Genomic DNA, 57,671 nt, shown 5'->3' on the forward strand with positions numbered 1-57,671 from the left:
ACCCGATGCCGGACGGCCGCTGGGTCCAGGTGGCGCCCCGGGGCGCGGTGACCACGCTGACGCTCGTCACCTGGTTCGACAGCATGCCGGCCGGCTCGCTGCGCGGGCTGGTGCTGGAGAGCGACGACCTCGACGCGGACGTGGCCCGGCTGCGCGAGCGGGGGGTGGCGTTCGCCGAGGACAGCGTCCAGGTCGTGCCCTGGGGGCGCTATGTCACCTTCGCCGACCCGGACGGCAACGGGCTCGTCCTGCAGGAGACCCGTGTCTGAGCCGGACGTGTTCGCGGCGCTGGCCAACCCGACCCGGCGGGAGGTGCTGCGGCTGCTCCGCGACGAGGGGGAGCAGCCGGTGCAGCGGCTCGCCGACCGCTTCGAGATGCGGCGTCCCAGCCTGTCGGAGCACCTGCGGGTGCTCAAGGACGCCGGGCTGGTGACCGAGCGGCCCGTCGGCCGGCAGCGGGTCTACGCGCTGCGCCCCGAGCCGCTGCGGGAGGTGGCCGACTGGCTCACCCCGTACGAGCGGTTCTGGCGGCAGCGGCTGGCCGGCCTGGGCGACGTGCTGGACGCGATGCCGGATGAGTGAGCCGACCCGCATCGCGGTGGACCAGTTCCTGCCGCACCCGCCCGCCAAGGTGTGGCGCGCGCTGACCGATTCCGATCTGATCGGACGCTGGCTCATGCCGAACGACTTCCGGCCCGTACGCGGGCACCGGTTCACGTTCCGGACCGACGCGCGACCCGGCCAGCGGTTCGACGGGACGGTCCACTGCGAGGTGCTGGAACTGGACGAGCCGCGCCGGATGCGGTGGGCCTGGCGCGGCGGCACGCTCGACACGGTGGTCACCTGGACGCTTGTGCCCGAGGGGCGGGGCACCCGGCTGTTCCTGGAGCACGCCGGGTTCGATCCGGACGATCCGCTTCAGCGGCGTACCTTCACGCTGCTCGACGGCGGCTGGCGTACCCACGTCTGGGCGCGCCTCGCCGCCGCGCTGGCCGCGCTGCCCTGACCCGCCGCAGTGCGGGTCAGGCGGGTGGGGGCACGAGGCGGGCGTGCAGCGCCGCCGGGTCGGTCACCTCGGGCAGGTCCCGGGCGGCGAGCCAGGCCGCGGCGGCGGCCCCGTCCCCGGCGCTGAGCAGCGGCGCGTCCGGCCAGCGGCCGGCCAGCTCCGCGCGTACCGCGCCGGCCAGCGGGGTGTCGCCGGTGAGCAGCCCGCCGCCGAGCACCACGGGGTCGGCCGCTCCCGGCGGGCGGATCCGGGACACGCTCTGCGCCAGCGCCGCGGCGGCCTCGGCGATCAGCGCGACCGCCGTGGGCTCCCCGTCGCGGGCCGACGACACCACGAGCGGCGCGAGCCGGGCCAGCTCCACCGGCGGTCGCCGGGTCACCGCCTGCACCACGGCGTCGACCGTCGCACGGGGGCGGTCGTCCACAGCGGTCGCGCCGGTCAGCTCCGCAAGCACCCGTCGGCCCAGGTCGCCGGGGGCTTGTGCGCGGTCCAGACCGGTCAGCAGCCGGCGGACCGCCTCGCGGCCGAGCCAGAACCCCGAGCCGGCGTCGCCGAGCAGCCAGCCGTGGCCGTCGGCGACACGGTCCAGCCGCAGGTCGCGTACCTGGGCGGCGATCGCGCCGGTGCCGGCGATGAGCACAGTGCCGTCCGGGGCGGCGGTGCCGGAGGCGTAGGCGACCAGCGCGTCGCCGTGCACCGCGTACGGGCAGCGCAGTCCCGCCTCGGCCCAGGCGCTGTCGAACGCGTCGCGGCCGTTCGGGTCGGCCAGGAGGCGGCCGGCCCCGGCGAGGCCGATGACGCCGGCGCGTACCCGGGTCGGGTCGATGCCGGCGAGCGCCGCGCGCAGGGCGGCGAGCAGCTCGGCGGCGGCCCGGTCGGCGCCGTGACTGGTCGGGTTGCCGCCGCCGGCCCGGCCTTCGCCCAGGCGGGCGCCGTCGAGGCTGAGCGCTGCCGCGCGGGTCGACGTACCCCCGACGTCGAGGCCGACCACGACGGTGTCCGACATGGTCCCCATGCTGGTCGGCCGCGTCGCCGGACGCAAGATCGCGGTCGTGCGCCAGGTAACAGTTTGAAAACTTCGCCCACGGCCTTGACACGGAGGGGCCTTCAGTAAGAACTTTTACCACTAACAGTTAACACTCTTTTCCGAAAGGCGCCCGCCGATGGTCGAGCACGAGGTGGAGACTTCCGCGGCGACCGCGGTGGTCGATGCCGGTCCGGCCGACCGGCTGGGCGCCGACGGTGTGCTGGCCCGGGTCCGGGCCGGCGCGGGGGAGTTGACCGGCGCGCTGCGCCGGGTCGCCGAGCACGTGCTCAGCGACCCGGAGGCGGCGGCCCGGGCCACCATCGTCGAACTGGCCGAGCGCAGCGGCACGTCACCGGCGACCATCACCCGGTTCTGCCGGGCGATGGGCTTCGAGGGGTACGCCGACCTGCGGCTCGGCATCGCCGCCGAGACCGGACGGGCCCGTTCCGCCGGCTGGACCGTCGACATCGGACGCGAGATCCAGCCCGGCGACCCGCTGTCCCGGGTGCTCGACCAGATCATGGCCGCCGACACGCGGGCCATGCACGACACCGCCGCGCTGCTGGACCTGGCCGAGGTGGAACGGGCTGCGGTCGCCATCGCCGGGGCCAGCCGGGTGAACATCTTCGGGGCCAGCGGCAGCGCGCTGGTCGGCGAGGAGATGCAGTTCAGCCTGCACCGCATCGGGGTCGCGGCGTGGGCCTGGAACGACGTGCACGAGGGGCTGGCCAGTGCCGCGCTGCTGGGCGCCGGGGACGTCGCGCTCGGCATCTCGCACACCGGGCAGACCCGGGAGACGATCGAGCTGCTCGCCGAGGCCGGCAGCCGCGGCGCGACCACAGTCGCGCTGACCGGCTTCCCCCGCTCGCCGCTGGCCGAGCTGGCCGACATCGTGCTGGTCACCGCCAGTCAGGCGACCACGTTCCGGCCGGACGCGCTCTCCGCCCGGCATCCCCAGCTCGTCGTGCTCGACCTGCTCTACATCGCGGTGGCGCAGCGTACCCACGACCGCGCCCACGCGGCCTTCCGGCGTACCGCCCAGGCCGTCGACGGGCACAAGGCCGCGAAGGGGTCCCTCTCATGATCAGTGCCCAACGGTACGCCGACGCGGTCCGCCCGGTGCTCGACCGGCTGGTCGACACCCAGGCGGTCGCGGTCGACCGGGCGGCCGACCTGATCGCCTCCGGCCTGCGCGCCGGCGGCGTCCTCCAGGCGTTCGGCGCCGGTCACTCCGAGGCGTTCGCCGCCGAACTGGTCGCCCGGGCCGGCGGCCTGGTCCCCGCCAACCGGCTCTCCCTGCACGACCTCGTGCTGCACGGCGACGCGCCCCGCGACGTGCTCGCCGATCCGAAACTGGAACGCGACCCGGCCGTGGCGCACCAGCTCTACGCGCTGGCGGCGCCGCAGCCGGAGGACGTGTTCGTGGTCGCCTCGCAGTCCGGCATCAACGGCTCGGTGGTCGAGCTGGCGACGCTCGTCAAGCGCGGCGGCCACCAGCTGATCGCTGTCACCTCGGTCGAGCACACCGCCCGGGTAGCTCCTCGGCACCCGTCCGGGCACCGGCTCGCCGACCTCGCCGACGTCGTGCTGGACAACGGCGCGCCGTACGGCGACGCACTGCTGCCGCTCGAGGGCGGCGGCGCGGTCTGTGCGGTCTCCTCGGTCACCGCGGCGCTGCTGGCGCAGCTGCTGACCGCCGAGGTCGTACGACGGTTCCACCAGGCCGGAGAGGTACCCCCTGTCTACCTCTCCGCCAACGTCCCCGGTGGGGACGAGCACAACCTCGCCCTCGAGTCGCGGTACGCCGGGCGCCTCCGGCGGACCGCCTGACCCGACACCACAAGGAGAGACAAGATGTCGGTTACTCCCGAGAAGTTCGGCGACGTCAGCCGTCGGACCCTGCTGCAGCGTGCCGCGGCGGCCGGTCTGCTGGCCGTACCGGCGGCGGGTCTGCTGAGCGCGTGCGCCGGCAGCGAGCCGAGCAAGTCCGACGGCGGCGGCGCGGCCAAGAGCAAGGACAACCCGTTCGGCGTCAAGGACGGCAGCGCGGTCAAGGTGGTGGTCTTCAACGGCGGCCTGGGCGACCAGTGGGCCAAGGAAGACAAGGTCATCTTCAACGCCAAGCACCCGAACATCACGGTCAACATGTCTTCCACCCAGAAGATCAAGACCGAAGAGCAGCCCAAGATGGCGACGCAGCCGAGCGACCTGGTGATGAACTCGGGCGCCGACATGATGGACCGCAGCACGCTGATCAACGAGGGCGCGATCGAGCCGCTGGACGACCTGCTCACCGCGCCGGCCTGGGACAGCGAGGGGACCGTCGCCGACAGCCTGCTGCCCGGCACGGTCGCCGACGGTACGCAGAACGGCAAGTTCTACGTCGTCAACGTGGCGTACACGGTCTGGGGCAACTGGTACAACGCCGCCCTGTTCAAGAAGGAGGGCTGGACGGCGCCGACCACCTGGGACGAGTTCTTCGCGCTCGCGCCGAAGATCAAGGCCAAGGGCATGGCGCCGTACGTGCACGACGCGGTGCACGGCTACTACCCGCGCTGGGCGCTGTTCGCCAGCATCTGGAAGGCGGTCGGCAAGCAGGCAGTCGTCGACATCGACAACCTGAAGGACGGCGCCTGGAAGGCCGACGGCATCGTCGCGGCGCTGGAGCCGTGGGAGAAGCTGGTCAAGGACAAGCTGCTGCTGCCGGGCAAGCTCGACCACACCCAGTCGCAGCAGGCGTTCCTGGACGGCAAGGCGGCCTTCATCCAGGTCGGCACCTGGCTGAAGAACGAGATGGCCGCGACCATCCCGCCGGGCTTCGAGATGACCATCTCCGACTACTGGAGCAAGAGCGGGGACAAGGCCGCCAAGGACGTCTTCGCCTCCTCCGGCGAGGGCTTCGTGGTGCCGAGCAAGGCGCCGAACAAGGAGGCCGCGAAGGAGTTCCTGCGGGCCATCCTCTCCAAGGCCGGCTCGGCGAAGTTCGCCGAGCTGACCAAGTCGCTGGCCTCCACCAAGGGCTCCGGCGACAACGTCCAGGACACCGCGCTGGCGTCGGCGAACTCGCTGATGAAGAACGGCAGCTCGGACCTGATCTCGGTGAAGTTCCCGGACTTCTACGCCGACCTGGACAAGGAGAGCCAGAACCTCTCCGAGGAGCTGATGGCCGGCCGCCTGACCGCGCAGCAGTTCGTCGACAAGATGCAGGCGGCCGCCGACAAGGTCGCCAAGGACTCGTCGATCAAGAAGCAGACCCGCACCGCCTGATCACCGCGAGGAAGTGAGTCCAATGCGGCACGGAGTCGCGCGTTTCGTCACGGGCTTCCTGGCCCTGCCCGTCACGCTGTACCTGTTCTACGTGGTGTGGCCGTTCGCCCAGGCGGCGGGATACTCGCTGACCGACTGGGGCGGGTACTCCGATTCCCAGCGCTTCGTCGGGCTGGACAACTACGTCCGGCTGTTCTCCGACGAGCTGATCCGGAAGGCGTTCTGGCACAACGTGTTCTTCCTGGTCACCGTGCCGCTGTTCACGATCGCGCTGGCCCTGTTCCTCGCGTTCCTGCTCAACGTGGGCGGACGCGAGGACAGGGCCGGCATCCGCGGAGTCTTCGGCTCCGGGATCTACAAGGTCATCTTCTTCTTCCCGCAGGTGCTGTCGCTGGTGGTCATCGCCGTCATGTGGCAGCAGATCTACCGCACCGACGGGCAGGGTCTGATCAACGGCCTGCTCATCAAGATCGGGCTGGTCGACGCGGACAACCCGATCGCCTTCACCGCCGACCCGGAGCCGTTCCTCGGCGTGCCGGCGGTGCTCTGGTGGCTGCTGTTCATCGCGGTGTGGAGCGGCGCCGGCTTCTACATGGTGCTGTTCTCCGCCGCGATGCAGTCGATCCCGAAGGACATCTACGAGGCCGCCATCCTCGACGGCGCCGGCCGGTTCCACACGTTCTTCAAGGTGACGCTGCCGCTGCTGCGGGACAGCATCTCGGTCGCCTGGGTCTATCTGGGTTTCATCGCGCTGGACATGTACGCGCTGGTCTTCGTCATGACGCCGAGCCAGGGCGGACCGAACCACGCCAGCGAGATCTTCGCCTCGGTGATCCAGTTCAACGCCTTCCAGAAGGGCCAGTTCGGTTACGCCTGCGCGATCGCCGTCGCGCTGGCCATCTTCACCATCCTGCTGGCCGCGCTCCAGCTGAGGATCACCCGCCGTGAGCGGATCGAGTTCTGAGGAGGTCTGGACGATGAGTACGGTGACGCACCCCTCCGGTCCGGCCCGGTCCGACACGGCGCCGCCGGCCCGCCCGCCCGCGGCCCGGCGGGACGTCGGCAACGGCTTCGGCGGCCGGATCTTCAACGGCTTCTCGCACCTGTTCCTCGCGGTCTGGGCGATCATGGTGGTCTACCCGCTGCTGTGGGTGGTGATGTCGGCGCTCAAGACCGACTCCGAGGTGATCCGCGAACCGCTGTCGCTGATCCCCGACGCGCTGCAGTGGGACAACTTCGCCCGGGCCTGGACCGCCGGGATCGACAGCTTCTTCCTGAACACGCTGCTCGTGCTCGTGTTCAGCGTGACGCTGACGATGCTGCTCGGCTCGATGGCCGCGTACGCCCTGGCGCGCTACGAGTTCCGCGGCAACCGGCTGATCTACTGGATGTTCCTGTCCGGGCTGACGCTGCCGATCTACCTGGCCGCGGTACCGCTGTTCAAGGGCGTCTACAACACCGGGGTGAGTCTTCCGCTGCTCGGCCCGAACAAGCACCTCATGCTGATCCTGGTCTACGTGGCCTGGTCGCTGTCGTTCACGATCTTCTTCATGCACTCGTTCTTCCGGACGCTGCCCGACTCGATCGCCGAGGCGGCCCAGGTCGACGGGGCGTCGCACACCCGCACCTTCTTCAGCGTGATGCTGCCGATGGCCAAGCCGGGCCTGATCAGCATCGGCATCTTCAACGTGCTCGGCCAGTGGAACCAGTGGTACCTGCCGACGCTGCTCATGCAGTCGGTCTCCGGCGAGCCGAAGAACCAGGTGATCGCCCAGGGGCTGATCGAGCTGTCGGTCAACCAGGGCTACAAGTCGGACTGGAGCGGACTCTTCGCCGGTGTCACCATGGCGATGCTGCCGGTGCTGATCGTGTACATCGTCTTCCAGCGCCAGGTGCAGTCCGGCCTCACCGCCGGCGTCGGCAAGTAGCCCTCCGGACGCAAGGAAGGGCCCCTTATTAACGCTCAGCGTTAATAAGGGGCCCTTCCTCTACCGCAGGCGTTAAGAGGGGGCCCTTCCTTACACGCGGAGCGTGTCGGGGGGAGGGGGCAGAATGCGTCCGTGCTGATGGCGGTGGTGGCGGACGAGCGGGGCGGCGGCGTGCTGCAACCGCTGCACGCCGACGGCACCCCGGCCGGCCCGGCCGAGGAGGTCACCGACCTGGCCGCCGCGGTGGCCGCCCGCGAGGCCGCCGGGCACCCCCGCTGGCTCTGGGCCGCCTGGGCGGGCGTCTACCCGGCGCTGCTGCGCGCCGGGGTCCGGCTCGACCGCTGCCACGACGTCGAGCTGACCGAGGCGCTGCTGCTCGGGCACGCCGGCCGTTGGGGCGAGCCCCGCGCGCTGCCGGCCGCCTGGGCCCGGCTGACCGGCGCGCCGGTCCCGCCGGACCCGGCGCCCCGCCCGCCCGAGCCGCCGGGCCAGGCCCAGGCCGCGCTCTTCGAGCCGCCGTCGGGCCCGCCCGGTCCGGGCGTCACGGCGTTGACCCGGGTGTACGCCGACCAGCTCGCCCGGATCGCCGCGACCACCCATCCCGGCCGGTTCCGGCTGCTGGTGGCCGCCGAGTCGGCGGGCGCGCTGGTGGCCGCCGAGATGGGCGCGGCCGGTCTGCCGTGGCGCGTCGACGTGCACGACGCGATCCTGGCCGACCTGCTCGGTGAGGCGTCACCGGTCGGCGGGCCGCCGCGTCGGCTGGCCGAGTTGCAGGCCCGGATCGCCGACGCGTTCGGCGTACGCCAGGTGCACGCCGACTCGCCGGCGGAGCTGTTGCGGGCGTTCGCCCGCGCGGGCGTGGACCTGCCGAACACGCGGGCCTGGGTGCTGCGCGGGGTGGAGCATCCGGCGGCGCCGCTGGTCCTGGAGTACAAGGAGCTGTACCGGATCTGGACGGCGCACGGCTGGGCCTGGCGCGACGCCTGGGTCGCCGGCGGCCGGTTCCACCCGGAGTACGTGCCGGGCGGCGTGGTCTCCGGCCGGTGGGCGACCCGGGGCGGTGGGGCGTTGCAGATCCCGAAGGTGATCCGGCAGGCAGTGGTGGCGGACCCGGGCTGGACGTTCGTGGTCGCCGACGCGGGCCAGCTCGAACCGCGCGTGCTCGCGGCGGTCTCCGGTGATGAGCGGCTCGCCGCGGCGGGTGGGGCCGGTGACCTGTATGCCGCGCTGGCCCGGGACGCGTTCGCCGGTGACCGGGCGAGGGCCAAGGTGGCCCTGCTCGGGGCGATGTACGGGCAGACCGGCGGCGCGGCGGCGCCGGCGCTGGCGGTGTTGCGGAAGAACTATCCGACCGCGTTCGGCTACGTGGAGGCGGCGGCGCGCACCGGTGAGGCGGGTGGGCTGGTCCGGTCCTGGTTGGGGCGTACCTGCCCGCCGGGGTCGGCGGGGTTCGCCGAGGGTGAGGAGGTGCTGCCCGACGGCGAGGCCGACCCGCACAGCCCGTCGGCCCGGGCGGCCCGGTCGCGTGGGCGCTTCACCCGCAATTTCGTCATCCAGGCGACTGCCGCCGAGTGGGCCTCCACGCTGCTGGCGACGCTGCGCACCGAGCTGGCGGGCACGGAGGCGGAGCTGGTGTTCTTCCAGCACGACGAGGTGGTGGTGCACTGCCCGGCCGGGCGGGCGGCTGCGGTCGCGGAGGCGGTCACCGCGGCCGGCGCGCGGGCCACGCGGCTGCTGTTCGGCGACACTCCGGTCCGGTTCCCGCTCGACACGTCCACTGTCGACTGCTACGCAGACGCGGCATAGTCACGCAAATTTCCGTTTTGCCCCGCTACCCGCATCCGGTCGTGCTCGTTGGGCCCGGTGTGCGTACGACGGGACGGACCGGGCGGCTGTGCCCGGTCCGTCCCCTGATCGAGGGGGCACCGCTGAACCGGATCGCTGCAATGATCATCGCCGCCGGAGGCGGCCGCCGCATCGGCGGACCCGAAGCGCTGCTGCACCAGGGCGAGAAGCCGCTGGTCAGCCAGATGATCGACACGATGGCCGAGGCGGGCTGCGCACAGGTCGTGGTCGTCCTGGGCGCGGCGGCCGAGCAGGTGCGTCAGACCACCGACCTGACCGGCGCCACGGTCGTGGTCAACCGCGCGTGGGGCACCGGCGTGGGCTCCTCGATCCGGGCCGGGCTCGCCGCGCTCACCGACGACGACATCGAGGCCGTCGTCGTGGTGCCGGTGGACATGCCCGGGCTCACCGCGGCGGCGGTCCGCCGGGTGACCGCGCTGCCGTACCCGGACGTGCTGGTCTGCGCCACCTATGACGGGCTGCGCGGTTACCCGATGTTGTTCGGCCGCCGCCACTGGTCCGGCATCGCCACGCTCGCCAGCGCCGACGTCGGCGCCCGGCCGTACCTGCTGGCGCACAAGGACCAGATCGTCGACATCGCCTGCGACTCGGTGGCCGACGGCAGCCGGATCGACAGCCCGGAACTGATGGCGCTGTACGGCCTGTCCATCCCCGAACAGCGCGTCGGCGCCTGAGGCGCGCCCGCCTGTCGGACCCGGGTGCCAGGATCGGACCGTGGCCTACGACGAGGACCTGGCGAACCGCGTACGCGAACGCCTCGGGGGTGAGCCCGGCATCACCGAGCGGCGCATGTTCGGCGGCCTGGCGATGATGCTGCGGGGCAACATGGCGGTGGTGGTGCGCGGCGCGGCCGGCCTGATGGTCCGGGTCGACCCGGCCGAGGCCGACCGAGCGCTCGCCGAGCCCGGCGCCGAGGCGACAGTCATGCGGGACTGGGTGATGCGCGGCTGGGTCACCGTGTCGCCCGCCGCCTGCGAGCGCGACGCCGACCTGGCCCGCTGGGTCGACCGGGGGATCCGCTTCGCGCGTACGCTGCCGGCGAAGTAGCCCGCCGGATATCCGGGTGCGCGCCCGGCCCGGCCCGTCCTACGCTGCGGCCAGTCGGCAGCGGGGGATCGGAGACGACGGATGGCGGTTCACCTCTACGCGGTCAGCATGGACGCGGGCGACCCGCGGCGGCTCGCGCGGTTCTGGTCCGGGGTGCTCGGCCGGGAGATCCTCGACAACCCGCGCGAGGGCGTGGCGCTCGGCGGCGACGCCCACAGCGACGTCCGCATCCGGTTCCTGCCCAGCGACGCGCCGAAGACCGTGCAGAACCGGATCCACTTCGACCTGACCAGCGCGTCGCCGCAGGCCCAGCGGGACACCGTCGACCGGGCGCTGACGCTGGGCGGCCGGCACATCGACATCGGCCAGGGCCCGGACGACGACCAGGTGGTGCTCGCCGACCCGGAGGGCAACGAGTTCTGCGTCATCGGGGCGGGAAACACCTTCCTCGCCGGATGCGGCCCGCTCGGCGCTGTCAACTGCGACGGCACCCGGGCGGCCGGCCTGTTCTGGACCGAGGCGCTGGGCTGGCCGCTGGTCTGGGACCACGGCGAGGAGACAGCGATCCAGTCGCCGCGCGGGGGCGCGAAGGTCACCTGGAGCGGGCCGCCGCTGATGGACGCCGGCGGGCGGGACCGCGTACACCTGGATCTGGTCGCGGCCGGTGACCGGGACGCGGAGATCGACCGGCTGCTGGCGCTCGGCGCGACCCGGGCAGGTACGGGCCGGCACACCGCCGGCGACGTGGTGCTGGCCGACCCGGACGGCACCGAGTTCTGCCTGCTGACGCCCCGCTGAGGCGGGTGCGGCCCGGGGGACCGCACCCGCACCGGTCAGCGCAGCCGCAGGCTCGGCTCCAGCGTGACCTCGAACAGCCGGTCCCACGGCAGCTCGACCCGCACCGCCGTGACCCGGTCCAGCGTCGCGGTGAAGGTCTTACGTCCGCGTACCCCGAGCACCAGCTCGTGCCCGGCGAAGTGGTCGGCGAAGTACCGCTCGGTCAGCGGCACCAGCCGGTCGCGTACCCAGCCGTCGAAGTAGCGCTTCTGCTCGGCGGTCAGCGCCAGCGGATCCCAGCCCTGCGCGCGGGCGTGCGCGTACGCCTCGACCTGCACCACGTTCTTCCACGGGTCGTCCTTGACGAACCGGTAGAGCAGGTACTCGGCGTGCGCCTGGGCCGGCCCGCGCAGCTCCGGTACGCCGAAGCCGCTGCCGGAGGAACGCAGGTACGCCCACCGCGCGGTGCCGTGCGCGAGCGCCAGCCCGAGCGCGTTGCCGCCGGTGTTCCACCCCGAGTACGACAGCAGCGCCGGCAGGTCCAGATGGGCCTCCATCCGGGACACCAGGTCGTGGTCGCCCTTGTTGACGATCAGCGGGTCCACCACGATCACCTGGGTGCCGGCGGCCAGCAGTTCGCCGATGCGGCCGACGAACGCGTCCAGGTCGGCGGCCCGCTGCCCGGCCGCCGCCGACGGGGTGTTCACCGCGAGGACGATGTCCGCGTCGCCGGTGACCACCCGGCCGCCCACCGAGGTGACGTGCCGGCGGATGTTCTCCGCGAACGGGATGCCCTCCAGGGCGGCGGTCCAGCCCTCGCCGGACACCCCGGCGTACTCCACCCGGTAGGTGGGCGCGGCGCCGGCCGCGACGACGCGCGCGACGAGCAGCGCGTTGACCTCGTCGGCGCCGGGGAAGATCTCCACCCGGTCGCCGACGCCGAGCCGCGCTACCAGCGCCTCCAGCTCGACCCGCTCGGCGCGGGCCAGGCCGACCGGCGCGGTGTCGTCCTCGGAGAGCACCAGGTGGCTGATCGTCCCGTCCGCGACCCACTCCACCATCAGCCGGTTGACCTGGTGGTTGCGTGCCCGCGCGGCCAGGTAGTCCTCGACCACGGCGTCCGGGATGCGCGCCCGCACGGCGTCGAGCTGGCCCCGCAGCGCCTCCTGGCCCAGGTTGACCACCTGGTCGTACAGCTTTGCCCACTGGACCAGCAGGTCACGGTAGTTGTCCAGGTCGGTGCCGGTGCTGGTGATGGCGAGCCGCTGGATCGTGTCGTGCACCTCGATCACCGCGTCGGACCGGCGTGCGCGCAGCCGCCGGATCGCCTCCAGGTTGCGCAACGCGTCGGCCAGGGCCGGAGCGGCGGTACGCGAGGCGATCAGGCCCCCGTACGCCAGCATGCTCACCGAGATCACGTACCCGTCGACGCGGTCGGTGCCGTCGAGCCAGCGGGCGATGCCGGCGCCGTCACCGGGGGTGAAGAAACGGCCCAGCAGGTTCCGCGGCGGCAGCAGCACCTCGGCGTCGGCGCTCGCACCGGTCATCTCCGCGCAGTACGTGTTGACCGGCCGGTCGTCCAGCGGCACCAGCGCCACGCTCGGTCGCCGGCCGGCGGGCCGGGCGAACGCGGGGCCGCCGAGGGCGACGGTGGCCAGGCCGGCCGCGCCGGTGGCCGCAAGAAGGGTTCTTCTCTTCATCGATGCTCCCTTTTCTCCGGCGCGCTCGCCGCCCGGGGGGTGGCCGGTACCAGCCGGCGGGTGATCCACAGCGGTGAGGTGACGGCGTTGCCCATCACCACCGCGTGGGCGCCCGCCTCGAAGGCCCGGCTGATCTGCTCCGTGGTCCGGTAGCGCCCTTCGGCGATCACCGGCACGGGCAGCAGCGCGGCGAGTCGCGCCACGAGCCCGAGGTCGGGCCCGTCGATCGGTGGGCCGGCCGGCGTGTAGCCGGACAGCGTGGTGGCGACCGCGTCCGCGCCGGCCTCGACGGCGGCGACGCCCTCGGCCACCGTGGCGACGTCGGCCAGGACCAGCGCGTCGCTCTGTTCGTGGACCGCGCGGACGGTGTCGGCGAAGGTCCGGCCGTCGGGCCGGGGACGGTCGGTGGCGTCCACCGCGACGACGTGCGACCCGGCCCGCGCCGCTTCGAGGGCGTGCCCGGCGGTCGGGGTGATGAACACGCCCTGCGTGCCGTGCTTGTACAACCCGATCACCGGCACGTCGACGGCGGCGCGTACGGCCCGCACGTCGTCGGGGCCGTTGACCCGGACCGCCACCGCGCCGCCGCGGACCACGGCGGCCGCCACGCGGGCCTGGACGTACGGGTCGCGCATCGGGTCGTCCGGGTCGTCGGGCAGGGGCTGGCAGGACACGACCAGCCCGCCGGCGAGTTCGTCCAGGACACTCACGTGCTTGTTCCTCCGTCGTGGTGGATCGGTGCGGTGGCGAGCCGGGCGGCGCCGACCACCACCGCGTCGGCGCCCAGCGCCGCCGGAAGCAGCGGCACGTGCGCCCAGCCGCCGGGTAGCTCCGCCCGGTAGGCGGCCGTGGCGGCGGGAAGCAGCGTGGCGGCGGCGCCGCCGGCGACCACCACCGCATCCGGGTCGAGCAGGGCGACCAGCCCGGCCAGGGCCGCGCCGAGCGCGGCGCCGGCCCGGTCGACGACCTGCCGGGCGGTCGCGTCACCGGCCGCCGCGCGCCGCGCCACCTCCCGGCCGGTGACCGGGTCACCGCCGGTGAGCGCATACGCGGCGGCCAGGCCGGTGCCGGAGGCGATCGCCTCCAGGTGCCCGTACCGGCCGCAGCCGCAGCGCAGCCGGTGCGCGCCCGGTGCCGGCAGGTGCCCGAGCTGGCCGGCCGCGCCCCGGGCGCCGCCCTCGCCCCGCCCGTCGTTGACGATCGCGCCGCCCAGCCCGGTGCCGACGGCGGCCAGCAGCACGTGCCCCCGGCCCCGTCCGGCTCCGGCCCAGCACTCGCCCAGCGCCGCCGCGGCGACGTCGTTGGTAACGCGCACCGGCCGGCCCAGCCGCGCGGCCAGCTCGTCGGCCACCGGGGTGCCGGCCCACCCGGGCAGGCTGTCGGTGGCGTACCGGATGGCGCCGGTCGCCGGGTCGACGGTGCCCGCGGTGCCCACCCCGACCGGTCCGGGGCCGGCGGCGGCGAGCAGGTCCGCGGCCAGGCCGGCGGCGGTGTCCAGCACCGCGGCCGGCCCGCCGCGCGCGGGGGTGGGCGCCTCGCGGCGGTCGAGCACCCGCGCACCGGGACCGACGAGGGCGGCGGCGGTCTTGGTGCCGCCGATGTCGATCCCGACGACCGGCTCGGTCATCCCTTCAGACCGGTGTGCGCGAGGCCCTCGACGAACTGCTTCTGCGCGATGACGAACACCGCCAGCACCGGCAGCGCGGTCATCGACGCCGCCGCGAGCTGGACGTCCCACATCGGACCGCCGTACGCGTCGACGAACTGGGTGAGCGCCTGCGGCAGGGTGAACTTGTCCGGCGAGGAGAGGAACACGATCGGTTCCAGGTACAGGTTCCAGCTGTGCAGGAACGTGAAGATGGCCACCGCGCCGAGCGCGGGCCGGGACAGCGGCAGCGCGATCTTCCAGAACGTGGCGAAGCGTCCCAGCCCGTCGACCCGCGCCGCCTCCTCCAGCTCACCGGGGAGGCTGATGAAGAACTGCCGCATGATGAACGTGGCCAGCACGCTCGGCGCCCCGAAGATCGGCACCAGGATCAACGGCCAGTGGGTGTCGATCAGGTCGAGCTTGAAGAACATCTGGAACAGCGGCACGATCGTCACCTCGCTCGGGATGAGCAGGCCCGCGAGGACGACCAGGAACAGCACGTTCTGTCCCCGGAACCGGATCCGCGCGAACGCGTACCCGGCCAGCGACGCCACGGCGAGCGTGCCGACGGTGACCAGCAGCGCGATGTAGAGGCTGTTCAGGTACTGCTGCCCGAACGGCTGCAGCTCGAACACCCGCTGGTACGCGTCCAGCCGCGGATCGGTCGGCAGCAGCTGCGGCGGGAAGGAGAAGATGTCCGCCACCGGCTTCAGCGACGAGGTGACCATCCACCAGGTGGGGAACACGAACGGGACGGCCAGGACCATCAGCACCCCGTAGAGCACCAGCTTGGTCCGCCGGGACAGGTCACGATTCATGGAAGACCCACCTCTTGCGCATCTGCCACTGCAGCACCGTCAGCGCGAGCACGATGACGAACAGCAGGATCGACAGCGTGGCGCCGTAGCCGAAGTGATGGAACTGGAAGGCCTGCTGGTAGAGGTAGTAGACGAGCACCGTGGTCGAGGTGCCGGGTCCACCCTGGGTCAGCACCGCGATCTGCGCGAACACCTGCAGCGAGCCGACCACCGTGATGATCGACGTGAGCATGATCGTCGGGCTGATCAGCGGCACGGTGATCCGCCAGAACTGGCGCAGCCGGCTCGCGCCGTCGACCTCGGCGGCCTCGTACAGCTCGGCCGGCACGCCCTGCAGGGCGGCCAGGAACAGCACCATGTTCAGGCCGACGTTCTTGAACACCTGCACGACGATCACCGACAGCATCGCCGTGCCCTCGCCGCGCAGCCAGTTGGGGCCGTCGACGCCGATCGTGTCGAGCAGGCCGTTGATGCCGCCGTTGTCCTGCAGCAGGAAGCCCCAGACGATGGTCCACGCGACGAGCGAGACCACCACGGGGGAGAAGAACAGGGTGCGGAACACGATGGTCCCGCGCAGCTTCTGGTTGAGCAGGACGGCCAGCAGCAACGCCAGGCCGAGGTTGAACACGACCAGGCCGACCGAGAACAGGCCGGTCGACCGCAGCACCGGGCCCAGGTTGGGGTCGTCGGCCAGCGCGGCGTAGTTGTCGGTGCCGATGTAGTCGAAGCTGCCGGCCAGCACGTTCCACTCGTGCAGGCTGTACCAGACCACGAGGACCAGCGGCAGGATCACGAAGACCACGCTGCCGAGCAACTGCGGGGTGATGAACAGGTATCCGGTGAGCTGGTCCCGGCGGCGGGTGGTCCAGAACGGCCGGGCCCGGCCCGGGGCGGGCCCGGCAGCAGCCGGGCCCACCCTGGTGTCCGTCTGGGTCATGATCCTCGGCCCTACTTCGCCAGCAGCGGCTGGATCTTGGAGCAGACGCCGTCGAGTACGCCCTTGACGTCCGCGTCCGCCTTCCACAGCGGGTCGAGCGCGGCGCGCACCTGCTGGCTCAGCTCGGCCTGCCCGGAGTGGCTGGGCTTGACCGTGCCGTTGGTGATGCCGTCGATGACGACCTTCTGCAGCTGCTCCGGCTTGAGCTTCGGGTTCGTCTTCGCCAGCGTCTCGGCGGTCAGCTGGGACTGCCGCGGCGGCGGGAAGAACTGGGCCAGCTTCGCCGAGTTGGTGGGGTTGGTGAAGAAGGCCAGGAAGTCGGCGGCCTGCTCGGCGTGCGGGCTCTTCTTCATCACGCCGATGCCGGCCTGGCCGACCACCGCGTACGGGCCCTTCGGACCGGCCGGCAGCGGGACCAGGTCCCAGTCGAAGCCGTTCTCCTTCAGCAGCGAGGCGCGGGAGATCTGGGTGACGGTCATGGCCGCGTCACCGGCGAAGAAGTCGGCGGTCGTGCCCGGACCGGGCAGCGCCTTGCCGGTGAAGATCGCCTTGTGCAGCGTGGTCATCGCCTCGACCATCTCCGGGCTGTTGAACCCGCAGCTGCGGCCGTCCTCGCTCCACGCCTGGGCGCCCCAGCCGGTCCAGAACGTGGCCAGGTTGTCCCAGCCCTTGTAGTCGAAGTCGCGGACCACGAGCCCGGCCTTGCCCGACTTCGCGGCGGTGGTGCCGGCCGCGGCGAGCGCGGTGTCCCAGTTCCACTGCCCGGCCGCGATCAGCTCGGCCGGGGTCTTCTGCCCGGCCTTCTTGAGCATGTCGTTGTTGACGAACACGCCGAACGGCGAGGTCGAGAACGGGTACGCGAAGAGCTTCCCGTCGTTGCGCCACAGCTTCAGCGTGGCGGGGGACAGGTCGTCGTACTGGTAGCCGTCGGCCTTCTTCAGCGTGTCGTCGAGCGGGCTCAGCGCGCCGGAGGCGACGAAGTCCGGAGCCGAGTTCTCGAAGATCCACGCGAGGTCCGGCGCGTTGCCGCCGGCGATCTGCGTGGTGAGCGTCGTGGTGTAGTTCTCGAACGGCAGCGGATCGAACTTGATCTCCGCGACGTCCGGGTTGTTCTTGCGGTACTCGTCGGCGATCTCGTTGAACAGCTTGAGGTGCGCCTCGTTCGCCGACCAGACGGTCATCCGCAGGCTCGCCGGACCGTCGTCCTTGGCGTCGCCGCCACCGCCGCAGGCGGTCAGGGCGAGCACACCGGTCATGGTCGCCGCGACCAGGCCGGACAGTCTTCCGTATCTCACTTTCTTTCTCCTCACCGGGGGTTCAGTAGCCCGCGATCTGCGGCCAGCGGCATTCCACGCCGGCGGCCGAGATGCGGTCCGTGAATTCGGCCAGCAGGCGGGGGGTGCCGCGGACCGCGCGCGGGGACTCGCCCCGCGCAAGGCAGAAGTCGGCCAGCAGGCCGGCGACCTCACCGACGTTCCACTCGACCGGGTGCAGTCGGTAGCTGCCGTTGGTGATGTGCGTGGTACCGATGTTCTTGCCGGCCGGCAGCAGGTTCTCCATCCGCTGCGGGATGAGCGCGCCGAGCGGGATCTCGAACGGGCAGGAGCCGACGTCGATGTAGTTGTCGCCGCCGGTCGACGGGTGCAGGTCGATGCGGTACATGCCGACACCGATCGAGTCGGGGTAGCTCACCGCGCCGTGCTCGCCGCGTACCGCCAGGGAGAGGTCCTGCTCGACCACCGTGTACTCGGCGCGGATGCGGCGCGACTCCCGGATGTAGGGCGCCTGCGCCAGCCCGTCGGGGCTGCCGGTCACGTCGCCGCGCAGCCGCAGCCCCGGGTAGCCGGTGCCGCCGTCGGGACGGGGCGCCTCGGTCTGCAGCCAGTACAGGACGGAGTACGACAGCTCGCGCGCCTGGGACAGGTGCCAGGACGCGTTCGGCACGTCGATGACCGGGCCCTCGAAGTAGTCGATCATCGGCCAGTTGACGAGCGTGATGTCGCTGCCGTACGCGCCGTCGACGAAGTTGCGCCGCGCCGCGATGCGCCGGAACGTCCACAGGTTGCCGTCGCCCGGGTTGAGCCGCTGGTCGGCGTTGACGCCCAGCGGGTCGTCGTCCGGGTTCGGCGTGAAGCTGCGCTCGACGATCTCCAGCGTGCGCGGGTGGGGTGACCGCCAGGACAGCAGCCGGTCACCCCAGAAGTCCGGCTTGTAGTCGCGCCAGAAGTCGTACCCGGCGGGCCGGTCGATGGTGTGGTCGCCGTCGACGTGGTCCAGCGCGAAGCAGACGGACACCGCCTGCATGTTCAGCGGCTGCGCCTGCGCCGGCGCGCTCGGCTCACCGGTCTGCGCCTGCGACTCGAACCCGGTCACGTACTCGGTGCCGGTCAGTGGCAGCAGCTCACCGGTCTCGGTGGCGTCCAGGACGTACGGCGCCTCCACCTCGATCCGCTCGTCGCGGTCCCGGTGGGCGAGCGTGACGCCGGTGACCCGGTCGCCGTCGGTCTCGGCCGCGACCGGCCGGTACGGCTGCAGCACCGTCAGCCGCCCGGACCCCCGGTACGGCGCGAGCATCTGCTCCAGGACCGCGACCGCCACCCGGGGCTCGTGGCAGAGCCGGCTCACCCAGCCCGCGCCCGGGTTCAGGTCGGTCCACGCCCGGGACCGCTCGGTCAGCGGGTAGTGGCGGCGGTAGTAGTCGCGGATGCCGTCGCGCAACTCCCGGTAGCTCGCGGTGGCGCCGAACTGCTCGATCCAGGAGTGCTCGTCCGGCGGGACCGCCTGGCTGGTGAGCTGCCCGCCGAGCCAGTCGAACTCCTCGGTCAGGATGACGGACCGGCCGGCACGGGCCGCGGCCAGCGCCGCGGCGACACCGCCCAGTCCGCCCCCGACGACGAGGACGTCCGCACGCATAAGTACCACTTGCTTCCTTCCAGTTGCGCGGCCGGGCGTGTCAGCGCCGGTCGGCCGCCGATCCAGGGACGCCGAGGGTGTCGCCCTCGACGAGTTCGCAGGGCAGGAGCCGTTGCTGGAGGCCGCCGGCGCTGCCGTCGATGACGCCGGTCAACACCTCGACGGCCTGGCGGCCCATCTCCTCGCGCGGGATGCGGAACCCGGTGAACGTGATGTCCGTGGGCACCGGGACGGTCGGGTCGCCGAGGGTCACGACGGACAGGTCACCGGGCACCGTCAGCCCCTTGCGGCGGGCGGACGCCTCCAGCGCCACGGCGGTGGCGAAGTCCTCCACGAAGGCGACGGTGCTGCCGTCGGCCCGCAGGTCGTCCACTGTGGCGTCGGCGGTCTCCGCCGTCGCGGTGATCTGGCGGGCGCTGTCCGCGCCGGCCGCGCCGGCGTGGAAACCGCTGCGCCGGTCGTGCGAGGACTCGGCCGAGGTGCCCATGCCCACGTACGTCAGGCGCCGGTGCCCCAGCTCCACCGCCCGCTCGGCCAGCCGGTGGACCGCGCTGGCGTAGTCGGCGCCGACGTAGGGCACCGGGCCGCCGGCGTCGTCGCGGCGCCCGACGGCGACGTAGGGGAACCCGTCGCGGTTGAGCCGGAGCAGCTCCGCGCCGTCGATCTCCCGGCCGAGCAGGATGCAGCCGTCGGCCAGCCGCAGCCGGTTGTCCTGGTGGAAGATGCGCCGCCGGCCGTCCACCACCGGGGCGCTGGTGAACAGCAGCAGGTCGCAGCCGACCCGTTCGGCGTACTCCTCGATGCCGAGCAGGAACGGGTGGAAGAAGTCCCGGCTGCCGCTGGGGAAGGCCGGCTCGTAGGTGAAGACGCCGATGATCCGGTTGAACCCGGAGGCGAGGCGGCGGGCGGCCGGGTCGGCGGCGTATCCCGTCTCGGCGATGACCTGCAAGACCCGGTCCCGTGTCTCCGGCGCGATCCGGACGTCGGCGTCGGTGCGGTTGTTGAGCACCAGCGACACGGTCGCCTGGCTGACGCCGGCCATGCGTGCGATGTCACGCTGGGTGACACGCCTGGGGGGAGGGGTCACGTCGGTCCTTCCACTTCCGCTAATGCGTATTAGCGATCGGGTCGGGATGGAGCCTCTCTGCTCTCCCGGCGTCCTGTCAAGGGGTGGCCGGAAGATTTCCGTTCGATGAACTCCCTGATGTAATGCGGATTAGCAACCGTGCCCGCCGCTGCCCTGCGGTTGATCGGGCGGGAATCTTGACAAGGGCCGACCGGGCGCGCGACAGTAGGCGGACCTCCGCGCTAATGCGCATTAGCGTGTCGTCGATCGTCCGCACGGATGATCGACGACGCTTGCTTCCCTACCCAGGGTGATGCCGGGTGCGGCCTCTGCCCGCCGCCACCCCGGGCATTACCGTTCTCATCGGACGGTCGTGGCGCCGTCGCGGCGTGGGCTGGACGGCCCGGCTGATCCGGGCCCGGGCGGCCACCGCCCGCCCGGTACGCGCCGAGGCGGGCTGACCTACACCTGGATGTCGAAGCGCTGCAGCACCGAGGGCGCGACCAGCCCCACCGCGGCCAGGACGGACAGGATCGTCATCGCGGTGCGCAGCACCACCGTCTCGGCCTTGCTGCCGGTACGCAGAGCGATCTTGTTGGGCAGGCCGATCATCGTCCACATCCGGCGTTTGATCGGGATGGGCCACAGGATCGGCACCCCGGCCCGGGTGATCATGTCGCCGAGGATGTGCACGAAACAGCCCACGCCGACGGCGAGGCCGATCATCGGATAGCCCCGGTCGCCGGGCAGGTTGGCGAACGTGAACCAGGCCGCGGCGGCGGACACCAGCGTGACCACCACCCAGCCCGCGCGCTCGGCCCACTTGTCGAACAGCCCGCGCAGCGCCAGGCCGATCATGAAGAAGAGGATTCCGACGACGGCCCACTTGCCGTAGTGGGCGCAGAGCGCGGTGGTGCCCCAGCCGACGAGCACGGTGAACGGGATGGTGTGGGTGAGCGTGCGGTGCCCGTTGTTGCGGCGCGGATCCTTGCTGAGCTTGGTGGCGTAGTAGACGCCGAGTGAGATCTTCTCCACCACCTCGGCGACGAAGAGGCTGACCACGCCGAACGTACGGGCCACGGTGGCGCCGCCCTGGTTGCGGGTGACCTTCCCGGACAGGTCGAGGTCGGGGAAGAGCGCACCGCCCGCGCAGACCGCAGTGCCCACCGCCAGCGCCAGCGGTGTCTGGTGGTAGTCCGCGAACTGGGCCATGGCCCAGGAGCCGGTCAGCCACACCGCCGCGCCCGAGAGCGCGTGGGACGGTCCCATCATCTCGGCTCGCCCTTCCCGAAGATCTTGATCCACGAAACTACGCCACTGTAGTCAGCCCGTGCGACAGCGGGGCATCAGCCGGACGGTCCACTGGGGAAGGGGTGCCGCGGACGCGCGACGGCGTACCAGTGCCACCCGGAATTATGGCGGGCCGGGCAGCCGGCGCCACGCCGACTGTCGGTGATGGGACGGGGTGCGGCTCAGCCCGCGGTACGGGTGGGCCGGACCGTGCCGAGGCTCGCCCGGATGACCGCGAACTGCTTCGACGCGTCCGCCCAGTCGGCGTCGGACGTGGTCAGCCCGAGCGTCCACCCGGCCCGCTGACCGGGCAGTACGCGCAACGCACGCATCCGCTCGCCATACGGCGCGGTCCACCGGCACTCCCACTCCGCGCCCGGACCGTCGGCGGCCAGCCGGATCTTCTCGTACTGCGGCAGCCGACCGGCGGAGGTCAGATCCCGCTCGGACGAGCGCAGCCGGCCCACCGGATCCCCACCCGGATACGGCTCGACGCCGAGGATGCGCCGGGTGGCCGGGTCCTGGAAGCAGGTCGTGTCGCCGGAGCGCAGCTGCAGCCACCCGGCGGGCAGGGCGATGTGGAAGCCGCCGGTGTCGGCGGGCCAGACCCAGCCGGCCGGCACGTTCACCGCCGGGTCCTCGGGAGGTGGGCCCTTGCGGACCGGCGTGCCCGTCACGTCCGGCCGGACGCAGGGGAACGGGGGAGGGGGCACGCCCGGGCCGCCGGGCTGATGATCCCAGGGCCGGGCGACGGCCTCGCCGGACCGGCGCGCCTCCGGATGCTCGTCGGCGCCGTCGGTGACCGCCAGCGCGGTGCCGACGCCGGTCGCCACGGCGAGCAGCACCGCGCCCACGGCGAGCCCCCAGCGTCGCAGCCGCTTCTGATCCTCGGCGTCGAGCGGCCGGTCCGGGGGGCGCGGAACGCCGGTGGGCGGGGGCGGGCCGGCCCGCAGCGCACCGCTGTCGGCGGGGCCGCTGTGGGCGACCGGGGCCGGGCGGGCGACCGGCGCCGCGTCCGGGCCGGGGATGCGCACCGGGCTCAGCGCGTCGGCGCGGGGCGCGGACTCGGGGCCGGTCGGGCTCCCCGGGTCGACGAAGCTGGTGAGGACCGTCGGGCCGAGGCTGACCGGACCCGAGCGGTCCGGGGCCGCCCGGGGCGGCTCCGCCGGCGTGGTCGCGGGGGACTCCGCCCGCTTCAATTCGTCGGACCGGTCCCGCTGCGGCGGCTCCGGGCGGGGGCGCGGCGGTGGCTCGGGTCGGTCCGCCGAGCCCACGGGGCCGGACCGCTCGGCGCCGTCGCGCGGCGCGGGCCGGCCGGAGCGGGCGGCCGTGCCGGAAGGGCCGGACCGGCCGGACTCGCCGGAGCGCTCCGGCAGGTCGGCGGAGTCGGACGGACCGCCCGGCGGTGGCGCCCGGTCACCCTCGGGGGGCGGCGCCCACTCGCTGCGCTTCGCCGCCCGGCTCCAGGCGCGGGCGGCGGCGGCCGGCGGCATCAGGTCCGGGTACACGACGCCCGCCGCCGCAGCCGCCGGCTCGTCACCGGCGCCCGCGCCCGGGGGACGTCCCCGAGCGTCGCCCTCGCGCCCGGCGGCCGGCCGATCGGACGGTACGGCGGACCGGCCCGCGGACCCGCCGGCCGCCGTCGCGTCGGCGTCCGACACCGCGGCCACGCCGAGCAGGCGGGCGGTCTCGTGGTGGCCGAGCCGGGCGCGCGGGTCTCGCCGCAGCAGCCCGGCCAGCACCGGCGTCAGCGGGCCGGCGTGCGGCGCCGGGTCGGGCGGCCGGGTGGCGAGCGCGGCGAGCGTGGCCATGGCGGTGCTGCGGGCGTACGGCGAGCGGCCCTCCACGGCGGCGTGCAGCGTGGCGCCGAGCGACCACATGTCCGCCTCGACGCTGGACACGCCCTCGGCGGCCCGCTCCGGCGCCACGTACTGGGGGGAGCCGAGGACCAGGCCGGGGCGGGTCATGGCGCCGTCGCCGCCCTGGAACACGGCCAGCCCGAAGTCGGTGAGCAGCACCCGGCCGTCCCGGGCGAGCAGCACGTTCGCGGGTTTCACGTCCCGGTGCAGCACCCCGGCGTCGTGCGCGGCGCGCAGCCCGGCGAGCACCGCCAGCCCGATCTCGGCGGCCCGCCCGGGCGGCAGCGGCCCGTCGGTCTCGATGATCTCCTGGAGGGAGCGGGACGGGACGTACTCCATGACCAGCCAGGGGTCGCCCTCGACCCGGACCACGTCGTAGACGCGGACCACGTTGGGATGGTTGAGCCGCGCGGACGTCCGCGCTTCGCGCAGCGTACGGGCGCGCAGCTCGTCCCGCTCGTTCTCGGCGAGCCAGTTCGGCGGCACGACCTGCTTCACCGCGACCTCGCGATGCAGCTCCTCGTCGCGCGCCCGCCAGACCTGGCCCATCCCGCCCCGGCCGACCAGGTCGAGCAGGCGGTACCGTCCGGCGATCACTACGTCCCGCACCGCACTCCTCACCGCTGGTCAGTGGTCCACAATAGCCAACGGATCGGACGGTACCTATCGCACGGCGAGACGTCATGCCCTAACTGGCCGTACCGGCGAGCAGATTCCCTTCCGGAATGGTGATCGCGGACCGGTCCCGGGCCAGCAGGGCGGTTGCCCGGCGGGCCTGGAACCCGTCGTGGTCGCGGCGCGCGGCGGCGTAGCTGCCCGCGGTGCGGGCGGCGATCGCGGACCAGGCGTACCGCTGCGTGACCATGGTCCGGGCCCGGCGCGCCACCCGGCGGGCGAACACCTCGTCGGCGAGCAGCCGGTCCACGGCGCCGGCCAGCGCGTCCGGGTCGCCGTGCGGGAACGTCACCCCGGTCACCCCCGGCTCGACGATCTCGGCCAGCCCGCCGGTACGCGCCACCGCCAGCGGCGCGCCGGCGGCCGCCGCCTCCAGCGCGATCATGCCGAACGGCTCGTAGAGGCTGGGGATCACGGTGGCGTCGGTGGCGGCGAGCACCGCGGGCAGCTGGGTGGAGTCCATGAAGCCGGCGAACCGGACCGTGTCGCCCAGCCGCAGCCGCCGCGCCTGGTCGACCAGCTCGTCCTTGTACGGCCCGTCCCCGGCGATCACCACGCGCAGGCCGGGGTGCCGGTCGGCCAGGCGCGGCACCGCGTGCACCAGGTGCTGCACGCCCTTCTCGTAGACCAGGCGGCCGGCGTACCCGACCAGCGGCCCGTCCGCGGCGAAGCGGGCCCGGGCGGAGGCGACCGCCTGCGGCCGGGCCCGCCAGGCCCGGTCGTCGACGCCGTTGGCGACCACGTCGATGCGCCCGGACGGTACGCCGAACAGCCGGGCGACCTGCTCGCGCATGTACCCGGAGCAGGCGATCACCCGCCCGGAGGCGTTGCTCAGCCAGTGCTCGACGCCGTGGATGGTGCGGTTCATCTCCTCCGGCAGCCAGCCCTGGTGCCGCCCGGCCTCGGTGGCGTGGATGGTGGTCACCAGCGGCACGTCCAGGTGTTCGGCAAGCGTGACGGCGGTGTGCGCGACGAGCCAGTCGTGGGCGTGGATCACGTCGTAGGCGCCGGAGGAGGCGGCGCGCAGCGCGGCCCGCGTCAGCGTGTGGTTGAACGCCATGGTCCAGGCCAGCAGCGAGCCGGTGGCGAGCGGGAACCGGACCGGATCCTCGGCGGCGCGGACGACGCGCACGCCCTCGGCGTACTCCTCCAGCGGGGCGCCCTCGGCGTGGCGGGTGACGACTGTGACCTCGTGCCCGGCGGCGGCCAGCGCGACGGACAGCGCGTGGACGTGGCGGCCGAGGCCACCGACGAGCACCGGCGGGTACTCCCAGGAGAGCAGCAGCACCCGCAGGCGCCGGGCGGGCTGGATGTCGATCACTTCGGCGTCAGCTGACACGCGGCCCCCTTTGAGTTGTGGCGTCCCCACCCCGGCGGCGGCGTCGCCGCGGTGTCCGGTGGGGTCGGCACCCATCCTGCCGAGGGGTCGATAACCGGCGGCGACGCGCCGGTTGCCGGTCTGTAACGCGTTACCGGCGTGTCCGCCGCGCGCGCAGCAGCTCGGCCACCGACCACGCCTGGAACGGGCAGCCGGTGGCCGCGTGCGGGGCGTCGCCGTCGGCGGTCTCGCTCACCGAGCCCAGGCCGTCCTCGGCGAGGTGGCCCTCCAGGCCGACCAGCAGGTCGTCGGTGGGCAGCCCGGCCCGGCGGTACGCGTCCAGCAGCGGACCGGTCAGCCACGGCCACACGGTGCCCTGGTGGTAGGCGGAGTCCCGCTCGGCCGGCCCGCCCCGGTGCCGTCCGGTCCAGCCGGGGGAGCCCGGGGCGAGGCTGCGCGGGCCGAGCGGGGTGAACAGCGCCTCGGTGATCCGGCGCAGCGTGGCCTCGTCCGGCTCCAGCGGCGCGTACGGCAGCGACCAGGCGAGCAGCTGGTTGGGGCGCAGCAGGTCGTCGTCGTGGTGCGTGGCCCCGCCCAGCGGGTACGCCGGCGCCGGGGCGTCCACCACGTCGTACAGCCAGCCGGCCGGGGCGGGGAACCGCTCCCGGAACGCGGCGGCGGCCCGCCGGTGCAGCGCGTGCAGCGCCGAGGCGTCGCGTCCGGCCAGCTCGGTCAGCTCGACGAGCCCGGCCAGCCCGTTGATCCACAGCGCGTTCACCTCGACCGGCTTGCCGGTACGCGGGGTCACCGGCACCCCGTACACCCGGGCGTCCATCCAGGTGAGCGCGACGTCCGGCGGGCCGCCCTGGGTCAGCAGCCCGTCGGCCGGGTCGACGCCGATGCCGTACCGGGTGCCCGCCACGTGCGCCTCGACCACACCGTGCAGCGCGGGCAGCAGCTCGTCGCCGAGGTCGGTGTCGCCGGTGACGGTGACGTGCCGGCTGACCGCGTGCAGGAACCACAGCGTGCCGTCGACGGTGTTGTGCTCGACCCGGCCGGTGTCGGCGGTGTTCGCCAGCATCCCCTCGGACAGCGTCGCCGCGTACGCCCGCAGCAGGTCCCGGCCCTCGTCGGCCCGGTTCGTGCACAGGAACAGGCCCTCGTAGGAGATCATCGTGTCGCGCGACCAGGCCCCGAACCACGGGTAGCCGGCGACCACGTCCGGGCCGGTGGCGGTGCGTACCACGAACGCGTCGGCGGCGAGCGCGAGCGTCGCCTCGACCGCGTCGCCGGGCTTCGCCGCCGCCGTCACGGCCCGGTTGCGCCGCCGGGTCGACTCGACCACCGCTGTCGCCGGGGGCGGCTCCTCGGCCAGGTCGCCCGCCCAGGCCAGCACCGACACCGTCGCGCCGGGCTCGTCCAGCGCGCCGGTGAACCGGCCCGCGTACCAGAGGTCCTCGTCCGGGTGCAGGCCGCGCTCGGCCTCGGTCCGGTGGCGTACCCCGTGCCACCACTGGCCCTCCGGGGTCCAGTCCGGCCCGGCGAGCCGGTACGCGCCGTCGATCACCGCGCCGCCGGCCGCCGCCTCCAGCCGGGGCGCCGGACCGTCGGCGCGCCGCTCGCCGTGAGCGTCGCGCCAGGTGCACGCCGCCGCGAGGTCGAGCCGCACCGGGCCGCCGGAGATCAACCGGTGTACGACGGCGACGCACGAGCGGCCGTACGTCATGGCGATCTCCCGTTCGATCACCACGTCGCCGACGCGCCACCGCCAGCGCGGCACCCCGTCGGTGAGGTCGAAGCGCTCCAGCAGCTCGAAGCCGCGCGGGTCGACCACGCCGGAGGACCACTCGTGCGCGCCGAGGCGGACCTGCCGCCCCGACGGCAGCGTCACCGCCGGGTCGAGGCTCGCCAGTCCCACCTTTCGGGACGCGGGCGTGTCGCCGGCCACCACGAGCAGCCCGTGATACCGGCGGGTACGCAGCCCGGCGACGGTGCCCATGGCGTATCCGCCGAGGCCGTCGGTGACCAGCCATTCCCGCGTGGCGGCGGCGGACAGCTCACCGCAGACGCGCGGCCCGAAACGGATGTCGATCAACTTTCCTCCACCGGCAGCGAGGTGTGACATGCCACGGCGACAATGGCCGCTGTGGAGAAGTACCCCGGCGGCGTCGAAGATGTGCCAGTGATCACCGACCGGTCGACCTCCGCGTCCCCCGACCCCGAGCGGCACCGGCTCGCCCAGGCCGACGCCGGGGAGCAGGACTGGCGCGCATGGGGCCCCTATCTGTCCGAGCGGGCGTGGGGCACGGTACGTGAGGACTACAGCGAGCACGGCACGGCCTGGGACTACTTCCCCCACGATCACGCGCGGTCCCGAGCCTACCGGTGGAACGAGGACGGCATGGCGGGCGTCTGCGACGACCGGCAGACGTTCTGCTTCGCCCTGGCGCTGTGGAACGGGCGCGACCCGATCCTCAAGGAGCGGATGTTCGGCCTCGGCGGCGACGGCGGCAACCACGGCGAGGACGCCAAGGACTACTGGTGGTACCTCGACAGCACCCCCACGCACTCCTTCATGCGCTGGCGCTACCACTACCCGCAGGCCGCCTTCCCGTACGACGAGCTGGTCGCGGTGAACGCGCTGCGCGGCCGGGACGACACCGAGTACGAGCTGGTCGACACCGGCATCTTCGACGACGACAGGTACTGGGCGGTCACCGTCGACTACGCCAAGGCGTCCCCGACCGACATGTGCGTGGTGATCACCGTGGCGAACCGGGCCGACACCGACGAGACGCTGCACGTGCTGCCCACGCTCTGGTTCCGCAACACCTGGGCGTGGGGGCTGCCCGGCGCCGACCGGGTGCCGAAGCTGGTCGGCACGGGTTCCCGGCTCGTCGGTGAGCACTGGGTGCTCGGGCAGCTGCTGCTGGAAGGCGACGGCGACCCGGTGCCGCTGCTGTGCGACAACGACACGAACGCCGAGCGGCTGTGGGGGCTGCCGGGGCGGTCCGCGTACCCCAAGGACGGCATCAACGACCACGTGGTCAACGGCGCCGCCACCGTCAACCCGGAGCGCACCGGCACCAAGGGCGCGCTGCACTACGTGCTCGACGTGCCGGCCGGCGAGCAGCGGCAGATCCGGCTGCGGCTGACCCGTACCGCGCCGCCCCCGGCGGCCGCGCCGCCCGCCCCGGCCGACCTCGGTGACGGGTTCGACGCCGTGCTCTGGGCACGCCGGGCCGAGGCGAACCGGTTCTTCGACAGCGTGATCCCGGCCGCCGCCACCGCCGACGAGGCGCTGGTCGCCCGCCAGGCCATCGCCGGGCTGATGTGGGGCAAGCAGTTCTACCACTTCGACGTCGAGCGCTGGCTCACCGGCGACCCCGGCTCCACGCCGCCCGCCGGCCGCCGGCACGGGCGCAACAGCGCCTGGTGGCACATGAACAGCTTCGACGTGATCTCCATGCCGGACCCGTGGGAATATCCCTGGTACGCCGCATGGGACCTGGCCTTCCACTGCGTCACCATCGCCCGGGTCGACCCGGGCTTCGCCAAGGAACAGGTCCTCCTGCTGCTGCGCGAGTGGTACCTGCACCCCAACGGGCAGATCCCGGCGTACGAGTGGGCGTTCGGGGACGTGAACCCGCCGGTGCACGCCTGGGCGGCGCTGAAGGTCTTCGAGATCGACGGCTCCCGCGACCACGAGTTCCTCGCCCGGGTCATGCACAAGCTGCTGCTCAACTTCACCTGGTGGGTCAACCGCAAGGACACCGGCGGCAACAACGTCTTCGAGGGCGGCTTCCTCGGGCTGGACAACGTCGGCCCGTTCGACCGCTCGGCCGCGCTGCCGGTCGCCGGGGTGCTGGAGCAGTCCGACGGCACCGGCTGGATGGCCATGTACGCGCTCAACCTGCTCGACATGGCGATCGTGCTGGCCGAGCACGACCGCGCGTACACCGACACCGCCACCAAGTTCTTCGAGCACTTCGCGTACATCGCCGCGGCGGCGTACCACCAGGGGCTCTGGGACGCCGAGGACGCGTTCTTCTACGACGTGCTGCGCCTGGCCGACGGCACGAAGGTGCCGCTGAAGGTCCGCTCGGTGGTCGGGCTGCTGCCGCTCGCAGCCGTCACCCGGCTCACCGCCCGTACCATGCGCCGCCTGCCCGAGCTGGGCGCGCGGCTGCGCTGGTTCCTCACCAACCGCCCGGAGTACGCCGAGGTGATCGGCGGCCGCCGGATCGGCCCCGACGGCCGGCAGCAGCGGCTGCTGTCGATGGTCGCCCCGGACCAGGTGGTGCGGCTGCTGGCCCGGATGCTCGACACCGACGAGTTCCTCTCCGAGTACGGGCTGCGTACGCTGTCCCGCGCCCACCTGGACAAGCCGTTCACCGTCACGCTCGGCGGGCAGGAGTTCAGCGTCGGCTACGAGCCGGCCGAGTCGACCAGCGGCCTGTTCGGCGGCAACTCCAACTGGCGCGGCCCGATCTGGATGCCGACGAACTTCCTGCTGATCAGCGCGCTGCGCGACTACGCCGCGTTCTTCGGCGACGACCTGCAGGTCGAGTACCCGACCCGCTCCGGGGTCAAGCGGACGCTCGACGAGATCGCCGACGACCTGTCCGCGCGGCTGATCTCGCTGTTCACCCGCGACGGGTGGGGACGGCGGCCGATCTACGGCGCCGCGCAGCTGTTCCAGACCCACCCGGACTGGCGCGACCTGATCTGCTTCCCCGAGTACTTCCACGGCGACAACGGCGCCGGGCTGGGCGCCTGGCACCAGACCGGGTGGACCGCGCTGGTCGCCGACCTGATCCTCACGCTGCGCCGCTGACCGTGTGTGCGGGGGCGCGACGGGAGAGCCCGCCGCGCCCCGCACGGTCACGCCAGCGGCAGGAACGCCAGCCGGGCGTGGTACTCGCCGGCCACCGTCACGGTGTCGCTGCCGACCCACAGGCCCCGGTCGGTGGCGTACAGCTCGCCGGTGCCCACCCCGCGGTCCTTCGTCGGGTTCCACGGCAGCGCCTTGCCGGTGACCGGGTGGATCGCCCCGATGCCCGGCCGGGACACCGCGCCCGGACCGGCCGAGTTGCGGCCCTGCGGGTTGTCCAGCCAGCGCTGGTGGCCCCCGACGTAGACGGCCGCGCCGGTCACCGCCACCGACAGCAGCGTGTCGCCGCCGGTGTAGTTGGCCCAGGTGGGCTGCTTGCCGCCGGTGGCCGCACCGAACTCGAAACGCGCCGCGGTGTCGCAGAGCGTGGCCGGGAACGGGCCGCCGGTGGTGACCACCGCGAACCAGGTGCCGTCCGGCGAGATGTCGACGCCGCGCATGTAGACCGGCATCGTCCGCGCGCACTGCGGCTGGTAGCGGTCGGTGGCCCAGCCGGAGAGCGTGGCGCCCGACGCGCTCAGGTCGGCGACGGCGATCTGGTGCCGCGCCACGCCCGCGACGCTGCTGAAGCCGCCGACGAACACCAGCCGCCGGCCGTCGGCGGAGACGTCCAGCGCCTCGATCTTCACCGGCGCGGTGGCGCCGGAGGTGGTCGTGCGGGGACCGGCCAGGTTCAGGTTGACCGACGGGTCGGCGGCTCCGGTGGTGGCGTTCACCGCCGCCAGGGCGCGCCGGGTCACCCCGCCGACGGTCTGGAACGCGCCGCCGACGATCAGCCGGTTGCCGACCAGGCGCATGTCGTTGACCTGGTTGTTCAGCGCCGGCGTGGTGAAACCGGCGACCCGCGCGCCGGTGGCCGCGTCGATCCGGGCCAGCCGGGACGCCGCGGCGCCGTTGACAGTGGTGAACGCGCCGCCGATGTAGAGCGAGCGGCCGTCCGGCGCGGCGGCGAGAGCCTTCACCGCGCCGTTCACCTGCGGCCGGAACGCGGTGTCGATCCGGCCGGTGGTCGCGTCGAGCGCCACCAGGCGGGGCATCGCCAGCTGGGCCGACTGCCCGGCGTTGCGCACCTTGGTGAACGTGCCGGCGACGTACACGCGGTTGCCGATCTGGAGGATGCGGTGCACGGTGCCGTCCAGCGCGTGCGGCGTCCAGTCGACCGGGTTGGTGCCGACGACCGTCGTGTGTGCGGCGTTGACGGCGAGCGCCGGGGATCCCGGCAGCGCCGCGCCCGCCACGGCGAGCGTCGCGGCCACCGCGACGGCCGCGCGCCGCCGGCGCCCGGGTGGATGGTCGGGTGAGATGGTCATGGCCGAAGCATGCCGTCCGACCAGGAATCGCACAGTCGGGTAGCCGCCGGTAACCGGCCGCCGAGCGGATAATCCGCGTGGCCCGACCGGCGACCGGGCAGTACGGTGTGCGAGGTCCGTGAGGGAGGGGAACCCCATGCCGCCGCGCCGGGATGCCGCCGTGCTGGTCTTCGACGCCGACGACACGCTCTGGGAGAACAACGTCCTGTTCGAGCGGGTGATCGACGACTTCCTCACCTGGCTCGACCATCCCACGCTGGACCGGGCCCGCATCCGCGCGGTGCTCGACGACATCGAGCGGGCCAACGCCGTCGCGCACGGCTACGGCAGCAAGGTCTTCCTGCGCAGCCTCGGCGAGTGCCTGGAGAAGCTGCGCGAGCGTCCGGCCACCGACCGGGAGCGCGCCGAGATCGATCAGCTCGCGGCGGCTCTGATCGGGCACCAGGTCGAGCTGATGCCGGGGGTGGCCGAGACGCTCGACGACCTGGCCGGCCGGCACGAGCTGCTGCTGCTGACCAAGGGCGAGCGCGAGGAGCAGCAGCGCAAGCTGGACGCCTGCGGGCTGCTGCACCACTTCCGCGCCGCGCACATCGTGCCGGAGAAGGACGCCGACACGTACCGCTGGCTGGCCCGCGAGCACGCCTTCGACCCGGCCGCCGCCTGGATGATCGGCAACTCCCCGCGCTCGGACATCCTGCCCGCCCGGGCCGCCGGGATGAACGCGGTCTTCATCCCGAACGAGAACACCTGGATCCTGGAGCACGACGAGCTGGACCCGTCCGACTCCCAGGTGATCCGGCTGGCGGCGTTTCCCGACCTGGTCCAGCACTTCTAGGCGGCCGGTAACGTCCGGGAGGTGCCACTCACCTTCCCGTCGCACCTGGCGCCGGTGCTGCCGCTGAAGCTGTGGCGGCCCCGCTGGTTCGACGGGGTGGCGCTGTGCGCCGGTGCGGTGGCGCCGGACGCCGCGTACCTGTTCACCGGCACGCCGCTGGCGCTCGGCATGCGTACACACACGCTCGGCGGGCTGCTCTGGTGGGGGCTGCCGGTCGCGCTCGCGTACGCCTGGGTGGCGCGCCGCGTGGTCGCCGGCGTCGTCGCGCACCTGCCGGGACGGCGGTTCTTCGGCTGGCCCTGGTACGCGACGCTGGCCGCGGTGCGGCATCCCTGGCAGGTGTCGGTCTGCTCGGCGCTCATCGGCGCGTTCAGTCACGTCGCGTGGGACCGGGTCAGCCACAGCGAGCGCCTGCCCCGGCTGTTCGGCGTCACCGACTTCCACGCCCTGACCGGCGTGTACTGGTACCAGTTCGTGGACGTGACGGCCGGGCTCGGCGGCGGGCTGCTGGTGGTCGTCCTGGCCGTGGGGGAGGCCCGCCGGGGACAGCCGGCCCGGGGCGTCGCGCCGCCGCTGCCGGCGGCGAACCCGGCCGTGTTCTGGCGGGTGGCGCTGGCGGTCACCGGGCTCGGCGCGCTGCTGCTGCCCGCGCTGCCGGCGGCGGACGTCGCCGCCCCGGCCGGCGTACGGGCGCTGCACGTGGCCGCGCTGGCGCTCGTCGCCGGGGCCGCCGCGGCCCGGAGCGTCCCGCCGAGGCAGGCCGGGCGCAGTCCGCGTCTCGAAGTCGAACAGCGCGAAACCGGCTGACCCCGTTACGCCGACATGCCGCAATTCCGCATAGACATCAATCACAGGCGCGGCCACCGGTCATCGCTTGTCCGGCCTGCGCGTACGCGCCTAACCTGAGCCGGCGTCCACGCCTCGTCGGGGTGAGACGGGGGCGCACCGGAGTCCGGTGGTAAGAGCACCGTGGAGCTGAGTGCGGGCATACCGGCTCGCCGCGCGGAGCCCGGCGAACGGCGTCGTGCCACGCCTGCCGTGTTCCCACGGCGCAGACCGCTACCCAACCGGACGGCCGGGGTCAGGGCCGGGGAGTTGCGGACCCGGTCCTGACCCGTCCGGCCCCGGAAACAGGCGCCGGAATCGGGTGGGACGCCTCTGGTGCGCGGGCCGGTCACGGAGCGACACTGAGTCATGACTCCTCAGCGCGTACCGCTGCTCGCCGGCCTGGTCGTGCTGCTCGCGGCGGCCTGCACGGCGACCGGCCACGACGGCGCGTCCACGGCGCCCACCCCGACGGCCGCGGCGGCCCCCGCGGCGACCGCGACGGAGGCCACGCCCACCCCGCCCGTGCCGACCGAAGCGGCCTCGACGGGCGGCTCGTGGCGTGTCACCTGGGGCTGGGCCGTGCCCGGTCAGCCGGCCCGGGTCGCCCACCGGGTCCGGGTGCCGGTCACGCCGCCGCCGGGGGAGCCGCTGCCGGTCCTGGTGGCGGTGGACGTCGGCGACCATCCGGCGGAGGGCTTCAGCCGGATCACCTTCGCGTTCCGCGGGCCCACCCCGTCCTATCAGGTCGCCTATGTGCCGCGGGTGGTGACCGAGGGCCGGGGCGCGCCGGTCGCGCTGCCCGGTACCGCGTACCTGTCGGTGCGGTTCGAGCCGGCCCAGGCGCACGACGCGCGCGGCGGCGGAACGGCGGACCTGCCGCCGGCGGCGATCCGCTTCCCGACGCTGCGCGGATGGGCGGTGGCCGGCGACTTCGAGGGGCACCTCAGTTTCGGGCTCGGCCTGCTGCCGCCGGACGGCGGCCGCCTGCCGGTGCGGCTGGGGGAGTCCACCCGCCCGGACGGTACGCACGTCGTGGCCGTGGACGTGCGGCGCAGCTGACGTCGGCGTCAGCGGTCGATGATGTTGTTGTTCTCGTCGATGCCGTGGGTGCGCCAGTAGACGTCCCACTCGTCGTCGACGTGCTGCGGCACCTTGCCCTCCGGGTAGCGCACATACGGCGGGGACGGCTCTTCCCCGTCCGGCACGCAGGAACTACCGCCCTGCGGGCCGACCGCGATCACCGGGTACTCGTCGCTGCCGCAGATGCTCTGCCGCAGGGAACAGCCGGTGGTCGCCATCAGCCCGGCCAGTCCGAGCACGGCAAGAACGATCATGATTCGAGTTCGCACGGGGAGAATTGTCGTCGCCCCGGGCGGACCCGCCATCGGTACGCGTACTCAATTCCAGGGTGCGGCCCGGGCTCAGGTCAGCTCGCCCCGCACGATCGCCACCGCCACCCGGCAGAACTCGTCCATGTCGGGCTGGAAGCCGGCCGCGATGTCCGGGTGCAGGCCGGAGCGGGTCTCGTCGAGCAGGCGGCGGCACACGTCCTCCACCGGCTCGCCCGCGTAGCCGGAGCGGACCCGGTCCGCGGCGGCCTGCAGGGCCGAGGTCAGCTGATCCTCCAGCGGGCCACGCAGCTTCTGCTGCACAGGGTCAAGCCCGCTCGGGTCGAGCGTGACATGTGGCTCCGACATCGGCGCTCCCTTCGTCGGCGTGCGCGGTACCCCACCGCGAACGTCGGTCAAACCATCGTCGGTACGGCCGACACCCGGACCAGGTACGAGAACTCCTCCGCCGGCTCCTCGACGTACGACAGCCGGCGGATCTGCCGGTCGTCGGACCAGAGCGCGACGTCGACCAGCACCCCGAGGTGGGCGAGACCGATGTTGGCGACCCGCTTCTTGTCCTGGAGCACCGCGCACACGCCGCCCAGCAGCGTGCTGGCGTCGGAGGTGCGGTGCCCGGGCGGGCACCGCAGGGTGAGGTCCACCTCCACCGGGCCGGTGAGCGGCGTCCACCCGGTGCGCTGGGCCGCCGTGCAGGCGGCCTGGAGCAGGGTACGGACTCTCGTCGCCTGCCGGTGCCCGGCGGCGAAGATGGACAGGGCCTCGGTCTTGACCGGGGGCAGGCCGCTCACCTCGAACGTCAGGGCGAGAGCGCGGGTGTCCTGCACGACGGCACCTCCTCGGGGCGAATCCTGCCCAACCGGGGAACGAGCGGACGGCACTTTCCCGACAGAACCAACCGATCGGGCGGGCAGTGGGGGACGGCCGGAGGCGTATCGACGTCGACGGCGACGCGCCGGCTACGGAGCCAGCCCCACGCTAATGCACGACCGCTGACGCTCGGTAGCCTCGCCGTTTCACGACGTGGGACGGCGTGTCGGCCGCGCCCCGTCGTCGCGCTGCCGACGGTGTGCGCGCCGTCACCGTCACATGTCCGTGATGTTTCGCTCCGTCGCAGGTCGGGCACGTTCAGCCGCACGACACGCCCGGGGCGTTCGGTGATCGGACCGAGAACCCCGCCGTCTCGCCGTGCGCCGGGGCACGGGTCACTCCCCGGTTCTTCGCCGAAGAGAGGGGGAGGGTGATGACGACAGTCCCCGACACGGCCGCACGACGGCCGGCCGGACGCGCGGTGGCGGCAGCCGCCGCGCTCGCGTTGGTGGCCCCGCTGGCAGCCTGCGGATCCGGCGGCGACGGCGGCGTCCCCACGATCAACCTGTACTACCCGCCGGAGCAGAACCTGCAGAAGGTCGTCGACGCCTGCAACACGGCGGCGCAGGGCCGGTACCGCATCGACTACCGGGTGCTGCCGCGCGAGGCCGACGAGCAGCGGGTGCAGATGGTGCGGCGGCTCGCCGCGCAGGACAGCGGGATGGACGTGCTCGGCCTGGACGTCACGTGGACCCAGGAGTTCGCCAGCGCGAAGTGGATCCGGGAGTGGACCGGCGAGGACAAGGCCGAGGCGGAGCGGGGCACGCTGGCCGGCCCGCTGGACACCGCCCGGTACGAGGACAAGCTGTACGCCGCGCCCAAGAACACGAACGTGCAGCTGCTGTGGTACCGGTCGGACCTGGTGTCGCAGCCGCCGAAGACCTGGGACGAGATGATCTCCGCCGCCCAGCAGCTCAAGGAGCAGGGCAAGCCGTACCAGGTGCTCACCATGGGCGCCCAGTACGAGGGCCTGGTCGTCCTCTACAACACGCTCGCCGAGAGCGCCGGCGGCAAGATCCTCAGTGACGACGGCAAGAAGGCGGAGATGGACGCCGGCGCGGTACGCGCGCTCGACCAGCTCAAGAAGTTCGCTACGTCCGGCGTGACGTCGCCGTCGTTCAGCAACGCGCTGGAGGACCCGGTGCGGCTGGAGTTCCAGGCCGGCAAGGGCGCGTTCCAGGTGAACTGGCCGTTCGTCTATCCGGCGCTCCAGGAGGCCAACCCGGAGCTGGCGAAGAACGTGAAGTGGGCCCGGGTGCCGGGCATCGACCCGGGCACCCCCAGCAAGGTCACCATCGGCGGGGTCAACCTGGCGGTCAGCAGCTACTCGAAGCACCCGGAGGAGGCGTTCGAGGTGGCCCGCTGCCTGCGCAACGCCGAGAACCAGAAGTTCTCCGCCGTCAACGACGGCGTGCCGCCCACCATCGAGGCCGTCTACGACGACCCGGAGATGACCGAGGCGTACCCGATGAAGGAGACCATCCTGGAGGAGCTGAAGGAGCCGGCGGTGCGACCGCTGACCCCGGCGTACCAGAGCATCTCCACGGTGATGTCGGCGATCCTGTCGCCGCCGTCGGCGATCCGGCCCGAGCAGACCGCCGACGAGCTGCGCAAGGCGATCTCCGACGCGCTGGAGTCCAAGGGGGTTCTGCCATGAGCGTGAACGCCACCCCGGCCGGCGCGCAGGCCGCCGCCGAGGCCGAGTCCGAGCAGCCCGGCGGCCGGCACGCCGCAGTGCCGCAGCAGCGGTCGCGGCGCGGCTCCCGCGCCCCGCTGAGCGAGAACAAGCGGGCCGAACGGCGGCTCGGCTGGCTGCTGTGCGCACCGGCCGCGCTGGTCATGGTGCTGGTCACCGCGTACCCGATCCTGTACTCCGTCTGGTTGTCGCTGCAACGCTTCGACCTGCGCTTCCCCGACGAGCGGCAGTTCGTCGGGCTGGAGAACTACGTCACCGTGCTCACCAACGACTTCTGGTGGACCGCGTTCGGGGTGACCGCCCTGATCACCGTGGTCACCGTCGCGGTCGAGCTGGTGCTCGGCATGGGCCTGGCGCTGATCATGCACCGGACGCTCGTCGGCCGGGGGATCGTCCGCACCGCCGCGCTGATCCCGTACGGCATCGTCACTGTGGTCGCGGCGTTCTCCTGGCGGTACGCCTGGACGCCCGGCACCGGCTACCTGGCGAACCTGTTCGACGGCAGCGCCCCGCTCACCGAGCGGGCCAGCTCGCTGGCGATCATCATGCTGGCGGAGATCTGGAAGACCACCCCGTTCATGGCGCTGCTGCTGATGGCCGGGCTGGCGCTGGTGCCGGAGGACCTGCTCAAGGCGGCCTCCACCGACGGCGCGACGGCGTGGCAGCGGTTCACCAAGGTGATGCTGCCGGTGATGAAGCCGGCCATCCTGGTCGCGCTGCTGTTCCGCACGCTCGACGCGTTCCGGGTCTTCGACAACATCTTCGTGCTCACCAACGGCGGCAACGAGACGTCGTCGGTGTCGATGCTCGCCTACAACAACCTGATCCGGGGCCTGAACCTCGGCATCGGCTCCACGATGTCGGTGCTGATCTTCATCACCGTGGCGATCATCGCCTTCGTGTTCGTGAAGCTGTTCGGCACCGCTGCCCCGGGCAGCGACGATGGGGAGAGGCGCTGACATGGCAGTGGAATCCACCACGCGGGCGAAGGTGCGCTGGGGCCTGCTGGACGTCGTGGTCGTCGTCTTCGCGCTGGTCCCCGTGCTCTGGATCGCCTCGCTGTCGTTCAAGACCCCGGCCACGCTCACCGACGGCAAGTTCTGGCCGCGCGAGTGGACGCTGGACAACTACCGGACCATCTTCGACACCGACCAGTTCGTCCGGGCCCTGATCAACTCCATCGGCATCGCGCTGATCGCCACCACCATCGCGGTGGTGCTCGGGGCGATGGCCGCGTACGCGATCTCCCGCCTGGACTTCCCCGGCAAGAAGCTGCTGGTCGGCGTCTCGCTGCTGATCGCGATGTTCCCGCAGGTGTCGCTGGTGTCGCCGCTGTTCGAGATCGAGCGGCAGCTCGGCCTGTTCGACACCTGGCCGGGTCTGATCCTGCCCTACATCACGTTCGCGTTGCCGCTGGCGATCTACACGCTGTCGGCCTTCTTCAAGCAGATCCCGTGGGACCTGGAGAAGGCGGCGAAGATGGACGGCGCCACCCAGGCCCAGGCGTTCCGGCGGGTGATCGCGCCGCTGGCCGCGCCGGGCGTGTTCACCACCGCCATCCTGGTCTTCATCTTCTGCTGGAACGACTTCCTGTTCGCGATCACGCTCACCTCGACCGAGCGGTCCCGCACGGTCCCGGTGGCGCTGCAGTTCTTCACCGGCGAGTCGCAGTTCGAGGACCCCACCGGGGCGATCTGCGCCGCCGCTGTGGTGATCACCGTGCCGATCATCCTGTTCGTGCTCTTCTTCCAGCGCCGCATCGTCTCCGGTCTGACCTCCGGCGCAGTCAAGGGATAGGTGGTAGCAATGGCCGACATCGTGCTGGACAAGGTGAGCAAGCGGTTCCCGGACGGGACCACCGCCGTACAGGACGTCGACCTGGAGATCGCCGACGGCGAGTTCGTGATCCTGGTCGGTCCGTCCGGCTGCGGGAAGTCCACCACGCTCAACATGATCGCCGGGCTGGAGGACATCAGCTCCGGTGAGCTGCGCATCGGCGGCGAGCGGGTCAACGACAAGGCGCCCCGCGACCGCGACATCGCCATGGTCTTCCAGTCGTACGCGCTCTACCCGAACATGACCGTTCGGGAGAACATGGCGTTCCCGCTGCGGCTGGCGAAGCTGGACAAGGAGACCATCAACCAGAAGGTCGACGAGGCGGCGAAGGTGCTGGAGCTGACCGCGCTGCTGGACCGCAAGCCGGCCAACCTCTCCGGCGGCCAGCGGCAGCGGGTGGCGATGGGCCGGGCGATCGTCCGCCAGCCCAAGGCGTTCCTGATGGACGAGCCGCTGTCGAACCTGGACGCCAAGCTGCGGGTGCAGATGCGCACCGTGGTGTCGCGGCTGCAGAAGCAACTCGGCACCACCACCGTCTACGTCACCCACGACCAGACCGAGGCGATGACGCTCGGCGACCGGGTGGTCATCATGCGCGGCGGCGCGGTGCAGCAGGTCGGCCCGCCGCAGGAGCTGTACGACCACCCGCGCAACCTCTTCGTCGCCGGGTTCATCGGTTCGCCCTCGATGAACTTCGTGCACGCCGCGGTGGAGGACGGGAAGCTGCGGACCGCGCTCGGAGAGGTGCCGATCGGCGAGCGGGTCCGCCGCGAGCTGGAGGCCGGTGACGCGCCCCGCGAGCTGATCCTCGGCATCCGGCCGGAGCACTTCGAGGACGCCGCGTTGATCGACGACGAGACCCGCCGCCGGGGCATGGAGTTCGAGGCGCCGGTGGACATCGTCGAGTCGATGGGGTCGGACAAGTACGTCTACTTCACCGTCGAGGGGGAGCGGGCGACCGCCGCCGAACTGGAGGAGCTGGCCGCCGACGCGGGCGCGGCGGACTTCGCGGGCGGCGGCTCGAACCTGGTCACCCGCCTGTCGGCGGAGTCCCCGGTACGCGAGGGCGAGTCGCGCCGGGTGTGGTTCAACCTGGAGAAGATCCACCTGTTCGACCCGGGCAGCGGCCGTAACCTGACGCTGCACGAGGGCCGTTCGGCCGGCGCTCTGGCCGACTGACCCCGGACGCGCGAAGGGCCGGTGGCACGCGGTGCCGCCGGCCCTTCGGCCTTGTCCGGCCAGCTCACCCTCCCTCCGTCGTCGGCCATCGGCGTGAGTGGAACGCCACGGGTGTCTCGGCGCGGTTTTGACACCCATGGCGTTCCACCGAGCACGAGCGCGGCGACCCGATGCGCCGATGGCCGCAGAGCAGAGGGGATGCTCGGCAGCAGAGGAGAATGAGGTAGGGCAACGGCGGGAGCCGTCGCTCACCAGGAGTGACGCAGCTCCAGGCCGAGGAAGCGGGCGTAACCCGTCAGCGCGGCGTCCACCCGGGTGCGCAGCGCGGCGTCGAACGGCACGAGCTGGTGCACTGTCACTGTCACCGCCCGCGCGCCGATCGTCCGCGTCCAGGTGCCGACCACGCGCCCGCCGCGCACCACGGTCGACCGGAACATCCCGTTGTTGCCGGGGACCACCGCTGCGGCGTGCGCCGGGTCGAGCATCAGCGACCGGTCCTTGAAGCCGAGCAGGTATTCGTCGAAGCCGGGCAGCGTGTGCACGTCGTCGACGGGCGCGCGGGGCGTGTCGAGCAGCGCGGCGTCGACCACCGCCGGCTCGCCGTCGACCTCGACCGGGGCGAGCAGGTCACCGGCCAGCGTGATCGCCCGGGTCGCGTCGGTGACGGTGAGGCCGGTCCACCGGGCCAGCTCGTGCCGGGTCACCGGGCCGTGGCCGCGCACATAGCGGTGCGCCAGCAACGCCAGCGCCTCGTCGCGCTCCGGGCGGCGCGGATCGGGCGCCCACTCGTCGAGCAGCACGAACGTCTGTTCGTTGCCGACGTGCGGGGCGATGCAGGTGACGCCGCGCTGGCTGGCGTACCAGAGCAGGTGGTAGCCGCGTTGACCATCCGTGTCCAGCCCGGCGGCGCGCAGCGCGGCCAGGCACTCGGCGCGGGTGAGCCGGCCGCCGCCGGCCAGCGCCGCACCCAGCACGTCACCGGCCCGTTCACCGTCGGCGACCGTCAGCCCGAGCTGCCGCCACCGCGAGGCGATGCCGGCGAGCGTCCGCACCCCGGTCAGCTCCAGCAGCCACCGCGCGTCCCGCGCCGGCACCAGGTGCACGGTGCCGCGCATCGGCCAGGTGCGCAGGGCCTCCCGCCGCTCCAGCGCCGCGCGGACGTCGTTCTGGGTGGCGCCGGGAAGGCGTACGCCGAGCGACCACAACCCGCTCGCGGCGTCCTGGGCCTGCATGGCGCCGAACCACTCGACCACGTCGGCGACGCCCTCGGGACGGGCCGTCGGGTGCGGGCGCAGCAGCAGGCCGGTCATCCGTAGCGCGAGCGCCTCGGCGCGGCTGAGGCGAACGGTCACGGGCGTCAGCGTAGGCCCGGGGTCCGACAGCCCCTGATCGCGCTGCGCCGGCCGCGCTGCCGACGAAGCGCGATCCCCCGTTCAGGTTCCCGGCGCGGGGGCAGCCGACTTGGCTGGCGCCGGTCCGACCAGGATCCTCGCTGAGCTGGGCCGGGAAAGCGTTTTCGCGCGGAACTTGCGCAAATCTTGAGCCTCGGTCAGTCGAGCCGCCGGTGCATGACGAGCAGGTCGACGTACCCCCGGGTGGGGTGCCGGAAGCCCTCCGGCACCCGGCCGATCACCGCGAAGCCCAGCGACCGCCACAGCGCGACCGCCCGGGTGTTGGTGGCCACCACCGCGTTGAACTGCATGGCCCGGTAGCCGTCGGCCCGGGCCGCGGCGAGCACGTGCCCGGCCAGTGCCCGCCCGACGCCGTGCCCGGCGGCGGCCGGGGCGACCATGAACGAGGCGTTCGCCACGTGGTCGCCGGGGCCGCCCTGGTTGGGCGCGAGCTTCGCCGAGCCGAGCACCGCGCCGTCCGGCGCCACCGCGACCACCGTCCGCGCCGGTGGGCCCGGCATCCAGAGCCGCCGGGCCTGCTCCTGCGTGACGTCCGGGGGCCAGGTGTACGTCTCGCCGGCCGCGACGATCTCGCGCAGGAACGGCCAGATCAGTGGCCAGTCGGCGGCGGTGGCGGTGCGGATCTCCACCTGGCGAGCATGCCACGCCCGCCGTTTGACGCGACAAGTAACGGGTAGTCGCGGGAGTTGACCCCAAACGAGGAGGGATCGTCTGATGGATGGCCAGGTCAAGGTCGCGGTGATCTACTACAGCGCGACCGGCATCACCTACCAGATGGCGCAGTCGGCAGTCGAGGCGGCGGAGGAAGCCGGTGCCGAGGTGCGCCTGCGCAAGGTGCGTGAGCTGGCGCCCGACGAGGCGATCCGCTCCAACTCGGGCTGGCAGGCGCACCGGCTGGAGACCCAGGACGTGATGGAGGCCCAGCCGGACGACCTCTCCTGGGCCGACGTGGTGATCATGGGTTCGCCCACCCGGTACGGCATGGTCGCCGCACAGCTCAAGCAGTTCATCGACACCACCGGCCCGCTCTGGGCGGCCGGCGCGCTCGCCGACAAGGTGTACAGCGGCTTCACCTCGACCGCCACCTCGCACGGCGGCCAGGAGGCGACGCTGCTGTCGCTGTACACGATCTTCTACCACTGGGGCGGGATCGTGGTGACCCCCGGCTACACCGACCCGAGCCAGTTCGTCGCCGGCAACCCGTACGGCGCCTCGCACACCAGCAACAACGGCGAGGTGGCCCCGGACCACGTGGCCCTGACCGCCACCGCGCTGACCGCCAAGCGGGCCACGCTCATGGGCGCCGCGCTGAAGCGGGGCATGGCCGGCTGACCGGCGGATGGCGACCGGTGGCCGGACGGGGGCTCTCGAACCCGTCCGGACCACCGGTCGCCCCTCGCCCTACCCGCGATCGGCCGCTCCATGCGCGCTCAGCGCGGGCCGGTCGAGCAGATGTCCGAGCAGATCCGCCAGGACCGAGGTGCCGTCCTGGCTCAGCACCGACTCCGGGTGGAACTGCACCCCGGCGAAACCCGCCCCGCGCAGCGCGTGCACCGCGCCGTCGGCCGGGTCGCGGGACAGCTCCACCGGGCCGTACGGGCCGGTCATCCGGTCGGCGTCGGCGCGGGCGGTGAAGCTGGCGTAGAAGCCGACCCGGCGGGTCACCCCGAACACCGGCACGTCGCGCGGCAACCCCTGGTACGGCGCGTCCCGCCGGTGCAGCGGCAGACCCAGCAGCCCGGCGAGCAGCTGGTGGCCCAGGCACACCGCGAGCGTCGGCCGACCGGAGGCGAGCAGCTCGGCCAGCAGCGCCCGCAGCGCCACCATCTTCGGCGCGTCCGGGTCCCGCGGGTCGCCCGGCCCGGGGCCGACCACCACCAGGTCGTACCCGTCGAGCGGGCCCGGGTCCGGCCAGTCCCGCCGGGTCACCGCCAGCCCCAGCGCGCCGAGCTGGTGGGCGAGCATGCCGGTGAACGTGTCCTCGCCGTCGACGATCAGCGCCCGCCGGCCGGCGAGCCCGCGCAGCGCCAGCGCGCCCGGCCGGCGCTGCTCCAGCCAGAACCGGGCCAGCGGCGCGTTGCGGGCGGCCAGCGCGGCCTGCACCTCCGGGTCGTCGGCGTACCTGACGGCCGGCTCGGCGCCGGTGCCCGGCGCGTCCGGGCCGAGACCGAGCGCGGCCAGCACGCCCGCCGCCTTCGCGTGCGTCTCGGCGACCTCCCCGGCGGTCGTCGAGTGCCGCACCAGCGTGGCGCCGACCGGCACCCGCAGCGCGCCCTCGGGCGAGATCTCGGCCGTCCGGATCAGGATCGGCGCGTCCAGCGTCTGCCGGCCCTGCTCGTCGCGTCCGAGCAGTGCGAGCACCCCGGCGTAGTAGCGCCGGCCGGCGCGCTCGTGCCGGGCGATGACCCGGCAGGCGTTCTCCATCGGGCTGCCGGTCACGGTCGGGGCGAACATGGTCTCCCGCAGCACCTCCCGCACGTCCCGGGAGCAGCGCCCGGCCAGCAGGTACTCGGTGTGCGCCAGGTGCGCCATCTCCTTCAGGTACGGCCCGACCACCTGGCCGCCGTGCTCGGCGACCACTGCCATCATCTTCAGCTCCTCGTCCAGCACCATGTACAGCTCCTCCACCTCCTTCGGATCGTGCAGGAAGCGCAGCAGCTCAGCCCGGTCGACGGTCTCGCCCCGGTGCCGGAACGTGCCGCTGATCGGGTTCATCTCGACCAGGCCGTCGGCGACGCTGACGTGCCGCTCCGGGCTGGCGCCGACCAGGATCCGGGCGCCGGTGTGCACCAGGAACGTCCAGTACGCGCCCCGCTCGCGCAGCAGCAGCCGGCGCAGCGCGGCCAGGGCCGCGGCAAGTGGGTCGCCCTGCACCGTGGCGCGCATGGTGCGGTGGATGACGAAGTTCGCGCCCTCACCCCGGCCGATCTCGTCGGCGAGCACCCGGTCCACCACCGCCGCGTACTCGTCGTCGGCGATGTCGAAGCCGGCGTCGGTGGTGCGTACGGCGGCGTCGGGCAGCGCGCCGAGCAGCTCGGCCAGTGGTATCCGCCGGTGCGCCTCGACGGTCAGGAACTCCAGCGGCATGCCGTCGTCCACGCACTCGAAGCCACGCTCGGTGACCTGCCGGAACGGCACCACTGCCAGCGTGCGCGGGCCGGCGCCGTCGTCGGGCAGCGGCAGGTCGGCGAGCCGGTCGGCGGTGCGTACCGGACCGGTGAACAGGTCGACGTGGTCGGCGCCCTCGCGGCGGACGAGCGCGAACGGGCCGGGGTCGTGGCCGGCCGCGACGGCGGCGAGCGGGTCGGACGGGCGGGTCATCGGGTCTCCTCGGTGGGCCGGTGACCGCCGACGTGGGCGACCCGGGATGCCGGGGAAGACCGGCGGCCGCCTCGTCGGGCGGCCGCGTGGGGAAGCTACGCGCGGGGGTGGGCCGCCGGGTCGGCGGGCCACCAGCAGGACAGGTGCGCGGGCATGACCGTCACTGTACGCGATCAGCCCGCCTCCGGTAAGCCGGCCGCGCCGGGTAGGTTGATCGGCGATGGACATCCTCGCTCTCGATCTGGGCACCTCCTCGGTGCGTGGGCTGGTGCTCGACGCGGACGCGGTGCCGCGTCCGGGCGCGCTGGCCCGTCGCCGGGTGCATCTGGTCACCGGGGACGACGGCACCGGGACGCTGGACGGCCCGGCCTACCTGGCGTGCCTGACGGAGTGCCTGGACGAGCTGGCCGCCGGCGGGCACCTGCGGGACGTGGACCTGGTGGCCACCTCCGCGCAGTGGCACTCGGTGCTGCCGCTGGCCGCCGACGGCACCCCGTCGGGACCGGTGCTGACCTGGCTGGACACCCGGCCGGAGGCGCTCGCCGGCGCGGTCGGCCCGGCCGACCCGGCGGACTTCCACAGGCGTACCGGCACGTGGTGGCACCGCTGCTTCTGGTCGGTGCGGCTGCCCTGGCTGCGGGAGCACGGCGCGCGGAACGCACGCTTCACCGGGCTGGCCGAGTACGTGCTCGGCGCGCTGCTCGGCGACGTGCCGATGTCCATGTCGATGGCTTCCGGCACCGGGCTGCTCGACCTGCGCCGCCTGGACTGGGACCCGGAGGCGTGCGAGCTGGCCGGCGTACGCCCGGAGCAGTTGCTGCGGCTGGCCCCGGACGGCTGGCACGGCCGGCTGAACGCGGAGCACGCGCGGCGCTGGCCGCAGCTGGCCGGGGCGCGGTGGGCGGCGCCGGTCGGCGACGGGGCGGCCGCCAACGTCGGGTCGGGCTGCGTCGACCCGACGCGCGCGGCGGTGACCGTCGGCACCTCCGCCGCGGTCCGGATGATGCAGGCCGTGCCGGCGGGCGCGGAGCCGCCGCCGCTGCCGGAGCAGCTCTGGCGGTACCGGGTGGACCACAACCATGTGGTGACCGGCGCGGCGTACTCCAGTGGCGGCAACCTGTTCGCCTGGGCCAACCGGGAGCTGCGGCTGCCCGAGGGCGCGGCGCTCGAGGCGGCGCTGCGCCGGACCACCGGCTCGGTGCGGGCCAACCCGCGGCTGGGCGGTGACCGGCCGCCGGGCACGGCCCCGGCGGGCTCGGGCGAGCTGCGTGGGCTCAGCTTCGGCACCACCGCCGTGGACGTCCTCGCCGGGCTGATGGGTGGCCTGTGCCGGCTCGTCGTCGACGACCTGGTCCTGCTGGAGGGTGGCGTCGGCGAGCCGATGGAGGTGGTCCTCGGCGGCGGGGCGCTGACCGCCTCGCCGTGGTGGCGCGCGGCGTTCGCCGACGCGCTCGCCCCGCGCGAGGTGCGGTGGCAGCGCAACCCGGAGATCGGGGCGGCCGGCGCGGCGCTCGTGGCGCTGGGACGTCTGCCCGAGGCGGCGCACATCGGCGGCATCGGCCGGACGGACGAAACCGCCTCGCACGCGTGACGGTCCGCCCGAAGCGCTGACCGGCCTGCTCGTGCCGTCCGGGCGGCCGTTGACACGGACCGCCGGCCTGGTTGGATGGACTCCGCTCCCCGACGTGGTGGAGTGGAACGAGGAGGCAGGTGTGGGCGCAGGTCCCGACCCGGCTCGTGGCGCGGTCCCGCAGCCGCACCGGCGGCGCTCCGGGTTCCGGCTGCGGGACTGGCGGATGGGCACCAAGCTCGCCACCGTGCTGGTGATCCCGTCGCTGGCGTTCCTCGTCCTGGCCGGCATCCAGACGCGCGGTCTGGTCGGGCAGACCACCACGCTGAGCGCCTTCGCCGAGCAGGTGGGCATCGGCCGGCAGATCGCCGTGGCCGTCGACCGGCTCCAGCACGAGCGGGACCGTACCGCCGGGGAGCTGGCGGGGCTGCGCCGCGCCGGCACCGGCGCCGACCGGGACGCCGCGGTCGCCGCCCTGAAGCCACTGCAGGCGGCCACCGACCGCGCGGTGGCGGACCTGCGTACCGCGGCCGCGCCGCTGGCCGACGCCGACGCGGCCTGGCGGGTGTCCTACTCGGAGGCGCTCGAGGCGTACGACCAGGTCGTCAACATCCGCGCCGCGGTGGCGCCGGCGGTGCTGTCCAGCGACACCGTCCTCAGCAACTACCACCGGTCCGTCGCGGCGCTGCTGAACCTGCTGGCCGAGCCGTCGCCCGGCGGCGGGCGGCAGGAGCTGACCGAGGCGGTGCTGCGCTACGTGCAGCTGTCCCGGGTCAAGGAGTTGTCCTCGCGGATCCGCGCGGAGCTCTACGCCGCCGCCCGCTCCGGCCGGTACGAGGCCGACGACCAGGTGACGCTCAGCGACCTGCGGGCCCAGCAGCTCACCGCGCTCGGCGCGTTCCGGGTCGCGGCGACCGCCGACCAGATCCGCCGCTACGACCAGACCTCGGTCGACCCGGCCTTCGTCGCGGCCACCCGGATGGAGGAACGGACCCTGCCCGGCGGCGGCGACGCGAAGCCGGCGCTGCTCGACGCGGAGCAGTGGTGGTCGGCCAGTGAGCAGCGGCAGGAGTTGCTGCGCCAGATGGAGAGCGGGGTCGTCGACGACGCGGTACGCCGGGCCGACGACGCCAGCGCCCGGCAGCTGCGCGACACGCTGCTGGTGGCCGGTGGCATCGCCACAGTGCTGCTGGTGGCGGTGGCGATCTCGCTGCTGGTCGGCCGGTCGGTGGCCCGCGGCATGCGGCAGCTGCGCGGCCAGGCGCTGCGGATCGCGCAGGTGGATCTGCCGCTGACGCTGGAACGGCTGCGCACTGTGGACCGTCCGGTCGGTGCGATCGACGTGCCGCCCGCGGTGATCGACTCGCAGGACGAGATCGGCGAGCTGGCCGAGGCGTTCGTCGCGGTGCACCGCAGCGCCGTCGACGTGGCGGTCGAGCAGGCGATGATGCGGCGCAACGTCAACGCCATGTTCGTCAACCTGGCCCGGCGCAGCCAGGTGCTCGTCGAGCGTCAGCTGGAGCTGCTCGACGACCTCGAACGCGAGGAGAGCGATCCGGACCAGCTGGAGAATCTGTTCAAGCTCGACCACCTCGCCGCCCGCATGCGCCGCAACGACGAGAGCCTGCTGGTGCTCGCCGGCAGCGAGTCGACCCGGCGGTGGAACCGCCCGGTGGGTCTGGGCGCGGTGCTGCTGGCCGCGAGCGCGGAGATCGAGCAGTACCAGCGGGTACGCCACGAGAACCGGACGGACCTGCACGTCGTCGGGCACGCGGTGGGCGACCTGGTGCACCTGTTCGCGGAGCTGCTGGAGAACGCCACCTCCTTTTCCCGCCCGGAGACCACGGTGCGGGTCGTCGTCGAGCCGGACGGCCGGGGCGCGCTGGTGCGGGTCGTCGACGAAGGGCTGGGCATGAGCCCGGCGGCGCTGGCCGAGGCGAACGCGGTGCTGGCCGAGCCGCCGGCCGCCGACGTGTCGGCCTCGGAGCGGATGGGTCTGTTCGTGGTCAGCCACCTCGGCGCCCGCAACGGCGTACGGGTGCGGTTGCAGGCCGGCGGCGCGGGCCTGGTCGCCCTGGTGCGGATCCCGGTCGAGCTGCTGGCCGAGGCGCCCGCGCCGGAGGCGGGCCGGCCGGTGTCGGCGGGTCGGCCCGTACCGGGGGTGGACCGGAGCGTCCGCACGCCCACCGGTCCGGTCGCGGCGTCCGGGGCGCTCGCGGCGCCGACGGCCGAGCTGCCGGTGGCGGGATGGCGTCCGGCGCCCGGTCAGCCGGCGGCGCTGCCGCTGTCGCCGCTGACCGGCCGTCCGCTCGGGGACGGGCCGGAGGCGCCGACGTCCGGATCGCCGGCGCCCGCCGCGCCGGCCGGCGCCGTGCCGCGCCCCCGGCCGGCCCGGGCCGAGGACGTCCTGACCCCGGCTGTCGCCGGACCCGCCGGCGGTGGCTGGTTCAGCCGGCAGGGGCCGACGGCGTCGCCGCTGGGTGTGACGCCCGCCCCGGCGCCGACGCCGGTGACCGGAGGGACCAACGAGCGGGGACTTCCGGTACGGGTGCCGATGGCCCAGCTCGCCCCGGCCTCCGTGGCCGACCGCCCGGTGATGCGGCACGAGCCGGACCCGGAGGCGGTCGGCGGCATGCTGTCGCGCCTCTACAGCGGGGTGCGGCGCGCCGAGGCCGAGGAGACCACCGAGATGTACCTGCCGCGCGACGAAGGAGGACGACGACAGTGACGACGTTGAGCCAGGAGGCACGCGACCTGAGCTGGCTGGTGAACGCGTTCGCGGAGCGCGTTCCCGGGGTGGCGCACGCGGTGGTGGTGTCCTCCGACGGGCTCCTGGTGGCGATCTCGGCGCATCTGCCCCGGGACCACGCGGACAAGCTCGCCGCGGTGACCTCCGGCCTGATGAGCATCACCGCGGGCGCGGCCCAGATGTTCGACGGCGACGTCGTCAAGCAGACAGTGGTCGAGATGGGGCGCGGCTATTTCCTGGTGATGCAGATCCGGGACGGCTCGATCCTGGCCACGCTGGCCGGGGCGGACGCCGACATCGGCGTGGTCGGCTACGAGATGGCGCGGCTGGCCAAGCAGGCCGGCGAGATGCTCACCCCGGCGCTGCGCGCCGAGCTGCAGCAGGCGCTGCCGCGCTGATCCGCCGATGCGGGGCCCGGCCGGCTGCGCAGCCGGCCGGGCCGCCACCGCCTACAGCCCGTTGCGGCGGATCACGTCGCGGTACCAGTGGGCGCTGCGCTTGAGCACCCGCCGCTGGCTCGCGTAGTCCACGTAGACCAGGCCCCAGCGCTGCTCGTACCCCTCGGCCCACTCGAAGTTGTCCAGCAGCGACCAGACGTGGTAGCTCTCCAGCGGTACCCCGTCGCCGATGGCCCGGTGGGCGGCGGCGAAGTGGTCGCGCAGGAAGCTGACCCGCCCGGCGTCGTCGACGTTGCCGTCCGCGCCGGGCACGTCGGGGCAGGGCAGGCCGTTCTCGGTGATGGTGATCGGCACCCGGCCGTAGTCCCGGGTGACCCGGGTGAGGATGTCGTACATGCCCTCGGGGTAGATCTGCTGCCACTCCGCCTCGGAGGTGGGCCACTTGCGGACCGTGCTGCCGTCGCCGGTGACGTAGATCGGCGTGTAGTACTGCACGGCGAGCAGGTCGACCGGGCTGGAGATGATCTTCAGGTCGCCGTCGCGGACGCCGCGGACCATCCGGCTGTCCGGGCCGCGGTCGTCCAGCACGTCCTGCGGGTACGCGCCCTTGAAGATCGAGTCGAGGTAGAGGCGGTTCTCGTAGCCGTCGTGGAGCTTGGTCGCGGCGGCCGCCTCGGCGCTGTCGTCGGCGGGGTAGCAGGGGTGCAGGTTGAGGGCGGGGCCGATCCGGCCGGTGAGGCCGGAGGCGCGCAGCGCCCGCACGGCGAGGCCGTGGGCGAGCTGGAGGTGGTGGGCGACCAGGTACGCCGCGTCCTCGTCCCGGAAGCCCGGGGCGTGGTGGCCGAAGATGTAGCCGTTCTGCACCACGGTCTTCGGCTCGTTGACGGTCAGCCAGACCGGCACCTGGTCGCCGAGGGCGTGGAACACCGCGTCGGCGTACTCGGCGAAGCGCTCGGCGGTGTCCCGGTTCTCCCAGCCGCCGGCGTCCTGGAGGGCCTGGGGGAGATCCCAGTGGAACAGCGTGGCCATCGGCGCGATGTCACGCTCGTGCAGCCCGTCCACCAGGCGGCGGTAGAAGTCGAGGCCGCGCTGGTTGGGGCGGCCGGAGCCGTCGGCCTGGATGCGGGGCCAGGAGATGGAGAACCGGTAGCTGCGCAGTCCCAGGTCGCGCATCAGGTCGAGGTCCTGCGCGTACCTGTGGTAGTGGTCGGCGGCGACGTCGCCGGTGTCGCCGTTGCGGATGCGCCCCGGCGTGTGGCTGAAGGTGTCCCAGACGGACTCACCCCGCCCGTCCTCCTTGGCGGCCCCCTCGATCTGGTACGCCGAGGTCGCCGCGCCCCAGCCGAAGCCGTCCGGGAAGCGCAGTCCGCGGTCCTGCTCCGGGTCGGTGGCGCGCTCGGGCGGGCTGTCGCAGCCGCCGAGCGCGACTGTCGACGCGGCGGTCGCCGTCGCGGTGGCGCCGGCGAGCCCGGTCCGGGCCGCGCCGGCCGCGGTCGCGGACAGGGCGGCGCGGCGGAGCAGGCGCCGTCGGGTGAGTAACGACATGAGGTTTCTCCTCGGAGTGACGGGCCGCCCTGGGCCGGGAGCGCTCCCATCATAGCCAGGGAGCGGCCGGCCCTGATCCGGCGGTCGCGGCGAGGTGCGGCGCGGCCGGCGGGCGGCCGGAAAGTGGGTGGGCGGGGGCGTCGCTCGGGAACGCCGCTCGGGGCGGCGTGAGCGGCGAGGGGTGGGGTGGATAGCGAGAAAGGCCGTCCGGGTGGCGTGTCACGCCTGTCCCGTCGGCCTCTTTTGCCGTCGACAACGGGGGTTTAGTGTGGGGACGGGGGAGGGCAACCCCCGTCCCCACCGATGGTGCACACACGCACGAAGTGGAATTGGCGTCCGTCGTGCGCGTCGCGCGGGAGCCGGGCCACGCGAGTGGCTCTGGTTCCACCTCCCTCCGTTTGGCGGGTGGCGGCCGGTGGCGGCGTCCGGGCTGGTCCGCCGCCGGCCTCTGGGCCGACGCGCCGGGCACGGGCGTACCCGGCGATCCAGTACTTGTATCACCGTCGATGGAAGCRCTCCCATCGGCGATGCTGCGACTGTAACGCCCGTCACGGGTTTGGAAAAGCCCCTAAACGAGATCGAAACATGGAAGCGCGTATCTGCGCTGGCCGTTGTGGTGGGAGCGCTTCCATGTCACACTCTCGTCACGCCACGCGGAGCCAGTGACGCGAGCGCGGGCCGCCGAGGGCACCCGGTGACAACCGGTGCGGCGCCCCGATCCCCGGCACGGCCGGGACGACCACCTTTCCGGACGCCTCCGTCCCCCCGCGTACGCCCCGTCGACGCGTGGAGGCGCCCCGCCGGGACCCCGAGGTCCCGGCCCGGTCCGAGGAGACACCGCCCACATGAGACTTCTGGCCAGACGTCGCCGTACGGCGATGCTCGCCGCCGCCGCCCTCGTCATAGGCGGGGTGGCCCTGCCCGCGGGCGCCGCCCAGGCCGCGCCCGCCTGCGACGTGACGTATGCGTCGAGCGACTGGAACAACGGCTTCACCGCCAACGTGACCATCAAGAACCTGGGCGACGCGCTCAACAACTGGTCGCTGAAGTTCACCTTCCCGAACAGCAGCCAGCGCGTGGTCCAGGGCTGGTCGGCCCGGTGGAGCCAGTCCGGCAGCGAGGTGACCGCCACGAACGAGTCGTGGAACGGCAGCCTGCCCACCGGCGCGTCCACCAGCATCGGCTTCAACGGCAGCTTCAGCGGCAGCAACCCGAAGCCCACCGCGTTCACCCTCAACGGGGTGGCGTGCAACGGCGCGCAGACCAACCAGCCGCCGACGGTCTCGCTGAGCGTGCCGTCCGGCCCGTTCGAGGCGCCGGCGGATGTCCCGCTGACCGCGACCGCCAGCGACCCCGACGGCACCATCAGCAAGGTCGAGTTCTACCGCAACGGCCTGCTGGTCAACACCGACACCACCGCGCCGTACGGCTACGACCTGCTCGACCTGCCGGCCGGCAGCTACACGGTGCAGGCCAAGGCGTACGACAACGCCGGCGCCTCGGCGGTCTCGGAGAAGTCGTTCACAGTGACCGCGGCCACCGGGCCGAAGCTGGTCGCCACTCCGTCCGCGGTCACCGTCAGCGAGGGCGGCAGCGCCACGGTCCGGTACACGCTCAGCGCGGCGCCCAGCGCCAACGTGCCGGTGACCCTCGCCGTCACCGGTGACAGCGACATCACCGTGTCGCCGACCACGTTGACGCTCACCCCGAGCAACTGGAGCACCGGCGTCACCGCCACGGTCTCCGCCGCGGAGGACGCCGACACGGTCGGCGGCACCGCCACGATCACCGCGTCGGCCACCGGCTACGCGCCGGTCTCCGTCGTGGCCACCGAGGCGGACAACGACAGCCCCGGCGGCGACAACGCCTACATCAAGAAGTTCCTCGACCAGTACGGCAAGATCAAGAACTCGGGGTACTTCAGCCCCGAGGGCGTGCCGTACCACTCGATCGAGACGCTGATCGTCGAGGCGCCCGACCACGGCCACGAGACCACCTCGGAGGCGTTCAGCTTCTGGCTCTGGCTGGAGGCGCAGTACGGCCGGGTCACCCAGAACTGGGCCCCGTTCAACAACGCCTGGACGGTCATGGAGAAGTACATCATCCCGTCGCACGCCGACCAGGCCACCGCCGGCTCGCCCGGCACCCCGCAGTACGCCGCCGAGCACAACCTGCCCAGCCAGTACCCGTCGACGCTGGACGCCAACGTCCCGGTCGGCCAGGACCCGCTGCGCTCGGAGCTGCAGTCCACCTACGGCACCGGTGACATCTACGGCATGCACTGGCTGCTCGACGTGGACAACACCTACGGCTACGGCCGCTGCGGCGACGGCACCACCCGGCCCGCGTACATCAACACCTTCCAGCGGGGCACCCAGGAGTCGGTGTGGGAGACCGTGCCGCAGCCGTCCTGCGACACGTTCAAGCACGGCGGCCCGAACGGCTACCTGGACCTGTTCGTCAAGGAGTCCAACGCCCCGGCCAAGCAGTGGAAGTACACGAACGCCCCGGACGCCGACGCGCGTGCCGTCCAAGCCGCCTACTGGGCGCTGACCTGGGCCAAGGCGCAGGGCAAGGCGGGCGACGTGGCGGCCACCGTGGCCAAGGCCGCCAAGATGGGCGACTACCTGCGCTACGCGCTGTTCGACAAGTACTTCAAGAAGATCGGCAACTGCGTCGGCGCGAGCACCTGCCCGGCCGCCAGCGGCCGTGACTCGGCGCACTACCTGCTCTCCTGGTACTACGCCTGGGGCGGCGCGTACGACGCCTCGCAGAACTGGTCGTGGCGGATCGGGTCCAGCCACAGCCACTTCGGCTACCAGAACCCGTTCGCGGCCTGGGTGATGACCAACGTCGCGGAGCTGAAGCCGAAGTCGCCGACCGCGGCCTCCGACTGGCAGAAGAGCCTCGACCGGCAGCTGGAGTTCTACACCTGGCTCCAGTCGGCCGAGGGCGGCATCGCCGGTGGCGCCACCAACAGCTGGGACGGCAGCTACGCCCAGCCGCCGGCCGGCACCGCCACCTTCTACGGCATGTTCTACGACGTCGACCCGGTCTACAACGACCCGCCGTCGAACCAGTGGTTCGGCATGCAGGCCTGGTCGATGCAGCGCATCGCCGAGCTGTACCTGGAGACCGGCAACGCGAAGGCCAAGGCGCTGCTGGACAAGTGGGTGCCGTGGGCGATCGCCAACACCACGCTGGGCGCCGACTGGTCGATCCCGTCGGACATGAAGTGGACCGGCCAGCCGGCCAACTGGAACCCCAGCAGCCCGCAGCCGAACACCAACCTGCACGTCGAGGTGACGGTCAAGGGCCAGGACGTCGGCGTCGCCGGCGCCTACGCCCGCACGCTCATCGCGTACGCGGCGAAGTCCGGCAACACCGCGGCGAAGGACACCGCCAAGGGCCTGCTGGACGCGCTCTCGGCGGCCGCCGACAGCAAGGGCGTCTCGACGCCGGAGAAGCGCGGCGACTACAAGCGCTTCGACGACGTCTACAACGCCGCCGACGGCCAGGGCCTCTACATCCCCAACGGCTGGACCGGGAAGATGCCCAACGGTGACGTGATCGCCCCGGGCAAGAGCTTCCTGGACATCCGCTCGTTCTACAAGAACGACCCGGACTGGCCGAAGGTGCAGGCGTACCTGGACGGCGGTCCCGAGCCGGTCTTCAACTACCACCGGTTCTGGGCGCAGGCGGACATCGCCATGGCGTACGCCGACTACGGCACCTACTTCCCGCAGGGGTGAGGTGACCCCTCCTTCGTGGGCGGGCTCGCGCCCGCCCACGAAGGAGGCCGACCTGGCCGATGGGGGAACGGAGCGGCCGGGTCGGCGGACGGCCTGACGCCCACGGTCAGGCCGGGTGGGCCGGCCGTCCGGCCGACGCAGCGGACCGGCCGGCCCACCACTCCGCCCGGTGACGACCCATGGCGCGAAAAGGCACGCAAAATTCAGCGGTCCACGGGATCACATCCGGGCCGTGGACGGAGTAACGTATTTGACGGAGAGGCCGCTCCCCCCGTGGCGGCCTCTCCATTACTCTTCCCGGACCGGCTCACCGCCGGGCACCGGCGCCGTCACCGGGTGCCGCAGTCCCGGATGCCCGGCCGGCAGCGACCGCCGGATCACCACCCAGCTCGACGCCAGCGCCGCCGCGATCAGCGGCCAGGTGAGCGCCGCCCGCGCCACGGTGAGCGCGACCACCTGCCCGTCCAGCCACAGCGGGATGAACACCGCCAACCGCAGCACGTAGGTGCCCGCCCACACCCAGCTGCCCCGGCCGTACGCCCGCAGCAGCGCCGGATCACGCCGCCACCGGGTCCGCTGGCCCAGCGCCGTGCCGACCACCACGCCGAGCAGCGGCCAGCGCACCACGATGCTCACCGCCCAGGCCAGCGCGCTCGCCGCGTTGGCGGCGATCTGCAGCAGGAAGAAGTCCTCGGCCCGGCCGGTCCGCAACGCGACGAGCGCGGCCACGCAGACCGCGAGCAGCCCGATCAGCACCGAGCGGGGGCGGTCCCCGCGCCGCCACCGCCAGCCGGCCACCGCCGTGCCGGTCAGCAGCGCGGCGAGCACACCGCCGCGCAGCCCGCCGAGCACCCAGCCGAGCCCGAACGCGAGCGGCGGCAGCGTGGCGTCGACCGCCCCGCGCCGGCCGCCGAGCAGGTCGGCCAGCGACTCCGGCCGTGGCCCGGCCTGCGGTTCCCGCTGCGGCGTGCCGGTCACGCCCCACCTCCTCGGATCGCCCGCCTCACCGTACGCCGAAGCCGATGGCGCTCCGCCGCGCGCGTCGGCGGCCCTACCGTTAAGTTGTCCGGGTGCGGGAGACGGCAAGGGGTTGGACGGCGGTCTGGTTGGTCGTACTGGCCCTGCTGCAGACGGCTGCGTTCGTGCTGGTGTGGCGCTTCGCCGTGCACACCGAACTGGGCCAGTGGCTGGACACGGTGGCGCTGACCGGCAACCAGATCGGCCAGGACCGCATCGACGGTCCGGTCGACACGCTTCTCAACGCCATGTCCGTGGTGTCGCTGCTGGCTGCGACCGCGGTGATCGGCTTCATCGCGCTGATCCGGGGCCGCAAGGCGCTGGCCGTCACCGCGACGCTGCTGATCGCCGGCGCGAACGTGACCACGCAACTGCTCAAGCACTTCCTGGTCCGGCCCGACTTCGGCATCGACCCGGAGCGGGCCGCCGCCGGCAACAGCCTGCCCAGCGGCCACACCTCGGTGGCCGCCTCGGTGGCGGTCGCGCTGATCCTGGTGCTGCCGCGCAAGCTGCGGGCGGCCGGGGCGTTCCTCGGCGCCGGGTACGCCGCCGCCGCGGGCGTCGCCACGCTCTCCGCCGGCTGGCACCGGCCCAGCGACGCGGTCGCCGCGTACCTGGTGGTCGGCGCGTGGGCCGCGGTCGCCGGGCTGGTGCTGCTGGTCTTCCAGCGGGAGCAGGCGGTGGTCGAGCCCGGCGACGCGCACCGGGTGACCGCCGCCGTGCTCGGCGGCGCCGGCGCGGTGGCGCTGCTGGCCTCCGCGCTCGCGTTGTCCTGGCTGGTGGACCGCTCCACGATCCCCGTCGAGGCGCTCAGCCGCCGTCAGCTCTTCGTCGGGTACGCGGGCAGCGCGGCCGGCATCGCCGGCACGATCGCCGTGGTGGCCGCGCTGGTGCTGGTCGTGGTGCACCGGCTGGTGCCCCGGTGGAAGGGCTGATCCGGCGGATGGAGACGGTACGGGCGGCGTTCCGGGCCGAGTGCGACCGCCTGGAGCGGGTGCTGCGCGACCTGGACGACGCGGCGCTGGACCGGCCCACGCCGTGCCCGCCGTGGCGGGTGCGCGACCTGATCGCGCACGTGAGCACCGGGGCCGGACGCCTGGCGGGCATGCTCGCCGAGCCCGCGCCGCCCCGGGCCGAGGTGGACGCGGCCGCCTACTTCGGCGCGGCCAAGTTCAGCCCGCCGGTGGACCGGGACCGTGTCGAGGGCGCGCAGCGTGCGGCCCGGGAGCACCCGGGCGCCGCCGAGGTGGCGGCGGAGTTCGGCCGGGCCTGGCGCGCCACCGACGAGGCGGTCGCCGCGGAACCGCCCGCACGGGTGGTGCGTACCCGCCACGGTGACGCGATGGCGTTGCCGGAGTTCCTGCGTACCCGGGTGGTGGAGGTCGCGGTGCACGGCCTGGACCTGGCCGACGCGCTGGACCGGACGCCGTGGCTGACCCCGGCCGCCGCGGACGTGGTGATCGGCGTGCTCACCGGCGGCGTGCCGGTGCCGTCCGGACTGGGCTGGGACGCGCTCACCGTGCTGCGCAAGGCCACCGGGCGGCTGCCGGTCACCGGCGACGAGCGCGCGGAGCTGGCCCGCGCCGGCATCGGCCGGCTGGCTTTCGGCGGCTGACCTCAGCGCCCGGCGCAGCGCCGCAGGTGCTCCAGCACGATCGGGTCGATCCGGCCGGGCACGAAGCGTTCCTCCAGGTTCTCCAGACCCGTCCAGGCGGCCAGCGCCTCGTCCAGTCCGGCCGGGCCGACCGGGTGCCCGGTGGCGGCGAGCAGTTCGGCCACCTCGGCGGCGAGCGGGCCGGTGAGGTCGCGCAGCGTGGCCGGATCGGGGCGGCCGAACAGCATGTGGTGGATGCCGAGCAGGCGGCGCAGCTCGGAGACCGGGTCCACATGATCGTCCACCCGCAGGTCCACCAGCTCGTCGCCGGTCCCGGCGTAGCCGCCGTGGCGCTGCACCACGAGCATCGCCGC

51 protein-coding genes (2 of these 51 running past the window's edge) are annotated in these 57,671 nt (G+C 73.2%); 28 read left to right on the plus strand and 23 right to left on the minus strand.

Going from position 1 to position 57,671, the window contains the following annotated elements:
• The 3 genes in view from A8711_RS06600 to A8711_RS06610 are tightly spaced (each overlapping or abutting the next) and all read left to right on the plus strand, a layout consistent with a single transcriptional unit that may run on beyond the window.
• Positions 1-269 carry the 3' portion of a VOC family protein gene (locus A8711_RS06600; protein ID WP_043331143.1) on the plus strand. It extends 103 nt beyond the left edge of the window, so the window shows 269 of its 372 coding nt (coding positions 104-372); the start codon falls outside the window, past its left edge; its stop codon occupies positions 267-269.
• Positions 262-582, plus strand: a complete 321-nt coding sequence (locus A8711_RS06605; protein ID WP_030500330.1) for a helix-turn-helix transcriptional regulator — start codon at positions 262-264, stop codon at positions 580-582. Before A8711_RS06600 ends, A8711_RS06605 begins: the two co-directional genes overlap by 8 nt.
• A complete protein-coding gene (locus A8711_RS06610) occupies positions 575-1,006 on the plus strand; it encodes an SRPBCC domain-containing protein (RefSeq protein WP_043329759.1) in 432 nt (143 codons plus the stop codon). Before A8711_RS06605 ends, A8711_RS06610 begins: the two co-directional genes overlap by 8 nt.
• Before the next feature lie 16 nt (positions 1,007-1,022).
• On the opposite strand, the gene A8711_RS06615 is transcribed toward A8711_RS06610, so the two are convergent.
• Complete coding sequence (locus A8711_RS06615; RefSeq protein ID WP_069087758.1) at positions 1,023-2,012, minus strand: N-acetylglucosamine kinase; 990 nt, start codon at positions 2,010-2,012, stop codon at positions 1,023-1,025.
• Positions 2,013-2,169: 157 nt separating this feature from the next.
• Between A8711_RS06615 and A8711_RS06620 the strand changes: the two genes are divergently transcribed.
• From A8711_RS06620 to A8711_RS06660, 9 genes are all read left to right on the plus strand, one after another.
• Complete coding sequence (locus tag A8711_RS06620) at positions 2,170-3,117, plus strand: MurR/RpiR family transcriptional regulator (RefSeq protein ID WP_043329763.1); 948 nt, start codon at positions 2,170-2,172, stop codon at positions 3,115-3,117.
• Complete coding sequence (locus A8711_RS06625) at positions 3,114-3,863, plus strand: sugar isomerase domain-containing protein (protein ID WP_030500334.1); 750 nt, start codon at positions 3,114-3,116, stop codon at positions 3,861-3,863. Before A8711_RS06620 ends, A8711_RS06625 begins: the two co-directional genes overlap by 4 nt.
• A gap of 24 nt (positions 3,864-3,887) precedes the next feature.
• On the plus strand, positions 3,888-5,300 hold the full coding sequence (ngcE, locus tag A8711_RS06630) for an N-acetylglucosamine/diacetylchitobiose ABC transporter substrate-binding protein (RefSeq protein WP_043329765.1): 1,413 nt from the start codon (positions 3,888-3,890) through the stop codon (positions 5,298-5,300).
• Positions 5,301-5,322: 22 nt separating this feature from the next.
• Entirely contained in the window at positions 5,323-6,264 is a 942-nt protein-coding gene (locus A8711_RS06635; protein WP_069087728.1) for a carbohydrate ABC transporter permease, read from the plus strand.
• 13 nt (positions 6,265-6,277) lie between these two features.
• A complete protein-coding gene (locus tag A8711_RS06640; protein WP_043329769.1) occupies positions 6,278-7,228 on the plus strand; it encodes a carbohydrate ABC transporter permease in 951 nt (316 codons plus the stop codon).
• Positions 7,229-7,366: 138 nt separating this feature from the next.
• The gene (locus tag A8711_RS06645) at positions 7,367-9,034 is read left to right on the plus strand and encodes a bifunctional 3'-5' exonuclease/DNA polymerase (RefSeq protein WP_255365603.1); all 1,668 of its coding nucleotides are present in this window, start codon (positions 7,367-7,369) and stop codon (positions 9,032-9,034) included.
• Between the two features lie 140 nt (positions 9,035-9,174).
• Entirely contained in the window at positions 9,175-9,768 is a 594-nt protein-coding gene (locus A8711_RS06650; RefSeq protein WP_030500339.1) for an NTP transferase domain-containing protein, read from the plus strand.
• Positions 9,769-9,808: 40 nt separating this feature from the next.
• Positions 9,809-10,141, plus strand: coding sequence for a TfoX/Sxy family protein (locus A8711_RS06655; RefSeq protein WP_069087729.1), 333 nt, complete (start codon positions 9,809-9,811; stop codon positions 10,139-10,141).
• 81 nt (positions 10,142-10,222) lie between these two features.
• Entirely contained in the window at positions 10,223-10,939 is a 717-nt protein-coding gene (locus A8711_RS06660; protein WP_069087730.1) for a VOC family protein, read from the plus strand.
• Between the two features lie 35 nt (positions 10,940-10,974).
• On the opposite strand, the gene A8711_RS06665 is transcribed toward A8711_RS06660, so the two are convergent.
• The 8 genes from A8711_RS06665 to A8711_RS06700 are packed head-to-tail and all read right to left on the minus strand — an operon-like array spanning position 10,975 to position 20,021.
• Positions 10,975-12,618: a DUF4127 family protein gene (locus A8711_RS06665; protein ID WP_069087731.1), complete on the minus strand. Its 1,644-nt coding sequence runs from the start codon at positions 12,616-12,618 to the stop codon at positions 10,975-10,977.
• Complete coding sequence (locus tag A8711_RS06670; protein ID WP_043329777.1) at positions 12,615-13,328, minus strand: N-acetylmannosamine-6-phosphate 2-epimerase; 714 nt, start codon at positions 13,326-13,328, stop codon at positions 12,615-12,617. The genes A8711_RS06665 and A8711_RS06670 overlap by 4 nt, the downstream gene beginning before the upstream one ends.
• Entirely contained in the window at positions 13,325-14,245 is a 921-nt protein-coding gene (locus A8711_RS06675) for an ROK family protein (RefSeq protein ID WP_069087732.1), read from the minus strand. The genes A8711_RS06670 and A8711_RS06675 overlap by 4 nt, the downstream gene beginning before the upstream one ends.
• On the minus strand, positions 14,242-15,084 hold the full coding sequence (locus tag A8711_RS06680; protein WP_013287328.1) for a carbohydrate ABC transporter permease: 843 nt from the start codon (positions 15,082-15,084) through the stop codon (positions 14,242-14,244). Before A8711_RS06680 ends, A8711_RS06675 begins: the two co-directional genes overlap by 4 nt.
• Positions 15,074-16,021, minus strand: coding sequence for a carbohydrate ABC transporter permease (locus tag A8711_RS06685; RefSeq protein WP_043329779.1), 948 nt, complete (start codon positions 16,019-16,021; stop codon positions 15,074-15,076). The genes A8711_RS06680 and A8711_RS06685 overlap by 11 nt, the downstream gene beginning before the upstream one ends.
• Before the next feature lie 11 nt (positions 16,022-16,032).
• Positions 16,033-17,316, minus strand: a complete 1,284-nt coding sequence (locus tag A8711_RS06690) for an ABC transporter substrate-binding protein (RefSeq protein WP_069087733.1) — start codon at positions 17,314-17,316, stop codon at positions 16,033-16,035.
• Between the two features lie 22 nt (positions 17,317-17,338).
• Positions 17,339-18,934 carry an FAD-dependent oxidoreductase gene (locus A8711_RS06695; protein WP_043329781.1) on the minus strand — a complete coding sequence of 532 codons (1,596 nt, stop codon included), beginning with the start codon at positions 18,932-18,934 and terminating at the stop codon, positions 17,339-17,341.
• 40 nt (positions 18,935-18,974) lie between these two features.
• Positions 18,975-20,021: a LacI family DNA-binding transcriptional regulator gene (locus A8711_RS06700; protein ID WP_043329782.1), complete on the minus strand. Its 1,047-nt coding sequence runs from the start codon at positions 20,019-20,021 to the stop codon at positions 18,975-18,977.
• A gap of 299 nt (positions 20,022-20,320) precedes the next feature.
• On the opposite strand from A8711_RS06700, the gene A8711_RS32385 reads away from it, so the two are divergent.
• A complete protein-coding gene (locus A8711_RS32385) occupies positions 20,321-20,461 on the plus strand; it encodes a hypothetical protein (RefSeq protein ID WP_157538970.1) in 141 nt (46 codons plus the stop codon).
• Between the two features lies 1 nt (position 20,462).
• Here A8711_RS32385 and A8711_RS06705 read toward each other — a convergent pair whose 3' ends face one another.
• From A8711_RS06705 to A8711_RS06720, 4 genes are all read right to left on the minus strand, one after another.
• A complete protein-coding gene (locus A8711_RS06705; RefSeq protein ID WP_043329783.1) occupies positions 20,463-21,272 on the minus strand; it encodes a metal-dependent hydrolase in 810 nt (269 codons plus the stop codon).
• Between the two features lie 200 nt (positions 21,273-21,472).
• A complete protein-coding gene (locus A8711_RS06710) occupies positions 21,473-23,758 on the minus strand; it encodes a serine/threonine-protein kinase (RefSeq protein ID WP_069087734.1) in 2,286 nt (761 codons plus the stop codon).
• 79 nt (positions 23,759-23,837) lie between these two features.
• A complete protein-coding gene (locus tag A8711_RS06715; RefSeq protein ID WP_199495974.1) occupies positions 23,838-25,163 on the minus strand; it encodes a glycosyltransferase family 4 protein in 1,326 nt (441 codons plus the stop codon).
• A gap of 130 nt (positions 25,164-25,293) precedes the next feature.
• Positions 25,294-27,237: an amylo-alpha-1,6-glucosidase gene (locus A8711_RS06720; RefSeq protein WP_069087736.1), complete on the minus strand. Its 1,944-nt coding sequence runs from the start codon at positions 27,235-27,237 to the stop codon at positions 25,294-25,296.
• A gap of 42 nt (positions 27,238-27,279) precedes the next feature.
• Between A8711_RS06720 and A8711_RS06725 the strand changes: the two genes are divergently transcribed.
• Positions 27,280-29,979: a glucosidase gene (locus A8711_RS06725; RefSeq protein WP_043329786.1), complete on the plus strand. Its 2,700-nt coding sequence runs from the start codon at positions 27,280-27,282 to the stop codon at positions 29,977-29,979.
• Positions 29,980-30,026: 47 nt separating this feature from the next.
• Here the strand turns inward: A8711_RS06725 and A8711_RS06730 are convergent, their stop codons facing one another.
• Positions 30,027-31,346 carry a hypothetical protein gene (locus A8711_RS06730; RefSeq protein ID WP_233607758.1) on the minus strand — a complete coding sequence of 440 codons (1,320 nt, stop codon included), beginning with the start codon at positions 31,344-31,346 and terminating at the stop codon, positions 30,027-30,029.
• A gap of 136 nt (positions 31,347-31,482) precedes the next feature.
• On the opposite strand from A8711_RS06730, the gene A8711_RS06735 reads away from it, so the two are divergent.
• From A8711_RS06735 to A8711_RS06745, 3 genes are all read left to right on the plus strand, one after another.
• On the plus strand, positions 31,483-32,181 hold the full coding sequence (locus A8711_RS06735) for an HAD family hydrolase (RefSeq protein WP_064445386.1): 699 nt from the start codon (positions 31,483-31,485) through the stop codon (positions 32,179-32,181).
• 21 nt (positions 32,182-32,202) lie between these two features.
• Positions 32,203-32,988, plus strand: a complete 786-nt coding sequence (locus A8711_RS06740) for a DUF4184 family protein (protein ID WP_069087737.1) — start codon at positions 32,203-32,205, stop codon at positions 32,986-32,988.
• 387 nt (positions 32,989-33,375) lie between these two features.
• Positions 33,376-34,068: a hypothetical protein gene (locus tag A8711_RS06745; protein WP_069087738.1), complete on the plus strand. Its 693-nt coding sequence runs from the start codon at positions 33,376-33,378 to the stop codon at positions 34,066-34,068.
• 8 nt (positions 34,069-34,076) lie between these two features.
• Here A8711_RS06745 and A8711_RS06750 read toward each other — a convergent pair whose 3' ends face one another.
• The 3 genes from A8711_RS06750 to A8711_RS06760 all read right to left on the minus strand — a co-directional run bounded on the left by A8711_RS06750 (position 34,077) and on the right by A8711_RS06760 (position 35,185).
• Complete coding sequence (locus A8711_RS06750; protein WP_223201390.1) at positions 34,077-34,358, minus strand: SCO0607 family lipoprotein; 282 nt, start codon at positions 34,356-34,358, stop codon at positions 34,077-34,079.
• Between the two features lie 72 nt (positions 34,359-34,430).
• Positions 34,431-34,706 (minus strand): hypothetical protein, encoded by a 276-nt coding sequence (locus tag A8711_RS06755; protein ID WP_030500352.1) that lies wholly within the window; start codon positions 34,704-34,706, stop codon positions 34,431-34,433.
• A gap of 47 nt (positions 34,707-34,753) precedes the next feature.
• Positions 34,754-35,185, minus strand: coding sequence for a hypothetical protein (locus A8711_RS06760; RefSeq protein WP_043329796.1), 432 nt, complete (start codon positions 35,183-35,185; stop codon positions 34,754-34,756).
• Between the two features lie 416 nt (positions 35,186-35,601).
• Here A8711_RS06760 and A8711_RS06765 point away from each other — a divergent pair, with 416 nt between their 5' ends.
• From A8711_RS06765 to A8711_RS06780, 4 genes are read left to right on the plus strand one after another with little or no spacing between them, the layout of a single operon-like run.
• A complete protein-coding gene (locus A8711_RS06765) occupies positions 35,602-36,885 on the plus strand; it encodes an ABC transporter substrate-binding protein (protein ID WP_069087739.1) in 1,284 nt (427 codons plus the stop codon).
• On the plus strand, positions 36,882-37,883 hold the full coding sequence (locus tag A8711_RS06770; RefSeq protein WP_043329800.1) for a carbohydrate ABC transporter permease: 1,002 nt from the start codon (positions 36,882-36,884) through the stop codon (positions 37,881-37,883). Before A8711_RS06765 ends, A8711_RS06770 begins: the two co-directional genes overlap by 4 nt.
• A gap of 1 nt (position 37,884) precedes the next feature.
• The gene (locus A8711_RS06775) at positions 37,885-38,721 is read left to right on the plus strand and encodes a carbohydrate ABC transporter permease (protein ID WP_043329801.1); all 837 of its coding nucleotides are present in this window, start codon (positions 37,885-37,887) and stop codon (positions 38,719-38,721) included.
• Positions 38,722-38,730: 9 nt separating this feature from the next.
• Entirely contained in the window at positions 38,731-39,939 is a 1,209-nt protein-coding gene (locus A8711_RS06780) for an ABC transporter ATP-binding protein (RefSeq protein ID WP_069087740.1), read from the plus strand.
• A 248-nt stretch (positions 39,940-40,187) separates the two neighbouring features.
• Here the strand turns inward: A8711_RS06780 and A8711_RS06785 are convergent, their stop codons facing one another.
• Together A8711_RS06785 and A8711_RS06790 are read right to left on the minus strand one after the other, a co-directional pair.
• Entirely contained in the window at positions 40,188-41,291 is a 1,104-nt protein-coding gene (locus A8711_RS06785) for a winged helix DNA-binding domain-containing protein (RefSeq protein ID WP_069087741.1), read from the minus strand.
• Between the two features lie 197 nt (positions 41,292-41,488).
• Positions 41,489-41,980 carry a GNAT family N-acetyltransferase gene (locus A8711_RS06790; protein ID WP_043329807.1) on the minus strand — a complete coding sequence of 164 codons (492 nt, stop codon included), beginning with the start codon at positions 41,978-41,980 and terminating at the stop codon, positions 41,489-41,491.
• 85 nt (positions 41,981-42,065) lie between these two features.
• On the opposite strand from A8711_RS06790, the gene wrbA reads away from it, so the two are divergent.
• Positions 42,066-42,683 (plus strand): NAD(P)H:quinone oxidoreductase, encoded by a 618-nt coding sequence (gene wrbA / locus A8711_RS06795; RefSeq protein WP_043329810.1) that lies wholly within the window; start codon positions 42,066-42,068, stop codon positions 42,681-42,683.
• Between the two features lie 69 nt (positions 42,684-42,752).
• Here wrbA and A8711_RS06800 read toward each other — a convergent pair whose 3' ends face one another.
• Positions 42,753-44,672, minus strand: coding sequence for a chorismate-binding protein (locus A8711_RS06800; protein ID WP_069087742.1), 1,920 nt, complete (start codon positions 44,670-44,672; stop codon positions 42,753-42,755).
• 220 nt (positions 44,673-44,892) lie between these two features.
• Here A8711_RS06800 and A8711_RS06805 point away from each other — a divergent pair, with 220 nt between their 5' ends.
• The 3 genes from A8711_RS06805 to A8711_RS06815 are packed head-to-tail and all read left to right on the plus strand — an operon-like array spanning position 44,893 to position 49,389.
• Positions 44,893-46,263 carry an FGGY family carbohydrate kinase gene (locus tag A8711_RS06805; protein ID WP_069087743.1) on the plus strand — a complete coding sequence of 457 codons (1,371 nt, stop codon included), beginning with the start codon at positions 44,893-44,895 and terminating at the stop codon, positions 46,261-46,263.
• Positions 46,264-46,294: 31 nt separating this feature from the next.
• Positions 46,295-48,970: a nitrate- and nitrite sensing domain-containing protein gene (locus A8711_RS06810; RefSeq protein WP_069087744.1), complete on the plus strand. Its 2,676-nt coding sequence runs from the start codon at positions 46,295-46,297 to the stop codon at positions 48,968-48,970.
• Positions 48,971-48,975: 5 nt separating this feature from the next.
• On the plus strand, positions 48,976-49,389 hold the full coding sequence (locus A8711_RS06815) for a roadblock/LC7 domain-containing protein (protein ID WP_196806755.1): 414 nt from the start codon (positions 48,976-48,978) through the stop codon (positions 49,387-49,389).
• A 51-nt stretch (positions 49,390-49,440) separates the two neighbouring features.
• On the opposite strand, the gene A8711_RS06820 is transcribed toward A8711_RS06815, so the two are convergent.
• Positions 49,441-50,934, minus strand: a complete 1,494-nt coding sequence (locus A8711_RS06820) for a GH1 family beta-glucosidase (RefSeq protein WP_043329818.1) — start codon at positions 50,932-50,934, stop codon at positions 49,441-49,443.
• A gap of 854 nt (positions 50,935-51,788) precedes the next feature.
• Here A8711_RS06820 and A8711_RS06825 point away from each other — a divergent pair.
• Positions 51,789-54,686, plus strand: coding sequence for a glycoside hydrolase family 48 protein (locus A8711_RS06825; protein ID WP_176722765.1), 2,898 nt, complete (start codon positions 51,789-51,791; stop codon positions 54,684-54,686).
• 288 nt (positions 54,687-54,974) lie between these two features.
• Here A8711_RS06825 and A8711_RS06830 read toward each other — a convergent pair whose 3' ends face one another.
• Complete coding sequence (locus tag A8711_RS06830) at positions 54,975-55,664, minus strand: DUF3159 domain-containing protein (protein WP_064445398.1); 690 nt, start codon at positions 55,662-55,664, stop codon at positions 54,975-54,977.
• Positions 55,665-55,756: 92 nt separating this feature from the next.
• Between A8711_RS06830 and A8711_RS06835 the strand changes: the two genes are divergently transcribed.
• Complete coding sequence (locus tag A8711_RS06835) at positions 55,757-56,638, plus strand: phosphatase PAP2 family protein (protein ID WP_043329825.1); 882 nt, start codon at positions 55,757-55,759, stop codon at positions 56,636-56,638.
• An 8-nt stretch (positions 56,639-56,646) separates the two neighbouring features.
• Complete coding sequence (locus A8711_RS06840; protein ID WP_069087746.1) at positions 56,647-57,318, plus strand: maleylpyruvate isomerase N-terminal domain-containing protein; 672 nt, start codon at positions 56,647-56,649, stop codon at positions 57,316-57,318.
• Between the two features lie 2 nt (positions 57,319-57,320).
• Here A8711_RS06840 and A8711_RS06845 read toward each other — a convergent pair whose 3' ends face one another.
• On the minus strand, positions 57,321-57,671 hold the 3' end of the coding sequence (locus tag A8711_RS06845) for a DUF1028 domain-containing protein (RefSeq protein WP_043329827.1). The gene runs 489 nt beyond the window's last position; 351 of the gene's 840 nt are visible here — the last part of the coding sequence; its start codon lies off the right edge, out of view — the gene reads right to left on this strand; it ends in the stop codon at positions 57,321-57,323.

The sequence above is a fragment of the Micromonospora sp. II genome (assembly GCF_001709195.1).
Taxonomy (GTDB): Bacteria; Actinomycetota; Actinomycetes; order Mycobacteriales; family Micromonosporaceae; genus Micromonospora; species Micromonospora chalcea.

Excerpts from the sequence above, each read along its gene's own strand:
- A8711_RS06625 (WP_030500334.1), top strand. The coding sequence starts at position 3,114 with ATGATCAGTGCCCAACGGTACGCCGACGCGGTCCGCCCGGTGCTCGAC.
- A8711_RS06725 (WP_043329786.1), top strand. The coding sequence starts at position 27,280 with ATGGCCGCTGTGGAGAAGTACCCCGGCGGCGTCGAAGATGTGCCAGTG.
- A8711_RS06675 (WP_069087732.1), bottom strand. The coding sequence starts at position 14,245 with ATGACCGAGCCGGTCGTCGGGATCGACATCGGCGGCACCAAGACCGCC.
- A8711_RS06755 (WP_030500352.1), bottom strand. The coding sequence starts at position 34,706 with ATGTCGGAGCCACATGTCACGCTCGACCCGAGCGGGCTTGACCCTGTG.
- A8711_RS06680 (WP_013287328.1), bottom strand. The coding sequence starts at position 15,084 with ATGAATCGTGACCTGTCCCGGCGGACCAAGCTGGTGCTCTACGGGGTG.
- A8711_RS06820 (WP_043329818.1), bottom strand. The coding sequence starts at position 50,934 with ATGTCGTTACTCACCCGACGGCGCCTGCTCCGCCGCGCCGCCCTGTCC.
- A8711_RS06840 (WP_069087746.1), top strand. The coding sequence starts at position 56,647 with ATGGAGACGGTACGGGCGGCGTTCCGGGCCGAGTGCGACCGCCTGGAG.
- A8711_RS06615 (WP_069087758.1), bottom strand. The coding sequence starts at position 2,012 with ATGTCGGACACCGTCGTGGTCGGCCTCGACGTCGGGGGTACGTCGACC.
- A8711_RS06640 (WP_043329769.1), top strand. The coding sequence starts at position 6,278 with ATGAGTACGGTGACGCACCCCTCCGGTCCGGCCCGGTCCGACACGGCG.
- A8711_RS06635 (WP_069087728.1), top strand. The coding sequence starts at position 5,323 with ATGCGGCACGGAGTCGCGCGTTTCGTCACGGGCTTCCTGGCCCTGCCC.
- A8711_RS06805 (WP_069087743.1), top strand. The coding sequence starts at position 44,893 with ATGGACATCCTCGCTCTCGATCTGGGCACCTCCTCGGTGCGTGGGCTG.
- A8711_RS06645 (WP_255365603.1), top strand. The coding sequence starts at position 7,367 with ATGGCGGTGGTGGCGGACGAGCGGGGCGGCGGCGTGCTGCAACCGCTG.
- A8711_RS06665 (WP_069087731.1), bottom strand. The coding sequence starts at position 12,618 with ATGAAGAGAAGAACCCTTCTTGCGGCCACCGGCGCGGCCGGCCTGGCC.
- A8711_RS06745 (WP_069087738.1), top strand. The coding sequence starts at position 33,376 with ATGACTCCTCAGCGCGTACCGCTGCTCGCCGGCCTGGTCGTGCTGCTC.
- A8711_RS06685 (WP_043329779.1), bottom strand. The coding sequence starts at position 16,021 with ATGACCCAGACGGACACCAGGGTGGGCCCGGCTGCTGCCGGGCCCGCC.
- A8711_RS06705 (WP_043329783.1), bottom strand. The coding sequence starts at position 21,272 with ATGATGGGACCGTCCCACGCGCTCTCGGGCGCGGCGGTGTGGCTGACC.
- A8711_RS06660 (WP_069087730.1), top strand. The coding sequence starts at position 10,223 with ATGGCGGTTCACCTCTACGCGGTCAGCATGGACGCGGGCGACCCGCGG.
- A8711_RS06620 (WP_043329763.1), top strand. The coding sequence starts at position 2,170 with ATGGTCGAGCACGAGGTGGAGACTTCCGCGGCGACCGCGGTGGTCGAT.
- wrbA (WP_043329810.1), top strand. The coding sequence starts at position 42,066 with ATGGATGGCCAGGTCAAGGTCGCGGTGATCTACTACAGCGCGACCGGC.
- A8711_RS06735 (WP_064445386.1), top strand. The coding sequence starts at position 31,483 with ATGCCGCCGCGCCGGGATGCCGCCGTGCTGGTCTTCGACGCCGACGAC.
- A8711_RS06730 (WP_233607758.1), bottom strand. The coding sequence starts at position 31,346 with ATGACCATCTCACCCGACCATCCACCCGGGCGCCGGCGGCGCGCGGCC.
- A8711_RS06800 (WP_069087742.1), bottom strand. The coding sequence starts at position 44,672 with ATGACCCGCCCGTCCGACCCGCTCGCCGCCGTCGCGGCCGGCCACGAC.
- A8711_RS06695 (WP_043329781.1), bottom strand. The coding sequence starts at position 18,934 with ATGCGTGCGGACGTCCTCGTCGTCGGGGGCGGACTGGGCGGTGTCGCC.
- A8711_RS06770 (WP_043329800.1), top strand. The coding sequence starts at position 36,882 with ATGAGCGTGAACGCCACCCCGGCCGGCGCGCAGGCCGCCGCCGAGGCC.
- A8711_RS06610 (WP_043329759.1), top strand. The coding sequence starts at position 575 with ATGAGTGAGCCGACCCGCATCGCGGTGGACCAGTTCCTGCCGCACCCG.
- ngcE (WP_043329765.1), top strand. The coding sequence starts at position 3,888 with ATGTCGGTTACTCCCGAGAAGTTCGGCGACGTCAGCCGTCGGACCCTG.
- A8711_RS06780 (WP_069087740.1), top strand. The coding sequence starts at position 38,731 with ATGGCCGACATCGTGCTGGACAAGGTGAGCAAGCGGTTCCCGGACGGG.
- A8711_RS06650 (WP_030500339.1), top strand. The coding sequence starts at position 9,175 with ATGATCATCGCCGCCGGAGGCGGCCGCCGCATCGGCGGACCCGAAGCG.
- A8711_RS06765 (WP_069087739.1), top strand. The coding sequence starts at position 35,602 with ATGACGACAGTCCCCGACACGGCCGCACGACGGCCGGCCGGACGCGCG.
- A8711_RS06775 (WP_043329801.1), top strand. The coding sequence starts at position 37,885 with ATGGCAGTGGAATCCACCACGCGGGCGAAGGTGCGCTGGGGCCTGCTG.